At 45.4% G+C, this 56375-nt stretch carries 59 protein-coding genes and 2 riboswitches (2 of these 61 cut by a window edge); of the genes, 39 read left to right on the top strand and 20 right to left on the bottom strand.

All coding sequences use genetic code 11. The features are described from left to right. The 4 genes in view from ACYRYY_RS00535 to mprF are tightly spaced (at most 20 nt apart) and all read left to right on the top strand, a layout consistent with a single transcriptional unit that may run on beyond the window. Positions 1 to 647, top strand: partial view of a methionine ABC transporter ATP-binding protein gene (locus ACYRYY_RS00535; RefSeq protein WP_460213535.1) — the 3' portion only. It extends 388 nt beyond the left edge of the window; 647 of the gene's 1035 nt are visible here — the last part of the coding sequence; the start codon falls outside the window, past its left edge; its stop codon occupies positions 645 to 647. Beyond that, positions 640 to 1317 carry a methionine ABC transporter permease gene (locus tag ACYRYY_RS00540; RefSeq protein ID WP_460213536.1) on the top strand — a complete coding sequence of 226 codons (678 nt, stop codon included), beginning with the start codon at positions 640 to 642 and terminating at the stop codon, positions 1315 to 1317. The genes ACYRYY_RS00535 and ACYRYY_RS00540 overlap by 8 nt, the downstream gene beginning before the upstream one ends. Positions 1318 to 1337: 20 nt before the next feature. Further along, positions 1338 to 2201 (top strand): MetQ/NlpA family ABC transporter substrate-binding protein, encoded by an 864-nt coding sequence (locus ACYRYY_RS00545; protein WP_460213537.1) that lies wholly within the window; start codon positions 1338 to 1340, stop codon positions 2199 to 2201. Positions 2202 to 2221: 20 nt separating this feature from the next. Further along, entirely contained in the window at positions 2222 to 4846 is a 2625-nt protein-coding gene (gene mprF, locus ACYRYY_RS00550; protein WP_460213538.1) for a bifunctional lysylphosphatidylglycerol flippase/synthetase MprF, read from the top strand. 83 nt (positions 4847 to 4929) lie between these two features. Here the strand turns inward: mprF and metE are convergent, their stop codons facing one another. After that, the gene (gene metE / locus ACYRYY_RS00555) at positions 4930 to 7161 is read right to left on the bottom strand and encodes a 5-methyltetrahydropteroyltriglutamate--homocysteine S-methyltransferase (RefSeq protein WP_460213539.1); all 2232 of its coding nucleotides are present in this window, start codon (positions 7159 to 7161) and stop codon (positions 4930 to 4932) included. Between the two features lie 138 nt (positions 7162 to 7299). Beyond that, a riboswitch (cobalamin riboswitch) is annotated at positions 7300 to 7479 on the bottom strand. A gap of 87 nt (positions 7480 to 7566) precedes the next feature. On the opposite strand from metE, the gene ACYRYY_RS00560 reads away from it, so the two are divergent. Together ACYRYY_RS00560 and ACYRYY_RS00565 are read left to right on the top strand one after the other, a co-directional pair. After that, complete coding sequence (locus ACYRYY_RS00560) at positions 7567 to 8280, top strand: DUF5131 family protein (RefSeq protein ID WP_460213540.1); 714 nt, start codon at positions 7567 to 7569, stop codon at positions 8278 to 8280. A gap of 66 nt (positions 8281 to 8346) precedes the next feature. Continuing rightward, the gene (locus ACYRYY_RS00565; RefSeq protein ID WP_460213541.1) at positions 8347 to 8709 is read left to right on the top strand and encodes a molybdenum cofactor biosynthesis protein MoaE; all 363 of its coding nucleotides are present in this window, start codon (positions 8347 to 8349) and stop codon (positions 8707 to 8709) included. Positions 8710 to 8737: 28 nt separating this feature from the next. Here ACYRYY_RS00565 and ACYRYY_RS00570 read toward each other — a convergent pair whose 3' ends face one another. After that, on the bottom strand, positions 8738 to 9475 hold the full coding sequence (locus tag ACYRYY_RS00570) for a FadR/GntR family transcriptional regulator (protein WP_460213542.1): 738 nt from the start codon (positions 9473 to 9475) through the stop codon (positions 8738 to 8740). A gap of 348 nt (positions 9476 to 9823) precedes the next feature. On the opposite strand from ACYRYY_RS00570, the gene ACYRYY_RS00575 reads away from it, so the two are divergent. From ACYRYY_RS00575 to ACYRYY_RS00590, 4 genes are all read left to right on the top strand, one after another. Further along, positions 9824 to 10174, top strand: a complete 351-nt coding sequence (locus tag ACYRYY_RS00575; RefSeq protein ID WP_460213543.1) for a cytochrome c3 family protein — start codon at positions 9824 to 9826, stop codon at positions 10172 to 10174. Positions 10175 to 10243: 69 nt separating this feature from the next. Beyond that, positions 10244 to 11773 (top strand): FAD-dependent oxidoreductase, encoded by a 1530-nt coding sequence (locus ACYRYY_RS00580; protein WP_460213544.1) that lies wholly within the window; start codon positions 10244 to 10246, stop codon positions 11771 to 11773. A 67-nt stretch (positions 11774 to 11840) separates the two neighbouring features. Next, complete coding sequence (locus ACYRYY_RS00585) at positions 11841 to 13070, top strand: OprD family outer membrane porin (protein WP_460213545.1); 1230 nt, start codon at positions 11841 to 11843, stop codon at positions 13068 to 13070. Positions 13071 to 13190: 120 nt separating this feature from the next. Continuing rightward, the gene (locus ACYRYY_RS00590; RefSeq protein ID WP_460213546.1) at positions 13191 to 14390 is read left to right on the top strand and encodes an MFS transporter; all 1200 of its coding nucleotides are present in this window, start codon (positions 13191 to 13193) and stop codon (positions 14388 to 14390) included. Between the two features lie 11 nt (positions 14391 to 14401). On the opposite strand, the gene ACYRYY_RS00595 is transcribed toward ACYRYY_RS00590, so the two are convergent. The 6 genes from ACYRYY_RS00595 to cobU all read right to left on the bottom strand — a co-directional run bounded on the left by ACYRYY_RS00595 (position 14402) and on the right by cobU (position 21825). Then, the gene (locus tag ACYRYY_RS00595) at positions 14402 to 15802 is read right to left on the bottom strand and encodes an efflux transporter outer membrane subunit (protein ID WP_460213547.1); all 1401 of its coding nucleotides are present in this window, start codon (positions 15800 to 15802) and stop codon (positions 14402 to 14404) included. A 9-nt stretch (positions 15803 to 15811) separates the two neighbouring features. Next, entirely contained in the window at positions 15812 to 17752 is a 1941-nt protein-coding gene (locus ACYRYY_RS00600; RefSeq protein WP_460213548.1) for a MacB family efflux pump subunit, read from the bottom strand. Further along, a complete protein-coding gene (locus ACYRYY_RS00605) occupies positions 17752 to 19044 on the bottom strand; it encodes an efflux RND transporter periplasmic adaptor subunit (protein ID WP_460213549.1) in 1293 nt (430 codons plus the stop codon). Before ACYRYY_RS00605 ends, ACYRYY_RS00600 begins: the two co-directional genes overlap by 1 nt. 488 nt (positions 19045 to 19532) lie before the next feature. Then, positions 19533 to 20243 carry an adenosylcobinamide-GDP ribazoletransferase gene (locus tag ACYRYY_RS00610; RefSeq protein WP_460213550.1) on the bottom strand — a complete coding sequence of 237 codons (711 nt, stop codon included), beginning with the start codon at positions 20241 to 20243 and terminating at the stop codon, positions 19533 to 19535. Further along, on the bottom strand, positions 20243 to 21316 hold the full coding sequence (cobT, locus tag ACYRYY_RS00615) for a nicotinate-nucleotide--dimethylbenzimidazole phosphoribosyltransferase (RefSeq protein ID WP_460213551.1): 1074 nt from the start codon (positions 21314 to 21316) through the stop codon (positions 20243 to 20245). Before cobT ends, ACYRYY_RS00610 begins: the two co-directional genes overlap by 1 nt. Next, the gene (cobU, locus tag ACYRYY_RS00620) at positions 21313 to 21825 is read right to left on the bottom strand and encodes a bifunctional adenosylcobinamide kinase/adenosylcobinamide-phosphate guanylyltransferase (RefSeq protein WP_460213552.1); all 513 of its coding nucleotides are present in this window, start codon (positions 21823 to 21825) and stop codon (positions 21313 to 21315) included. Before cobU ends, cobT begins: the two co-directional genes overlap by 4 nt. Before the next feature lie 86 nt (positions 21826 to 21911). On the opposite strand from cobU, the gene ACYRYY_RS00625 reads away from it, so the two are divergent. The 3 genes from ACYRYY_RS00625 to cbiR are packed head-to-tail and all read left to right on the top strand — an operon-like array spanning position 21912 to position 24543. Beyond that, positions 21912 to 22907 carry a pyridoxal phosphate-dependent aminotransferase gene (locus ACYRYY_RS00625; protein WP_460213553.1) on the top strand — a complete coding sequence of 332 codons (996 nt, stop codon included), beginning with the start codon at positions 21912 to 21914 and terminating at the stop codon, positions 22905 to 22907. After that, entirely contained in the window at positions 22904 to 23884 is a 981-nt protein-coding gene (gene cbiB / locus ACYRYY_RS00630; RefSeq protein WP_460213554.1) for an adenosylcobinamide-phosphate synthase CbiB, read from the top strand. The genes ACYRYY_RS00625 and cbiB overlap by 4 nt, the downstream gene beginning before the upstream one ends. Beyond that, positions 23872 to 24543, top strand: coding sequence for a cobamide remodeling phosphodiesterase CbiR (cbiR, locus tag ACYRYY_RS00635; RefSeq protein ID WP_460213555.1), 672 nt, complete (start codon positions 23872 to 23874; stop codon positions 24541 to 24543). The genes cbiB and cbiR overlap by 13 nt, the downstream gene beginning before the upstream one ends. Here the strand turns inward: cbiR and cobI are convergent. The 4 genes from cobI to ACYRYY_RS00655 all read right to left on the bottom strand — a co-directional run bounded on the left by cobI (position 24532) and on the right by ACYRYY_RS00655 (position 27511). After that, on the bottom strand, positions 24532 to 25215 hold the full coding sequence (gene cobI / locus ACYRYY_RS00640; RefSeq protein WP_460213556.1) for a precorrin-2 C(20)-methyltransferase: 684 nt from the start codon (positions 25213 to 25215) through the stop codon (positions 24532 to 24534). The two genes, cbiR and cobI, sit on opposite strands and share 12 nt — an antisense overlap. A gap of 120 nt (positions 25216 to 25335) precedes the next feature. After that, positions 25336 to 25677 (bottom strand): DUF3325 domain-containing protein, encoded by a 342-nt coding sequence (locus tag ACYRYY_RS00645; RefSeq protein WP_460213557.1) that lies wholly within the window; start codon positions 25675 to 25677, stop codon positions 25336 to 25338. After that, on the bottom strand, positions 25677 to 27224 hold the full coding sequence (locus ACYRYY_RS00650; RefSeq protein WP_460213558.1) for a PepSY-associated TM helix domain-containing protein: 1548 nt from the start codon (positions 27222 to 27224) through the stop codon (positions 25677 to 25679). Before ACYRYY_RS00650 ends, ACYRYY_RS00645 begins: the two co-directional genes overlap by 1 nt. Continuing rightward, a complete protein-coding gene (locus ACYRYY_RS00655; RefSeq protein ID WP_460213559.1) occupies positions 27221 to 27511 on the bottom strand; it encodes a DUF3649 domain-containing protein in 291 nt (96 codons plus the stop codon). The genes ACYRYY_RS00650 and ACYRYY_RS00655 overlap by 4 nt, the downstream gene beginning before the upstream one ends. 170 nt (positions 27512 to 27681) lie before the next feature. Between ACYRYY_RS00655 and ACYRYY_RS00660 the strand changes: the two genes are divergently transcribed. The 4 genes from ACYRYY_RS00660 to ACYRYY_RS00675 are packed head-to-tail and all read left to right on the top strand — an operon-like array spanning position 27682 to position 31481. Then, positions 27682 to 29106 (top strand): cobyric acid synthase, encoded by a 1425-nt coding sequence (locus ACYRYY_RS00660; RefSeq protein ID WP_460213560.1) that lies wholly within the window; start codon positions 27682 to 27684, stop codon positions 29104 to 29106. Beyond that, positions 29103 to 29558 (top strand): precorrin-2 dehydrogenase/sirohydrochlorin ferrochelatase family protein, encoded by a 456-nt coding sequence (locus tag ACYRYY_RS00665; RefSeq protein ID WP_460213561.1) that lies wholly within the window; start codon positions 29103 to 29105, stop codon positions 29556 to 29558. The genes ACYRYY_RS00660 and ACYRYY_RS00665 overlap by 4 nt, the downstream gene beginning before the upstream one ends. Then, entirely contained in the window at positions 29559 to 30860 is a 1302-nt protein-coding gene (locus ACYRYY_RS00670; RefSeq protein ID WP_460213562.1) for a cobyrinate a,c-diamide synthase, read from the top strand. It begins immediately after the preceding gene. Between the two features lie 9 nt (positions 30861 to 30869). Beyond that, a complete protein-coding gene (locus ACYRYY_RS00675; RefSeq protein ID WP_460213563.1) occupies positions 30870 to 31481 on the top strand; it encodes a precorrin-8X methylmutase in 612 nt (203 codons plus the stop codon). Here ACYRYY_RS00675 and cobK read toward each other — a convergent pair. The 6 genes from cobK to cbiD are packed head-to-tail and all read right to left on the bottom strand — an operon-like array spanning position 31447 to position 35993. After that, on the bottom strand, positions 31447 to 32154 hold the full coding sequence (gene cobK / locus ACYRYY_RS00680; RefSeq protein ID WP_460213564.1) for a precorrin-6A reductase: 708 nt from the start codon (positions 32152 to 32154) through the stop codon (positions 31447 to 31449). The two genes, ACYRYY_RS00675 and cobK, sit on opposite strands and share 35 nt — an antisense overlap. 2 nt (positions 32155 to 32156) lie before the next feature. Then, positions 32157 to 32894, bottom strand: a complete 738-nt coding sequence (gene cobJ, locus ACYRYY_RS00685; protein ID WP_460213565.1) for a precorrin-3B C(17)-methyltransferase — start codon at positions 32892 to 32894, stop codon at positions 32157 to 32159. Continuing rightward, the gene (locus ACYRYY_RS00690; RefSeq protein WP_460213566.1) at positions 32887 to 33693 is read right to left on the bottom strand and encodes a cobalamin biosynthesis protein; all 807 of its coding nucleotides are present in this window, start codon (positions 33691 to 33693) and stop codon (positions 32887 to 32889) included. Before ACYRYY_RS00690 ends, cobJ begins: the two co-directional genes overlap by 8 nt. Further along, positions 33659 to 34411 carry a precorrin-4 C(11)-methyltransferase gene (gene cobM / locus ACYRYY_RS00695; RefSeq protein ID WP_460213567.1) on the bottom strand — a complete coding sequence of 251 codons (753 nt, stop codon included), beginning with the start codon at positions 34409 to 34411 and terminating at the stop codon, positions 33659 to 33661. The genes ACYRYY_RS00690 and cobM overlap by 35 nt, the downstream gene beginning before the upstream one ends. Then, positions 34412 to 35020 (bottom strand): precorrin-6y C5,15-methyltransferase (decarboxylating) subunit CbiE, encoded by a 609-nt coding sequence (cbiE, locus tag ACYRYY_RS00700; protein ID WP_460213568.1) that lies wholly within the window; start codon positions 35018 to 35020, stop codon positions 34412 to 34414. Then, positions 35013 to 35993: a cobalt-precorrin-5B (C(1))-methyltransferase CbiD gene (gene cbiD / locus ACYRYY_RS00705; protein ID WP_460213569.1), complete on the bottom strand. Its 981-nt coding sequence runs from the start codon at positions 35991 to 35993 to the stop codon at positions 35013 to 35015. Before cbiD ends, cbiE begins: the two co-directional genes overlap by 8 nt. Positions 35994 to 36048: 55 nt before the next feature. Next, a riboswitch (cobalamin riboswitch) is annotated at positions 36049 to 36250 on the top strand. Between the two features lie 85 nt (positions 36251 to 36335). Between cbiD and ACYRYY_RS00710 the strand changes: the two genes are divergently transcribed. The 22 genes from ACYRYY_RS00710 (at position 36336) to ACYRYY_RS00815 (ending at position 54977) form a co-directional block, all read left to right on the top strand. Then, a complete protein-coding gene (locus ACYRYY_RS00710; RefSeq protein ID WP_460213570.1) occupies positions 36336 to 37295 on the top strand; it encodes a sirohydrochlorin cobaltochelatase in 960 nt (319 codons plus the stop codon). Between the two features lies 1 nt (position 37296). Beyond that, on the top strand, positions 37297 to 38139 hold the full coding sequence (locus ACYRYY_RS00715) for an ABC transporter ATP-binding protein (protein WP_460213571.1): 843 nt from the start codon (positions 37297 to 37299) through the stop codon (positions 38137 to 38139). Further along, positions 38136 to 38873 carry an ABC transporter permease gene (locus ACYRYY_RS00720; protein WP_460213572.1) on the top strand — a complete coding sequence of 246 codons (738 nt, stop codon included), beginning with the start codon at positions 38136 to 38138 and terminating at the stop codon, positions 38871 to 38873. Before ACYRYY_RS00715 ends, ACYRYY_RS00720 begins: the two co-directional genes overlap by 4 nt. Next, complete coding sequence (locus ACYRYY_RS00725) at positions 38870 to 39820, top strand: FecCD family ABC transporter permease (RefSeq protein ID WP_460213573.1); 951 nt, start codon at positions 38870 to 38872, stop codon at positions 39818 to 39820. Before ACYRYY_RS00720 ends, ACYRYY_RS00725 begins: the two co-directional genes overlap by 4 nt. Continuing rightward, positions 39813 to 40526 carry an ABC transporter ATP-binding protein gene (locus tag ACYRYY_RS00730; protein WP_460213574.1) on the top strand — a complete coding sequence of 238 codons (714 nt, stop codon included), beginning with the start codon at positions 39813 to 39815 and terminating at the stop codon, positions 40524 to 40526. Before ACYRYY_RS00725 ends, ACYRYY_RS00730 begins: the two co-directional genes overlap by 8 nt. Then, on the top strand, positions 40480 to 41265 hold the full coding sequence (locus ACYRYY_RS00735; protein WP_460213575.1) for an ABC transporter substrate-binding protein: 786 nt from the start codon (positions 40480 to 40482) through the stop codon (positions 41263 to 41265). The genes ACYRYY_RS00730 and ACYRYY_RS00735 overlap by 47 nt, the downstream gene beginning before the upstream one ends. Next, a complete protein-coding gene (cobA, locus tag ACYRYY_RS00740) occupies positions 41258 to 41977 on the top strand; it encodes a uroporphyrinogen-III C-methyltransferase (protein WP_460213576.1) in 720 nt (239 codons plus the stop codon). The genes ACYRYY_RS00735 and cobA overlap by 8 nt, the downstream gene beginning before the upstream one ends. Further along, the gene (locus ACYRYY_RS00745) at positions 41967 to 42488 is read left to right on the top strand and encodes a cob(I)yrinic acid a,c-diamide adenosyltransferase (protein WP_460213577.1); all 522 of its coding nucleotides are present in this window, start codon (positions 41967 to 41969) and stop codon (positions 42486 to 42488) included. Before cobA ends, ACYRYY_RS00745 begins: the two co-directional genes overlap by 11 nt. Before the next feature lie 220 nt (positions 42489 to 42708). After that, on the top strand, positions 42709 to 43320 hold the full coding sequence (locus tag ACYRYY_RS00750; protein WP_460213578.1) for a MotA/TolQ/ExbB proton channel family protein: 612 nt from the start codon (positions 42709 to 42711) through the stop codon (positions 43318 to 43320). Next, positions 43313 to 43720, top strand: a complete 408-nt coding sequence (locus ACYRYY_RS00755) for an ExbD/TolR family protein (protein ID WP_460213579.1) — start codon at positions 43313 to 43315, stop codon at positions 43718 to 43720. Before ACYRYY_RS00750 ends, ACYRYY_RS00755 begins: the two co-directional genes overlap by 8 nt. Beyond that, on the top strand, positions 43710 to 44405 hold the full coding sequence (locus ACYRYY_RS00760; protein WP_460213580.1) for an energy transducer TonB: 696 nt from the start codon (positions 43710 to 43712) through the stop codon (positions 44403 to 44405). The genes ACYRYY_RS00755 and ACYRYY_RS00760 overlap by 11 nt, the downstream gene beginning before the upstream one ends. 68 nt (positions 44406 to 44473) lie before the next feature. After that, positions 44474 to 46501, top strand: a complete 2028-nt coding sequence (locus tag ACYRYY_RS00765; protein ID WP_460213581.1) for a TonB-dependent receptor plug domain-containing protein — start codon at positions 44474 to 44476, stop codon at positions 46499 to 46501. Between the two features lie 8 nt (positions 46502 to 46509). After that, positions 46510 to 47058: a flavodoxin domain-containing protein gene (locus ACYRYY_RS00770; RefSeq protein ID WP_460213582.1), complete on the top strand. Its 549-nt coding sequence runs from the start codon at positions 46510 to 46512 to the stop codon at positions 47056 to 47058. A 4-nt stretch (positions 47059 to 47062) separates the two neighbouring features. Then, positions 47063 to 48460 (top strand): heme anaerobic degradation radical SAM methyltransferase ChuW/HutW, encoded by a 1398-nt coding sequence (hutW, locus tag ACYRYY_RS00775; RefSeq protein ID WP_460213583.1) that lies wholly within the window; start codon positions 47063 to 47065, stop codon positions 48458 to 48460. Positions 48461 to 48469: 9 nt separating this feature from the next. Then, a complete protein-coding gene (gene hutX / locus ACYRYY_RS00780) occupies positions 48470 to 48967 on the top strand; it encodes a heme utilization cystosolic carrier protein HutX (RefSeq protein ID WP_460213584.1) in 498 nt (165 codons plus the stop codon). Beyond that, positions 48964 to 49878 carry an ABC transporter substrate-binding protein gene (locus ACYRYY_RS00785; RefSeq protein ID WP_460213585.1) on the top strand — a complete coding sequence of 305 codons (915 nt, stop codon included), beginning with the start codon at positions 48964 to 48966 and terminating at the stop codon, positions 49876 to 49878. The genes hutX and ACYRYY_RS00785 overlap by 4 nt, the downstream gene beginning before the upstream one ends. Further along, positions 49875 to 50882, top strand: coding sequence for a FecCD family ABC transporter permease (locus ACYRYY_RS00790; protein WP_460213586.1), 1008 nt, complete (start codon positions 49875 to 49877; stop codon positions 50880 to 50882). Before ACYRYY_RS00785 ends, ACYRYY_RS00790 begins: the two co-directional genes overlap by 4 nt. Further along, positions 50879 to 51673: an ABC transporter ATP-binding protein gene (locus ACYRYY_RS00795; protein WP_460213587.1), complete on the top strand. Its 795-nt coding sequence runs from the start codon at positions 50879 to 50881 to the stop codon at positions 51671 to 51673. Before ACYRYY_RS00790 ends, ACYRYY_RS00795 begins: the two co-directional genes overlap by 4 nt. A gap of 2 nt (positions 51674 to 51675) precedes the next feature. Then, positions 51676 to 52515, top strand: a complete 840-nt coding sequence (locus ACYRYY_RS00800) for an ABC transporter ATP-binding protein (protein ID WP_460213588.1) — start codon at positions 51676 to 51678, stop codon at positions 52513 to 52515. After that, entirely contained in the window at positions 52499 to 53260 is a 762-nt protein-coding gene (locus ACYRYY_RS00805) for an ABC transporter permease (protein ID WP_460213589.1), read from the top strand. Before ACYRYY_RS00800 ends, ACYRYY_RS00805 begins: the two co-directional genes overlap by 17 nt. A gap of 132 nt (positions 53261 to 53392) precedes the next feature. Next, complete coding sequence (locus ACYRYY_RS00810) at positions 53393 to 53539, top strand: Com family DNA-binding transcriptional regulator (protein WP_460213590.1); 147 nt, start codon at positions 53393 to 53395, stop codon at positions 53537 to 53539. Between the two features lie 82 nt (positions 53540 to 53621). After that, positions 53622 to 54977 (top strand): radical SAM protein, encoded by a 1356-nt coding sequence (locus ACYRYY_RS00815; protein ID WP_460213591.1) that lies wholly within the window; start codon positions 53622 to 53624, stop codon positions 54975 to 54977. A gap of 60 nt (positions 54978 to 55037) precedes the next feature. On the opposite strand, the gene ACYRYY_RS00820 is transcribed toward ACYRYY_RS00815, so the two are convergent. Together ACYRYY_RS00820 and ACYRYY_RS00825 are read right to left on the bottom strand one after the other, a co-directional pair. Continuing rightward, a complete protein-coding gene (locus ACYRYY_RS00820; protein ID WP_460213592.1) occupies positions 55038 to 55499 on the bottom strand; it encodes a hypothetical protein in 462 nt (153 codons plus the stop codon). A gap of 78 nt (positions 55500 to 55577) precedes the next feature. Next, positions 55578 to 56375 carry the 3' portion of an alanine/glycine:cation symporter family protein gene (locus tag ACYRYY_RS00825; protein WP_460213593.1) on the bottom strand. Its footprint extends 543 nt past the window's final position, so the window shows 798 of its 1341 coding nt (coding positions 544–1341); the start codon falls outside the window, past its right edge — the gene reads right to left on this strand; it ends in the stop codon at positions 55578 to 55580.

The following is a 56375-nucleotide window of genomic DNA, read 5'->3' on the forward strand; positions in this document are numbered from 1 at the left end:
TTTCCGATAAAAAAGACTCTTATCCTTCAGAACTTAGCGGCGGTCAGAAACAGAGAGTCGGCATTGCCCGTGCCCTTGCTCTCAAGCCTGATGTTCTCCTTTGCGATGAAGCAACATCCGCCCTTGATCCGCAGACAACTCTTTCTATTCTTAACCTGCTTAAAGATATAAACCGTGAGCTTGGACTTACTATTGTTATAATTACCCACGAAATGAAAGTGATAAAGGAAATATGTACCCATGTTGCAGTCCTGCATGACGCAAAGTGTGTGGAGAATGCCACTGTGGAGGAGGTTTTCACTTCTCCGAAATCAGATATAGCCAGAGAATTTGTCTCAAGCGTTTTTCCTGCCGAACTGCCGGAGGATTTGCTGCGTGAGCTTTCAAGCCATAAGGATTCGGAACTTGTGCGTATTAACTTCCTTGGCGACACAGCCTCAAAACCAATAATAAACGGGCTGATAACAGAATGTGGTGTACAGATAAATATTCTTTACGGCAGTGTGGAGCATCTGCGCTCATCTCTATTCGGCAATCTTATACTTGAAATAAGGGGAACGGACGAACAACGTGGTCTTGCCCATGAGTATCTTAAAAGTAACAGTCTTGTTTTTTCATATCTGAACAGGGGAGGCGCTGATGCCTGATTCGGTTTATCTGCTTAAAATGCTTAATCTTGTCTCTCCCGCAGTATGGGAAACCATATACATGGTGTTTGCTTCCGGCGTACTTGCTTACATCATCGGTATGCCTCTGGGTATCTACCTTGTTGTCTCCTCAAAGGGGCATATACTCCCCAGCCCTATGGTGGAAAAAACATTGGGTACGGTAATTAACGTACTCCGCTCCGCACCTTTCATAGTGCTTATGGTAGCATTAATTCCTTTTACAAGGGCAGTTGTGGGCACGTCCATAGGCACAACAGCGGCAATTGTGCCTCTTGTCATATCCACTGCACCTTTTGTGGCAAGGATAGTGGAGACATCACTGAAAGAGGTTCCGTCAGGGGTTATCGAAGCGGCGCAGTCCATGGGAGCATCTCCTTGGCAGATAATAACAAAAGTGCTTCTGCCCGAATCAAAAAGCTCGCTTATATTAGGGGCGGCAATAACAGCAATAAATGTTGTGGGCTACACTGCTATGGCAGGTGCAGTTGGCGGCGGCGGTCTTGGTGATCTCGCAATTCAATACGGGTATAACCGCTTCCGCACAGATGTAATGATTATAACCGTGGCAGTGCTTGTGATTATAGTCCAGCTTATTCAGACACTTGGAATGAGGCTGGCGGTTCGCTACAGCTACGGCAGAAAAATATAAGTTCAGCAAAGGAGGACTTAATGAAGAGTATTAGTTTTAGAAAATTGCTTCTCGGTGCGGCGATTCTGGCTGTATCAGCTATGATTTTTACCGGATGCAGCAAAAAGGAAGAAAAAGAAACGGCTGCTGAAACTGCTCCTGCTGAAACATCAGCAGTGACTGTTAAAGTGGGCGCAACTCCCGTTCCCCATGTGGAAATACTTGAGTTTGTAAAACCTGTCTTAGCGGAGCAGGGTGTGAATCTTGAGATAATAACCTTTACTGACTATGTTCAGCCTAACCTTGCCCTTGATAAAGGCGAGCTTGATGCTAACTTTTTTCAGCATTTCCCTTATCTTGAATCGTTCAGCGCAGATCACAGCCTGAATCTTAAGGCAATTGCAAAGGTGCATATTGAACCCATGGGCTTTTACTCTGTTAAGGTAAAATCCATAGACGAGGTTGCTGCTAACTCTGTTGTGGCTATTCCCAATGACCCCACAAACGGCGGACGTGCCCTTATGCTTCTTGAAAAATCAGGGCTTATTAAACTTACTGAAGGTGTTGGGGTCAAAGCAACTGTTCAGGATATTGCAGAAAACCCCAAGAACATTACAGTAAGAGCCCTTGATGCCGCACAGCTTCCCCGTGTGCTTGAGGATGTTTCCGGTGCTGTTATTAATACAAACTTTGCTCTGGAAGGAGGACTTAACCCCTCAAAAGACGCCATAGTGATCGAGGATAAGGAGTCTCCATATTCAAATATCCTTGTTGTAAAGGCTGAAAGAGCAAATGAAGAGGCTCTTGTTAAGCTTGCTGAAGCTCTTGCATCCGATGAAGTGAAAGCCTTCATCGAGGAAAAATATCAGGGCGCAGTAGTACCCGCTCAGGAAGTAATAAGATAAATAATTAATCGGAGGCGGGCATGTTGTCCGCCTCTGTATTTGTTCTACATTTCAGGATGCTGATTGTGTTAATATTCCATATGCGTTTATTGAGCTACCTGAAAAACAGACACTTTCTGCTTTTACTTCTTTATGCCGCTCTGCTTATCCTTATGGCGGTTTTTCTCCACTCGTTCCTGCATAAGCACAGCATTCACGAGATAATGTCGGATCTTAACTCTATTCCTGCTTATAAAAAGATTGCAGCAGTGGGGCTTACTGCGTTTAGTTTTCTGATTCTCACCCTTTATGACTTCATGGGGCTTAAATACGCCGGAGCAAAAATAGAAAAAAAGCAGGTTATGCTTGCTTCCTTTATAAGCTATGCTTTCGGAAATTCCATCGGTCTTTCTATGCTCGCATCCGGTTCAGTTCGTTATCGCTATTACTCAGCATGCGGACTCAGCTTCAGCGATATTTCAAAGGTTATCATCTTCACAACGGCAACCCTCTGGATAGGGCTTATCGCCACAACTGGCATAACTTTTGTTTTCCATGCACCTTTGATTGAGTCGTCGTGGGGACTCCCGTTTATAAATTTAAACTATATCGGCATAGCGCTTATCGCGCTGATTATAGGCTATCTGCTGGTTTTGTTCCGGTACAGGGAGCCTTTCAGCATATACAGTCTTAATGTCAGCCTGCCTTCTCCATCTCTGGGGTTTATGCAGGTGCTGGTGGGCTGCGCTGACTGGGTGGTGGTTTCTGCTGTTCTTTATGTGCTTCTGCCTGATTCGCTAAATATAGGCTACTTCACTTTTTTAAGCATATTTATGCTGGCGCAGACTGCGGGGCTTATTAGTCATGTTCCCGGCGGTTTACTGGTTTTTGAAACAATTCTTCTGTCATTTCTGCCGCAGGAATCCGTTGGCTCCGCCATCGGGGCTCTGCTTGTTTTCAGGATAACTTACTATATTCTCCCTCTTCTCGCCGCTGCCTGTCTGATGGGTTTTTCAGAGATATTGAGGCTAAAATCGACTGTAATAAAGCATCTGCTCTTCGCCGGGAGGCTGTATAACGCCGTAACCCCTATGCTGATGGCTGCTGTGGTTTTTATAGGAGGAACTTATCTGCTTTTCAGCGGAGCAACGCCTGTGAACCCCGACCGTCTGCCTCTTTTGGCTAAACTGATACCCTTAAGCCTTATGGAGTCGTCCCACTTTTTGGCAAGTCTCATCGGAATGGGGCTTATTATACTCTCCAGAGGGCTTTTCAAAAAGATAGATCTGGCATATCAGCTAACCCTGATAATGCTCACTGCCGGTGCTGTTCTTTCGCTGCTTAAAGGTGCGGAGATAGAAACCTTCTTCCTTCAAAGTGTAATCATATTCGCTCTTTTTCCCACACGAAGGCTTTACAACAAGAAAAGCTCATTCTTCGGGGAGGTTCTTACAAAGGAATGGTTTCTTACCATAATGGTTATTTTCCTTGTGTTTACTTGGCTTGGGTTTTTCTCGTATAAACATGTGGAATATCGGAGCGAGTTGTGGTGGACATTTACTTTCGATGATCAGGCTCCACGTTTTCTTCGTGCCATGGTGGGACTGTTTTCAATGATCGCTGCCTTGGCTTTTTTCAAACTCATTCAGCCTTCCAGACCCGTTGCCGCTGTTTATGCTGATGACATGCGCAAGCTGATTGAACCTGTTGTTGCAAAGAGCGAAGACACCACGGCATATCTGGCTTATCTGCCGGACAAACAATATCTCTTCGGTGAGGATAACAAAAGTTTTATCATGTACGGAACAGAAGGGCGCAACTTCATAAGCATGGGTGATCCGGTCGGACCGGAGGAATCAGCGGCGGAGCTTGTATTTCGCTTTCGCAAACTCAGCGAGGAACACGGGTGCAGGGCTGTTTTTTATGAAGTCGGTGCTGACTATATTCCCCATTATCTTGATGCGGGGCTTAAAGTATTTAAAATAGGCGAACAAGCGAGGGTGAAGCTGACCGATTTTTCAATGGAAGGAAGCCATTGGAGCGGGATGCGCAACACTCTCAAAAAAGCGGAAAAGGAAGGATGTTCCTTTAGGATCTTCACAAAAGAGGAGATCCCAGACATGCTTCCGGTGTTCAGGGAAATTTCAGATGACTGGATGAAATCGAAAAACAGCAGGGAAAAGCAGTTTTCACTTGGCTGTTTTAACGAAGATTACCTGATGCGTATGCCCTTTGCAGCAGTAATGAAGGATGATAAGCCGGTTGCTTTCGCTAATCTGTGGCTGGCTGGTTCAAAACACGAAATATCAATAGACTTAATGAGGTACAGTGACAATGCTCCGAAAGGAGTAATGGAATATCTTTTCCTGAAGCTGATTCTTCATGGAAAAGAGCAGGGGTATGAATATTTTAACCTTGGTATGGCACCGCTATCCGGTTTTGAGCTTCATTCATTTTCCCCTTTCTGGAACAGGTTAGCCGGTATAATGTACAAACACGGGGAAAGATTCTATAATTTCAAAGGTTTACGCAGTTATAAAGAGAAATTCAAACCACAATGGGAGCCAAGGTATATTGCCGTCCAGAGCGTTTTTGCTCTGCCGTCTGCTCTTAAAAGTGTAGCAAGCCTTATCAGCGGCGGCACAGCGGGAATTTTCAGCAAATAAAGAAAGCAGCCGCCTTTGTAATTGTTGTTTTTAATAAGGATAAGCCCCTCGCCAGATGGGGGTCTGAGAGGGGCATGTGTTTATTATCCGGCGACAGAATCTTTTGTTGTTTCTGCGCGGATAACTGATGCCGCCTTAGCCATATTTTTTAATGACGGCACAGCCTCTTCATTGTTTCTTGTTTTTAAACCGCAGTCAGGGTTGATCCAGAGCTGGTCAGGGCTGATATATTCCAAAGCCTGCCTGATAAGCTTATGTATCTCTTCTGATGAAGGAACACGGGGACTATGAATGTCATATACCCCCGGTCCTATATCTCCCTGATATTGATACTTTTTGAACACTTCAAGCAGTTTCATACCGCCTCTGCTTGCTTCTATGCTTATTACATCTGCATCCATAGCGTCTATATGTTCCATAATTGAATTAAACTCACTGTAGCACATATGTGTATGAAGCTGAGTCATATCAGATATGCCGGAGGATGCTATACGAAAGCATTTGACGGCAGTTTTCAGATAGTCCTCCTGATCTGCTTTCTTGAGAGGAAGCCCCTCTCTGAATGCAGCTTCATCTATCTGTATAATGCGGCAGCCGTTTTTTTCCAGATCCTGAACCTCTTCCCTTATTGCAAACGCTATTTGTGCGCATACATCAGCATATGGAATGTCTTCCCTTGAAAAGCTCCACTGAAGTATTGTCACAGGTCCTGTGAGCATTCCTTTGACATGTTTTGCAGTGAGAGATTGAGCATATTTAAACCATTTTACCGTTATGGGAGAAGGTCTTGACACATCACCATGAATAATGGGAGGCTTAACGCATCTGCTTCCGTAGCTCTGTACCCAGCCGTTTTTTGTAAAAGCGAAACCGTCCAGATATTCAGCAAAATATTCAACCATATCATTACGTTCGGGTTCTCCATGCACAAGAATATCAAGCCCTAGCTCTTCCTGAAGACTGATAACAGACTCTATCTGCTTTCTGATGAATGCTTCGTAGCTGTCAGAGCTTAACTTTCCGTTTTTGAACCTTGTTCTCTGTTCCCTGATCTCTTTTGTCTGCGGGAAAGAGCCTATTGTTGTTGTGGGCATTACAGGCAGATTAAGGGTGCGTGTCTGAATCTCTTTCCTCTTTTTTCTGGAGCTGTCTCTGCTAAGAAAGCTCTCATCATAAATCACCGGAGCGCTTTTAGGATGGTGATAATCTGCTTCTGGGAGCTGACTAACGCATTCTTTCTCAAAAGCTTTGGTCAGTTCAGCTATTTCAATGCACTTCTGCACAGCGAATGCCATTTTGTTCTTAACGTCCACCTGCAAATCGGTCTCATATGTAAGATCAACGGGCACATGTAAAAGAGAGGAACCGGAGGAAACAATGATTTTTTCTCTTCCTATTACGGAAGCAATCTGCTCAAGATTTGTATATGCTTTGCGGCAATCCGTTTTCCATATGTTGCGCCCATCAACAATTCCTGCCGAAATGAGCATATGATCGGGTATGTGGTTTGTTATGTGGGTGAAAGTATCTGTCTTGGTCAGGTCTGTATGAAAAGCATCATATCCTGTTTCAAATGCAAGTTCAGTATTATCACCTGCATCACCGCATGTTGAGGCTATCATCAGCCTGACATCTGTTGAATCCTTTATTTTCCTGTGAACAGGTATAAAATTAAGCCAGGCATCTTTTGACATATCTGATGCTAAGAGGGGTTCATCAATCTCTATCCATTCGCAGTAAGGTGAAAGTGATTCAATCAGTTTGATGTAAGCTGCGGTGAGATCTTCTGTAAAATCCCACGGGCTGCACCCGTCTGCTTCGCATAATGATAAGAAGGTGATGGGACCAAGGATAACAGGTTTGGGATTAAAGCCAGACCGAAAAGCTTCTTTCGCCTCAAGCACGGGTTTCGCAGGGTTAAGGCCCACGGCAGATAAACTGCTTATTTCCGGAACAAGGTAGTGGTAGTTGGTGTTAAACCATTTTTTCATGCTGAGGGGGCGTATATCTTTTGTTGCGGAGCCTCTTGCCATCGCAAAATATAAATCAAGGGGATCTGTAATTCTTTTGAACCTTTCCGGTATGAACCCGAACATTAACGCTGTGTCCAGAACATGATCATACAAAGAAAAATCGTTTACAGCTACATGTGTTAATCCGCTTTCTTTCTGAATTCTCCAGTTTTCTGCTTTGATTTCAGATGCTGTCTCATGGAGCTTTCTTTCGGATATTTCACCTTTCCAGAAACTCTCCAAAGCTTTTTTCAGTTCTCTGCCTGCTCCTATCCGCGGGAAGCCGGGAATGTGTGATTTCATCAGCCATACTCCTTTTGATGAATTCAAGAAGCAGCGCAAATGCAGGGAAGGGGAGATACGACGGAGAAATATCGATGCGTATGCTGACAAACAGATACGGGTGATTTTCCGGTATTTGTCCTTCCCGCGGGACATTGCGGCTTCTTGTTCAACAGGTCGTCTTCTGGCTTCCGGCTCCTTTGTGTGTCCGTGTCTTCCCGTTTTTCACAGTGACACGGACAGGAAATAATGCCGGTTACAGCGGCGCGTCCGCGACGGATTCTCACCGTCTTCCGTTTCCTGTCAGGTTTAAGGATAAACTCATTCTCCGGTAAAAGTCAAAGATTTCCTTGTGAGGCTAAAGTATATATTTAAAGTTTGTACGTTTTAAGTTAATTTGCGTAAAAAACAGAGTGGAGAAAATTTTTGCCTATCTGGAACCCATGGCACGGATGCACAAAGATCAGTCCCGGTTGTGATCACTGCTACGTATACAGGATGGATGCACTGCACAATAAGGACAGTTCAAAGGTGGAAAAGACAGGGAACTTTAATTTACCTTTGAAGTGTACTAAATCCGGTGATTATAAGCTTCACAGCAGTGAAGTCGTGTACACTTGCTTCACTTCCGATTTTTTTCTGAAAGAGGCTGATGAGTGGCGTAAGGATGTCTGGGAGATGATACGCTTCCGCTCTGATTTGCATTTCTTCATTATAACGAAACGCATCGACCGTTTTTATGCATCTTTGCCGAATGACTGGGGCGAAGGGTATGAGAATGTCACAATAGCATGCACAGTTGAAAACCAGAAAATGGCTGATTACCGTCTGCCTTTATTTCTTGAGGTACCTGTCAGGCATAAGGATATTATCTGCGAACCCATACTTGAGGCGATCGATTTATCCGCTTATCTTTCTTCTGTGATTGAGTCTGTTATAGTCGGAGGTGAATCAGGAACAGAGGCGAGGGAATGCAACTATGACTGGGTTCTTGCCATACGTGAACAATGCAGAGCTGCGGGGGTGTCATTTACTTTCCGCCAGACAGGCAGACATTTCAGAAAAGACGGCAGGCTATACACCCTCCGCAGGGAGCTTCACAGGGCACAGGCGAAAAAAGCGGGTATTGATCTTCCTTAATGTCTTTACCAGTGGTTTACATTTAGCGCATTATTATCTTAATATACATTTTTAAAGGAGCTTTTAATGGATATTTCAGCAACAATAGCGGAACTTAAAAAGGATAAAGACTTTGCGGATAATGTGGGAATGATCCTTATCCACAACGGAACAGTGCGTGGTTGGTCAAGGGGTGACCATTCTTCTGTACAGAAAATGGAAGTATTCAGCGATCTGGAAAAGATTGAGCAGATACGCCTTGATGTTGAGGCTATGGAAGGTATCTATAAAGTGGTTGTTGAAGCTCGTTCCGGTGTTATGGAGCCGGGTGATGATGTGCTTTTTCTCATAGTTGCAGGAGACATAAGAGAAAATGTTAAGCCTGCACTTGCCCTTCTGCTGGACAGGATAAAGTCTGAAGCTGTCACTAAAAAAGAATACAAAGGATAAAAAAAGAGGGGCTAAAAAGCCCCTTTCTCTATATTGCAGTCCATATTTTCTTTTGAGATTTTCTGTATTTTTCTTCGGCAACAGTCATAAGCTGGTCAAACTCAATCAGGTGGTTGCGCATTTCCTGCTCTGCTTTTTTTCCGTTGCCTGTAATTACAGCTTCCACAAGGGCATTGTGCATGCCGAGAGGGTGAACCTCATCCGTTGGCGGCTGAAACTCTTCTGTTATATTTCTTATCAGTATTACAAGTGACTTAACAATTGATTCAAGGAACCTGTTCTGGCACATTTCCGCTAGAACATAATGCACTTTCTGCCTTTCATGAACCGTATCAGGGTATGTATTGTGGCGTCCTTCATTAGACAGTGCTTTTTTAAGTTTCTCTATATATTCTTCAGTATTATTAGCGGCGGCAAGCTTTGCAACTTCGGGTTCAATGAGAATGCGTGCCTGACAGAGTTCAGGTATGGAAAGTTTGCCGGAAGAGAAAAGATCTCCCCATGCGTCACTAAGTCTGTCAAATGTAAGATCGTTTACAAACGCACCGCCTGTTGCTCCGTAGCGTATTTCAACAAAACCTGTGGCGGCGAGAACTTTCATAGCTTCTCTTACAACAGTTCTGCTGACTTTAAACATTTCAATAAGCTCACGTTCAGAAGGTAGTTTGTCTCCTGTTTTGTATCTGCCTGTTATTATTGCCTCTTTAAGCTGGTTAAAAACTTCGTCAGATGCTTTAACCTGCCTTACCGGCCGGAATGTGTCCAATTGTTTCTCCGTGTTTGTGGTTTTAATCATAATACTTAATCATAAATGCTCTAACATTTAATACTATCATGATTGAACGGTTTAAAGTCAAGATATATTCACTGTTTTTATAGATAATTCTATATTTGTCAAAATGATTAGCCATCAAATTTTCTTTATGTGTTTAATTATTGATAAAACGATGAATCTTTATTAGCCGAAGTATTTATTGGTGCAATCTCAGAAATAATTATTGACATGATTGGTTATACGATTATATGTTTAATCATCAAATGTATGACATATGACATTACATATATCTAAAGTTATACTATTTAAGTTTTAATTTTTTTATTTAAGGAGCTGAATATGAGAAACACCAAATCTATCAATACCATTTTGTTTATTATGCTCATTCTTCTTGCAGCGGGTTCTGTACTTGCTTCCGGAGAGCTTAGGGGAGCGCATAAGGAAAATGAGATTCAGTGCGCTGACTGCCACGGAACAGATACTCCTGATTCTGCCGCAAAAACATCCGCATGCCTCTCATGTCACGGCGACTACAAGGCTCTTGCTGAACTCACAAAAGATGTTGAAGAAGCCAACCCCCATGACAACCACATGGGTGAACAGCCTTGCAAGGAATGCCACGGGATTCATAAGCCTTCAAAGCTTTTCTGCAACGACGGATGCCATAACTTCGATATGACAGTTAAATAGAGATTTTTATTTTTTAGGTAACCTTAGGTGCTTACAAAAAGCGCCAAATATATAAAGAGAGGTTGACTGATGAAACGTTTATTTTCAATCCGGTTTCTGCTTGCGCTTTTAATCGCAGCAGTGGTTTCTTTACCCGCATATGCGGAAAAGGTTTATAACACAGACATAGCTATCATAGGAGCCGGTGCTACCGGACTTTCTGCCGGTGTGCAGGCTTCGCTTCTCGGAGCTAAGGTCATTGTAATTGAGAAACAGGCTATCCCCGGCGGAACAAGTAACTTCGCCGAAGGTCTTTTTGCAGCGGAAAGTTCGCTTCAGATGAGGCAGGGTATTGATGTATCAAAAGAATTCGCATTCAAAACAATCATGGACTACTCTCATTGGAGAGCAAACGGTCCTCTTGTAAGCGCATTTGTTAACAAGTCTGCTGAAACTATTGAATGGCTCAAAAAGTTCGGAATTCAGTACGAATACATAGGCGTGGGCGGTTTCGGCGGTCCTCTTACATGGCACGTTGTGGGTGATTATCTCGGAGAAGACGGTAAACACTACCACCACGGTGCAGCAGTTGTTCAGGCTCTTACAAAAGCGCTTAAGGACAACGGAGGTCAGCTCCTTCTTCAGACTCCCGGTAAATCTCTTATAATCAAAAACGGCAAAGTCGCAGGTGTTGTTGCCGAAGACAAAGACGGCGAAAAAGTTATTATCAACTCCAAAGCTGTTGTGATAGGCACTGGCGGGTTTGCAAACAACAAAGAAATGATGAAACAGTTTTCCAGATATCCTGAGATGATCTTCATTGGTCAGATTGGTAAAATGGGTGATGGAATCCAGATGGCTTGGGCTGCCGGTGCAGATAAAGAAGGTGTGGAAGTTATGCAGTCTTACCGTCCCGGTCTTGCGGGATTCCACCCTGCGTCTCACCTTATAGCCGCTGCTGTTCAGCCTTATCTTTTCGTAGATCCTCAGGGACACAGATACACTGATGAATCAAATATTACTGAGTGGCCTCAGTCGGGTAATGCCCTTGAGAGAATTGGCGGAACAGCTTACTCAATTTATGACGAAACAACAAAACAGATGTTCATAAACGAAGGTATTCAGATGCCTCTTGGCGAATGGGTAATCTTCGGTACTAAGCTCACAAAGCTTGAAGCAGACTTTGAAAAAGAATTGGGCAAGCACAACGGCAACGTTTTCAAATGCAACACTATTGAAGAGGTTGCAGAAAAGATCGGTGCTGATCCTGCTGTTCTTAAAGCAACTGTGGAGCGCAACAACAAAGCAGCTGAGATGCACAAGGATGAGCTTTTCCACAAAAAAGCAGACTACCTCAGATCTGTTAAAACTGCTCCTTTCTACGTTACGAAACTTCACCCCAGAGCGCTCGGCACTCTCGGCGGTATAAAAATCAATGAAAAAACAGAAGTTCTCAACACCAAAGGCACTGTAATCCCCGGTCTTTACGCCGGCGGTCTTGATGCAGGCGGCATGTACGGCGACAGCTATGATCTCAAACTCGGCGGCGGTACATTCGGCTTTGCTATCAACTCCGGACGTATAGCCGGTGAAAACGCTGTAATGTTTATCTCTAAATAACATCCACCTATTTCCCGCCGTTCCGTCTTAAAGGGCGGCGGGTTTAATATTTTATTGGAGGAATATAATGAGACTCTCTGTTTTGTTTACAGCTCTGGCAGTTCTGTTTGCCTCAGCTTCGGCTTTTGCCGCTGATACTCTGAAGGATGCCTTTGCAAACGGTACTCTGAAAGGCGAGATACGCAACTATTACTTCGCAAGGGATTTCGATGAAAATACACCCGATAGGGCAGATATGGCAGTCGGAACGCTTTTTTACTATAAAACAGCACCCCTTTACGGGATAAGCGCAGGATTTGCTTTCGCTTCATCCAGTGATATTTACAGCGATGACGATAAGGCGGTTTACGGGCTGCTTCAACGTGACAGCGATGGCAATCACCAGAGCTACACCCGCCTTCAGGAATACTACATTCAGGGCGAATGGTTTGACACAAGAGTAAAATACGGCGCACAGCAGATTAATACTCCATTTATGAATGCTCACGACATACGTATGATGCCTAAGTCATACGAAGGGTTCTCTATAGTTAATAACAGTATTAAAAACCTCGAACTGTCAGCATATTACATCACAGGGTATATGGGCTGGACAGATGATGAAGCCATGGACATTGTTAATTCCGTTAATGCAGCGGAAGATGATGACAAGGCTCTTATCGTTGCCGGACTGAAATATACACTCCCCATTGAAGCAGCTAAAATCACAGCACAAGGCTGGCACTACAATATGGAGGATGTTTTCAGCTCAAACTATGTTCAGGTTTCCGCATCCAAAAAAGCCGGTGATTTTAACCTCTATTTCAACCCTTCAGGTCTTATACAGAAATCCAAAGGTGATGATCTCGGCGGTAATTTTGATACTGACCAGTACGGTTTTAATACCGGTTTTGCCGCTTACGGATTTGATGTAACTGGTTTTTATGCCAAGACAGGCGATGATGACCTTTTTGTTCCTTGGGGTGACGGCAAGGTCATAATCCAGCAGGTCCTTGCAGCAGGCAGAGCAGAGGAAGATGCTTATGCTCTCAAAGTCGGTTACGATTTTTCAAAAGTCGGTATCAAAGGACTCAGCGCTTATGCCTTCCATACCGTTTACGACACTCCCGAATCAGGAAATAACGCATCTGCTGATATGAGTGAAACAGACCTCAGTGCCCAATACGGCTTTGGCGGTGCTTTAGATGGTCTCAGCCTCAGAGTCAGATATGCTATGATCAATGTTGATGACGGAGAGGATTACAACGACTTCAGAATTTACATAAAATACAACTTTGTCCTTGGCAGTAACAAGTAACAGTAATTAACCTCGATCCGTCTTTTTAGTGAGCATCACCATTAACCCGACGGAAGATATACACGTAGCAGGCCGGACACGTAAGGGATGCGTGTCCGGTCCCTCCTAACGGATATTGATATGGAAAACAGAAAGCTGTTTACTGCGCTTTTTATTATAAATTTCTGCATAACCCTTGGTTATGGGGTTGTGGACTCCTTTTTTTCCCTGTATGTGTTTGAACTGGGAGCCAGAGGGGCTCTTCTCGGTGTTCCTCTGGCTTTCTACTCTGTTTCAAAGATTTTTTTCAGTGTTCCTGCCGGCAGCTCCATATCCAGAGCCGGAGCAGATAAAGTCCTTGCTGTTTCGGTTATTTGCTTCTGCTGTGTTTCTGTGGGGTATCTGTTTGCCGGAAGTGTAGCGTTTGTGGTGGTTCTGCGTGTTTTACAGGGGGCAGCATGTGCTGCCTTCCGTGCATCTGTTCTGGCTGTTTTGGGGCACAACTCACGCAAGTCTGCTTTTGCTTCTGTCAGCGGTACTTTTGACATGTCGTTTTATGGCGCTTTGGGTGCAGGACCTGTTGTCGGCGGGTTTATAAGAAAATTTGCGGAATTTAACGGTGTTTTTCTGCTTCTTTTTATCCTGTGCCTTGTGTCTCTGATAATTCTGCTTCTGACGACTTATGATATAAAAGGCAGAGAAGAATCTTCAGCAGTTGCAGTGAAATCTTTTAAACCGGGCATACAGTATTACGGTCTTGTGTCGTTTATCTTTTTCAGAGGGTTCGGAATATCTGCATGTGCAGCATTTCTTCCCCTTTATATTGAACAGGGGATGGCGCTTGACAGTCTTCGTTCCGGTGTGGTTCTCTGTATTTCAACAGTGTTTATGACATTCAGCCTCCGCCCTTTGAGTATGCTCGGCAAAATGTTTGAGCAGAAAAATATTATAGCATCAGGCGGTGTTGCGGTTTCTATTATGTATCTGCTTATTCCGGGTGTGTCAGGTTTTCAGGGCATAATGGTAATATGTGCCGGAATGGGTGTTTTCGGCGCTTTGTCACAGCCTGCATGTACCGCAGCACTCCTTGAGGAAGGAGAAAAATACGGCACAGGCAGGGCTGTCGGCGTTTTTAATATGTTTATGAATATGGGTTTTGCAGCTGGTTCTCTCATCGGTTCATTTGTTTACGGGATGTTCGGTATAGAGTATGTATTCATTACATCAGGGATGGCGGGAATTGCCGGGTGTTCAGTCTTTCTGATTCTTTCAGAAAGCAATGCCAAGAAAGAATTAACTGAAATCTGTGAAAGAAGCTATGCCTCCAAAACGGAGGCATAGGCTAACTAATCTTATTTTTCTGCAAGCTTTGCAGGTACTTTCCAGCCGCCGCCAAGAACCTTGTACATATCAACTGCGGCGTTTAATCTCGCAAGGCGCAGGTTTGCAAGCTGATCCCTCGCCTGAAACAGAGACACCTGAGCATCCAGAACATCAGACAGGCTGGTTGAACCTTCCCTGTACTGTATTTCTGTGAGCCGGAGAGAATATTCAAGCTTGGCAATTGTTTCTTTCTGAATATTTTCCCTTTCCGCACTGTATCCGGATGAATTAAGTGCATCTTCCACCTCCTGCAGTGCAGTGAGGACAGACTTACGGTAATTTTCGGCGAGTACACGTTTCTGTGATTCGCTCAGTTCTATCTGGCTGCGTTTTGTTCCGCCGTCAAATATTGACTGCACCACTGAGGCTGATAACCCGAGGCTTGAAGCAGGGTTAGCCAGAGAGAGAAGGGCGTCTGTTGCCAGCCCCGCCGAACCTGAAAGCGATAAAGACGGGAATAACGCAGCTCTTGCCGCCTCAACGCTGGCTTCTGCCGCCGCTATCTGTGCTTCCGCCGCTGCCAGATCCGGTCTGCGAAGAAGAAGATCAGACGGCAGTCCGGCTGAAACCTCAGGTACGTTTATTATGTCAAAATTCTCCGTATCAGTATCGAAATCCTGCGGCATTGTCCCCGTGAGGACAGCCAGTGCATTAAGGGTCTGCTTTTTCTCTTCCTCAAGTGAGAGCAGGGTGCTTCTTCTGCTTAAAACAGTTGACTCCTGATTAAGCAGTTCGGACTTAAGGGCTGAACCGTTGCGGTATTTTGCATCGACAATTTTCAGAATCCTTTCCGCTGTATAGAGGTTTATCTTTGCATACTCAATACGTTTTTCGATACTCAGAAGCTGAAAATAGCTTCCTGCGACACCTGCTGTCAGGGTGAGTTTAACTGCATCATAGTCATATTCCGCCGCCTTGAGAGATTCTTTTGCGCTTCGCACTTGTGCTGATATCCGTCCCCAAACATCAACCTCATAGCTCACTCCCAGAGAAAGGCTTGTGGATTCTGTTGTTCTGGCAGAACCTTCCGCCGGAAAGCTGCGGTTTACAGATGAGCCGCCGTTAAGATTGACAGAAGGAAACATGGATGCGCCGGTGCTTTTAAGCTGTGCTTTTGCCTGAATTATACTTTCTGCTGCTGTTGTTATGTCAGGGCTTTGCTCAAGGCTTTTATCTATGAGCTTTGTCAGGTTGGCAGAGTTAAAACTTACCCACCAATGATTATTAATTTCCGCTGTATTGTTGTCATGCAGAGCAGACCACGATGAGGGCATGACAGGCGGTGTGAATTTATCAGCGCTTTTTGCCGCACAACCCGCAGTAAGCACTAAAGCGCAGGCGATATATGTGAGTTTTCTTAAAAATATCATTATAAACCTCTATTCCGAAGCCAAGGCAGTAACAGGGTTAAGTCCTGCTGCTTTTCTGGCGGGCAGATAACCGAATATCAAACCTGTGGCAAATGCACACCCGAATGCGGTGATAACCGGAGTCATTTCATATTTCACAGGGGTGTCGAAAAACGCTACGGCAGACGCTGTGCCAATACCTGCGGCAACACCTATAACCCCTCCGAGAGCGGAAACAGTGACCGCCTCGATCAAAAACTGCTGGAGTATGTTTCTCATCCTTGCTCCTGTAGCCATGCGAATTCCTATCTCCCTTGTGCGCTCAGTAACAGATACAAGCATTATGTTCATCACACCTATACCGCCTACTAAAAGAGAGATAGCTGCTATGGAGCCTAAGAGTATAGTCATGGTATTCTGAGTTTCAGATACATTTTCAATGAGCGATGCCATATTCCTTATCTGAAAGTCTTCAACTCCTCCGTGCATGGCTAATATGGCACTATGAACAGCTTCCTGAGTTTCATCTATGATTGACGTATCCTGTACTGCAATTGTGATATTTCTCAGATAATTCTGTCCGGTAAGCCGCAGACTTCCCGTTGTATAAGGAACAAAGACTATATCATCCTGATCCTGTCCGCCGAAGCCTGCACCCATTTCATCCATAATGCCTATTACCTGAAAGGGAATATTATTAATCAGGATGTAGTTTCCGATAGGTTCCTGTCCGCTGAAAAGGGCGTCTGACACAGTTTTTCCTAATACTGCAACAGTGGCATAGAGTTCTTCATCCTCATCGGTGAAGAAAGTCCCTTGGGCAACTTTCCAGTTTCTCGCAATGATGTATCCGGGGGATGTGCCGTTTATCCGTGTGGAGTGATCTGAGTCCTGAAAACGGACAGTCACGGAGCTTTCCTGTTCAGGAACCGCTGTTATTATATTCGGAAGATCTTTTATGGCTTTTACATCTGCGGGTACAAGGGTGGCAATTGACGAACGCCCACGCATATTCGGCGCACCGGGGCGCACATTCATCAGATTGCTTCCCATTGAGCTGATTCTGTCTACCACAGCCTGCTTCGCTCCGTCACCTATTGCAAGCATAGTGATCACTGAAGCAACTCCGATAACTATGCCCAGTAGAGTCAGTATAGTTCGGAAGACGTTGCTTCTAAGAGATCTTACAGCAGTTTTTGCCGCCTCTGTGAGTTCTGCGAAATTTGAAACTTTTTCAGGTTCGTGGGTTATAATTTCAGGCTTTTTTCCAGCCTCTTTTATTACTGCGTCACTTAAAATATTGCCGTCACTTATTTCAATTATTCTGTCGGCGTATTCGGCAATTCGTCTTTCATGGGTGATCAGTATTATCGTGTGCCCTTTTGAGGAGAGTTCTCCAAGAAGATTCATCACCTCAGTACCGCTTTTGCTATCAAGAGCCCCTGTCGGTTCATCTGCAAGGATTATGCGCCCGCCGTTCATCAATGCACGGGCTATGGAAACCCTCTGCTGCTGACCGCCGGAAAGCTGTGTAGGTCGATGGTGTGTTCTGTCGCCCAGTCCCAGTTCCTCCAGCAGCTCAACAGCCCGCTTTCTGCGTGAATTTTGGGGGATACCTGCGTAGACAGCAGGTACTTCCGTGTTTTCTGCTGCTGTTGCAGTGCTGATAAGGTTGTAGCTCTGGAATATAAAACCGAATTCCTCTCGGCGGAGCCGTGCCAGTTCGTCCTTGCCGAAATGAGAAACATCCTCACCCATAAAACAGTAAGTTCCTGATGTGGGCTGATCCAGACAACCGAGGATATTCATGAGAGTGGACTTACCTGAACCGGAAGCCCCCATGACTGCAACAAATTCTCCTTGGTAAATCTTTAAATCTATTCCATGGAGAACCTCAACGGACAGTTCTCCTGTTTTATATGTTTTATAAATGCCCTGTAAGTCAATCAGGGGCATTTTACTGATGCTCATTATCTCATCCTCGGCATTCCCATTCCGGGGGGAGGTCCGAAATCACTGCTTCTCTGAACTGCTGTTTTTGTATCAGATGAAAGAACAACGGTTTCGCCTTCTTCCAGACCTTCAGTTATCTGTGCCTGAATACGGTTTGTTATGCCTACTTTGACAAGTCTTGGACTTGTTGTGCCGTCAGAATTTACAACAATGACTTCACCTGTGCCTGAAAGCTGTTGAGCAGCTTGCCGGGGTCGTTTTCTGAGTGGTGTTTCACTTGTTGTTTGGTTATCGTTTACCTTTGGACCTTCAGCTTTCTTCTGCTGTTCCTGACTGATGGTTTTAATTGCCGCCACAGGAACAAGCACAGCATTTCTTGCTGATGCTGTTATGAAGAAAACCTGTGCTGTCATCTGCGGAAGCAGACTGCGTTCGGTATTGTCCACATCAAAAAGCGCATTATAAAGCACAACATTATTCTCTGTGGTGGGCGTGGGTTCTATTCTTCTTAATTCGCCGTACCATCTTTTCCCCTGACTTCCCAGAGTGGTAAAGTATGCTCTCATACCTGTTTTAAGTTTGATGATATCCGCTTCTGATACCTCTGTCTGCACTGTCATGGTGGTAAGGTCCGCTATCTGGAGGATAGTAGGTGCCGACTGATTGGCGTTCAGGGTCTGTCCCTGACGGGCACTGACAGAAACCACTGTTCCGTCCATGGGTGCGTATATTTTGGTGTAGTTAAGGTTTGCCTCATCCGCCCGCAGGTCTGACTCTGTCTGGTCTATCTGTGCCTTGAGCATTTCAAGCTGTGCGGAAGCCGATTTGTATTCCGCATCCGCGCTCTGAACTGTTTCAAGGGTTGTGGCGTCTTCAGCGTAAAGATTCTTCTGCCTTTTGAGCTGAGTTTCCGAGAGGACAAGCTGGGCTTCTCTGTCTTTTAGCTGTGCCCGCTGGTAACGAAGCTGGGCACGGCTTGCATCAACCTGCGCCATGAAAAGGGTAGGGTCTATTTCAGCGAGAAGATCTCCTGATTTAACTTCACTGCCCACTTCCACATGAATTTTTTTGAGCTGACCTGACACTTGTGCGCCTACGTCAACATAATCAAGCGGTTGTAAAGTTCCCGTGGCAGACACAAGAACCTCAATGTTTCCCCTCTGTGCCTGATAAGTGGTTCTTGCCGATGCTGCGTTGCGTTCTGCAGAAATACCCTTCCAGAGGTTAAATGCAGTTGCGGCAATGATCACAGCAATAATTGCGGATACACTGAAAAAAATGAGTTTCTTCGGTTTTTTTTGATTGTTCATATCATCCCTTGTAAATATAAATCATTAACGGCAACAGACATCAATAGTTTGTCCGCTGCCGCACTTCTTGATAGCAAATTTCATTCCTGTTTCATGGCTAAACATAAAGCATTGGTAAATAGTTATTAAAAACAATGTAACCTTTTTTGAAGGGTGTATTTTCTGCTAGTTATGTGCAATTTATTCATATCTTTTTACCTCTTAACAGAAGAAGCCGCACCGACCTACAGGAAACGGTGCGACTTCATTAATACAAGACAAAGTTAACTCCTGTTAGTTTACAGACGTAAAAAAATTGTCTCAGGAAACATTAATTATTGTATTTTTTGAGGATGCAATTTGTACGTCTGTCGGAAATGACATATTCTGAATTTCCGAAAGGAATGGATTTCGGAGCTTAAAAGGAATCTTTCAAGCTGAACGCCGATTAATTGAATAACAATTTTGTTATTTTATGTCAACAAATTTATATAGACCTAACTCGCTCTTTATAATTCTTTAAATACAACAAAAACAAAAAGCACCGTTTCGATACACTCTATCGTTGCACCCATGAGATCGCCTGTGATTCCTCCCAGTGAAAAACGGTAAAAAAACAGGATAGTGAGAACTGAAAGGACAAACACAAAGTGAAACCATAAGAAGAAAGGCAGTCCGCCGAACCATAGAACAGCAAGAGCAAATGGTATTATCTGTAAAAGGGCGGTTTTTGATGCGCCGTCTGCAAACATTTTGCCCAGACCGTCTTTACGTGCATAGGGAAGGGCGAGCATTCCTATTACTGCGGCAAAGCGGGCATAGGCAGGGACTAATGCTATGAGCCATATATCACTCATCTGTGAAAATGCCGACCATTTGGCAAGGAGCAGAATCACAACAGCCACAATGCCCATCGAACCTGCGTGGGGATCTTTCATTATTTCAAGTTTGCGCTCCCTGCTTCGGTGTGAAAAGAGGGCGTCTGCCGTGTCTATAAATCCGTCAAGGTGAAGTGCGCCTGTGACTACTGCAAGGTATATCAGCATCAAGACAGGTTTGAGAAAGAATCCGCCTGATACATGGGAAACCGCCCAGAGACCTGAACCGATGAAAAAACCTGTTAGTGCGAAGTACGGGATCATGGCGGCGGGTTTGTATTCCCCGCCGGTTCTGAACCTGATTACTGTGAGAAAGGACAAAGCCTGAATGAAGCCTTTCATTAATCCTCTTTGCCTGAAACCGCCGCTTCCTCAAATGTGGCTACATCACGGATAACAGCCGCTGCGAGATCGATTATCTGCATAGCTGCAACTGCTCCCGTACCTTCGCCGAGACGCATGCCGAGGTTAAGCACAGGCACAAGCCCAAGGTGGTTAAGCATCAGCTTATGTCCCGGTTCTTCCGAAACATGTCCGGCTATCATATAGTCAAGGGTTTTCGGAGCTATAGCCGCAGCTATCAGCGCTCCTGCGGTGGAGATTATGCCGTCAATCACAACGGGTATTCTGTGGTGGGCGGCGGCTATAACTGTTCCTGCGATTGCTCCTATTTCAAATCCGCCTACTTTGGAGAGAACATCCAGACCGTTACCTGAGTCCGGTTTATTTATCTCTATTCCCTGTTTTATCATGTTGATTTTATTGATAACTCTTTCGTTTGTCAGTCCTGAACCCATCCCTGTCATCACTTCCACGGTTTCTCCCGTGATAACGCTCCCGATGGCGGAGGAGGGGGTGGTGTTGCCGATACCCATGTCACCCGTTGCCACAAGGTTTAAGCCGTGCTTCTTTATCTGTTCACATGTAACATCATAGCCCACTAGGATGCACTCTTTCGCCTGTTCTAAGGTCATTGCCGGTTCGGTTGAGAAATCCTTTGTTGATGAAGCAACTTTACGCTGAAAAAACTCGGCATTTTCTGATATTACAGCATCAGGCATGGAGTGGAGAGTTCCCGCATCCGTAACAAATACTTTGACATTTGCCGCATTGGACAGGGCATTGATTGTAGCCATACCGCCCATGAAAGCTCCCATCATCTGTCCGGTAACTTCCTGCGGAAATGCACTGACACCCTTTGCCGCTATGCCGTGGTCGCCCGCCATAACAAATACGGCACGCTTGTCTGTCTGCGGTTTCAGTGTGCCGTATATGGCGCAGAGCTTTTCAGATATGTCATTCAGTCTGCCCATGGCTCTGGGGGGCATAATGAGGTTTGCCGTGCGCTCACGGGCTTTGTCGTAAACGGTTTTGTTGCTCTCTTTTATGTCTTCGATTATCTGGTTAAGTCTCATTTTTCCCCCTTAACGTAAAGCGGCTGTCCCGCTACCATCAGTATCACTTTCTCTGCGGCATCTGCAATTTTCCTGTTTGCCGCCGCTGTGAGGTTCACATATTCCCTTGTGAGTTTATCCGCAGGGACAAGACCGAGGCTCACCTCGTTTGTAACTATTACTACAGGCTTTTTTGTACCGCTCAGTGCATTGATAAGCCTGTCCGTATATTCAGACGCAGGCTTCTTATAATACAGAAGATTATTGATCCAGAACGTCAGACAGTCCAGAATAATTATATCATTTTCTTCCGCCGCTTCATGTACAGCTTCATCCAGCTCAAGGGGTTCTTCGTAGGTGGTGTAGGTTTCGTCCCTTTCCTGACGGTGTTTTTCTATTTTTAGCCCCATTTCACCGTCAGTTGCTTCTGCGGTGGCAATGTAGGCTTTTTTTTCATATTGTTCTGCAAGCTTCAGGGCATAGGATGTTTTGCCTGTACCTGCGCCCCCTGTTATAAGAGTGATCATCATTTATCTCCGTTAAATACAAAATTATTGTATGACAAGATCATTCTTTACGCTATAAAACATTATTATTTTCAGGAGGAAAACATAAGGTGAAGCAGGGAAAACACGGCGGCGACATATACAAGGCAGCGGCTGAACTTAATGTATCAGTTGATGAAATAAGAGACTATAGCGGAAATGTGAGCCACATTCAGCCGGAATGTTTGAAAAAGCTGGATACATCACGTCTGCTTTCCGTTCTGCCGGAACCCGAATCAAACACCCTTAAAAAAGTCTATGCCTCTTCCATTGGTGTTAATCCTGAAAATATATGCGTTACAGCGGGTACAACCGAGGCGATAGAAAAAATATGCCGTCTGTTTTCCGGAAAGAGAGCAAACATCTGTATGACCACATATTCAGACTACGAATATTTCTGTAATATGTACTGCATTAGTGTGAAAACACATCCGGTGCTTGCCCCTGCGGATTTATGCTTTATCTGCAATCCGAACAACCCAACAGGCAGAACCATGCCCCGTTCGGAAATTTTGGAAATGCTGAAAAGCAGTCCGCAGACTTTGTTTGTTGTTGATGAATCATACATGCCTTTCCACATCAATGAGGCTGATTTTACACTAAAAAACCACCTTGCGGATAATCTTGTTGTTCTTCGTTCATTTTCTAAAATATTCGGTGTGCCGGGCTTGAGACTGGGCTTTATGATAACCGGAAATACAGGACTGTCGGAATCCGTCACCAAGCTTCTTCCTCCTTGGAATGTAAACAGCATCGCTCAGGCGGCGGGAATGCTTCTGACTGCTGAAGACACCACAAAAACCGCAGTAAGGACAGCAAAGCTTAAAAAAGCTTTTTTGCCTGAGCTGGATGGTGTCCACTGGATTGAACCTTTAGAATCTGATGTTAATTTTATACTATGCCGTCTTCACGGTGTTGAATCTGCCAATGTTTTCCGTAAATGCCTTGAGCAGAAGGTGCTTATCCGTGACTGCTCAAACTTCAGAGGGCTCAAGGGTGAACATATACGCTTCTCTGTCAGGGGTGATATGCAGCCGTTAATTGACGCCTTCAGGAATGTGCTGTGACACAGTTTATAAGCCTGAACCTTGTTTCCTGCATTATTGCTTTTTTTCTGGATGATATTTTCGGCGATCCCCGTTCGTCCTTTCATCCTGTGGTGATGATGGGCAGGTTCAACAGGTTTCTGGAAAAACGGCTGTATGGTTTGGGTTTTATCGGCGGAATGATCCTGATCGCTTTTTCTGCGGCTTTCTGGACAGGGGCAGGGGCTTTAATGCTCTACTTTGCCTACGGGTTTCATTTGTATGTCTATGTATTTATAAATGCGTTTATCGTCTATTCCGCCATAAGTGCAAAGTCCATGAAACAGCATGCAATGAGGGTTTATGAGCCCCTTGGGGCAGGTGATTTGCAGTCTGCAAGGCATGAGCTTTCCATGATAGTAAGCCGTGACACTGCGGATATGGAAAAGGCGGGGGTTGTTAAATCTGCTGTTGAGTCTGTTTCGGAAAATTTTACTGACGGAGTGCTTTCTCCCCTTATCTTTGCCGTATTCGGCGGAGGTGCAGGGGCATTGTTTTTCAAAGCTGTCAGCACTCTGGATTCAATGATCGGCTACAGAAATGATAAATATGAGAAGTTCGGCAAGTTTGCCGCCCGTCTGGATGATCTGCTTAACTTTATACCCGCAAGGATTTCTGTTTTTGTTATATCAATTTCAGCCCTGTTTTGCGGAATGAGCATGAAAAATACCCTTAAAACCGCTTTTAAATACAGAAAAGAGCATGACAGCCCGAATTCTGCGCACTCCATGTCCGCCTTCGCTGGTGCGCTTAACCTGCGTCTGGGCGGTGCTGTCTCTTACTTCGGCAAAGTTAAGAACAAACCGTATATGGGTGATGGAACAGCTGAAGCCGAAGCTGTCAGAATAAAAGAGGCTGTGAGGCTGTTTGACACATCCGCAGTGTTTGCCATTGCTGTATGTGCTGTTATTTATTTTATTCTGCGTTATTACGGAGGCTGCCCCTTATGCGCCGTATAGCCGCACCGTCATTCATAAAAAAAACGGACAGGATAACGAATGTCCGTCATCTTAAGGGGATTGTGGATGAGGTGGAGCTTCTTTATATGTCGAGCCTTTATGAAGGGGATGAACCTGACCCTGCAGAAGTTGAGGCTCTTGGGGCAGAGGGGATGCGCTTTAATGTGCATATGCCTTATGATATTGACCTTGCGGTAAAGGCAAACTGGGCTGTGATAGAAAGGTACGCAGAGCTGCTCAAACCATTAGGGGCATATACCCACACAATACATATACAGGAACAGGGTTCATTCTTTGAAAACCTTAGTGAATTTGCAGAAAGAACGGCTATACCTCTTACCGTTGAAAACAGCGGTGATGATGCAGAGCTTTTCAGCAGGCTTAAGGGGATTCCTGTTCAGATATGTGCTGATTTGGGGCATGTTATTCACTACGGCGGGGATGCAGGCAGGCTGCTTGAAGCATACACCGCAGAAATAGGGCTTATCCATCTCCACGGCTCTGACGGGGTGCGTGACCATCAGAGCCTTGTTCACGCAGATAAAGGTGTTCTGAAAACCATCAAAAACTTTGCAGAAATGCAGAAAATAACGATCTGTGTTGAAGTCTTTGAGGAAAAAGGCTTCCTTGAATCTCTTGATATTCTCCTAAGCCTTTAATATAGCCGTTGAGAGGTATCCGGCTGATTCTTCCGGAGTTTCATTTCGGAGATCAAAAATCTGCTCATCCTCCATCGTTACTCTCTGAAACAGATACGCCTCACTTAGCTTATTTTCTTTTACGAAATTTATCAACACACCAAGTCTTTTATGTACCTTCATCAAAACAACTGATGTAAAGCGGCGTGTAAGCTCCGCAAGCTCTTCATCGGTTTCAGGCATTTCCACAACGCAGAATGAACCGTCTTTTTCGCAGAGAGGCAGATTAACCCTGTTTGCCGATGCAGAAAAAGCGGAGATTCCGGCAACCATTCTGGTATCTATATTTTTTACTTTCAGTTTATCACGCAGATAATTGAATGTGCTGTAGACAGGCGTATCGCCTATGGTGACATAGCTTATGGTTTTGCCTTGGGCTGCAAGTTTTTCCATCTCCGATGCAAGGGCGGTATAGCGTACATCAAGGTCTGCCTTATTGCCTGTCATGGGGAAATAATACATGTGGATCTTTTCTTCGGGCACATAGTTTTTAACTATGTCCAAGGCTATGCTTCGCCCTGTTTTGTCAGACTGCGGAACAATGACAACATCTGATTTTTCAAGTGTTTTCACAGCTTTGACAGTGACAAGCTCAGGATCGCCCGGACCCAGACCGATTCCGTAAATAATCATAACATCACCTCAATAATATCAAGTCTATAAAAAAGATCTGTGGGTTGTCCATGAATTTATCAGGGTGAGGAAAAGAAAACTGCGCCGCCTTAACAGGCAGCGCAGAAAACAATAAATAACTTACAGGAGTATTTGTAGCAGGAACACGGCGGCGGCAAATGGTACTGCCCCCGCTGCGCCTGCAAAAACTTTTCTTGGTGTATAGGTGAGCATCAAAACAAGCACACTGCCGGAAAGGCTCATGCAGCCGAACCATGCGGTGAGCCCGATGGATATTTTATACTGCATAACACAAGGCACAGCGGCAATAAGCAGGATAACCCAGCCGGAAAGCATATAAACAGGTTTCAGGGCTGTGTTAAGGGGTTTATCCATTATCTGTGTGTGGTGTTTTTCCATGCCGAGGGCGATGAGGGTAAAGCCTGTGAATGTCAGTGCAAGGGCAACAAGTCCGGACAACATTATTTCACCTCCTTCTTTTTGGAAACAACAACGGCGGTTGCAGCAAGAAGAACCCCTGTTACAAGGGCTGTGAGGTCAAACCCTGCTACTACCATATTCCCCGCAGAGAATGCCTTAAACAGGTTCATTGGCGATGTAAATGCGTTTACAACAGGTATAAGGGCGAACATCCCTGCGCACACCCAGAGCTGATCAATCCACGCTTGTTTTCTGTCTCTGATAACGGGGTGAATGAAAGTGAGCAGCCACACAGCAAAGAACACACCCACCTCCCAGCTCATGCGGTCCGCCGAATATGCCGGAACAAACCTGTTTGCCCAGAAGTAAGCGGCTGTGGCTATGGCGAGTCCCGTTATTCCGCCTATGTTCAGCACCTCAACAAGCTTGCGCCCGAATGATTTGTGAGCAGATTTGGCTTTTTTCTGCACCCATATTATCAGCCCGGTGGCTGTCATCACAGTTCCCATAACGCCTGAGATAAAGAACAGCCAGCGCATGAATGTATCGGCAAAGCGTGCCACATGCAGTGTGCTGAGTGCGTTGAATATGGAATATGCTTTTGATATTGGCTCTGTTCTCATCTCACCGTAGAATCTTCCGTTGCGGAGACTGTAGTTAACATTGGCGTCTGCGTTGCGGCTTCTGTCGGTGTAGGTTATTTTATCGCTTCTTACGGGAACAAAAGTCGCCAGCATGTTTCTTTGACCGGGATTGCTGATGTATATCTTGCCTATCTTTTCACCGAGCCTCTTTTCAGCATCAGCAATGAGAGGAACTATCGACACAGGAGGATACTGCTCAAAATCAGGGGTAATAACCTCTGCGGGCTGCTCCAGCATTTTTGCCCGCATTTCATTGTATTCACGCATGAACTCTTCCGTATTCCACGGCAGAAGTATCATCATAAGCAGTAAAAGCCCCGAATATGTGATCATCACATGATACGGCAGAGCAAGAACAGCGGTGAATATATGGGCATCCATCCATGAACGAACCCCTTTATTGCTTCTGAAGGTAAAAAAGTCTTTGAATATGCGCTTATGCAGTATTATTCCGGTGATAATGGCTATAAACATCGCCATGGTGGCGATACCTATTATCCAGCGTCCGAGAGTTTTATCCATACCGTACAGCTCAATATGAAAACGGTATAGAAATTCGCCGCCGTGGGTTTTACGGGCTTTTGTGTCCTCTCCGGTGGACGCATTGAGAAAATTCTGTGTGATTTCAGGACGTATCCCGTATTTTGGATCAATTTTTACCTTGCGCCATGAAGCCTCAATAGTTTTTGAACGTTCATCCGGAAGAGCAATCAGCCACCCCGCAGCGTCATCCGGCGCATTTTTCACAAGAAAATCAACAGCCCTGTCCAGTGCTGCTGCGTCTCTTACCACTGATTCATGGGTTTCAGGCTGCATCCAGTGTGTTATTTCCTGACGGAAATAGGAAAGAGTGCCTGTGAAAAAGATAACGAAGATCAGCCAGCCGAGTACAAGCCCGCTCCATGTGTGCAGCCAGCTCATAGACTGGCGGAATTTTTCCTTCATGCTCCACCCCACATAAGGAGCGCAAGCCCGCACAATGCGGAAGGAATGCCCACACCGAGCCATGCATAAAGCGGCTTTCTAACTGAGAAAACCCAGATAAAAACGCAGGTGTACAGAATGAAAAACAGCATATTGGCTGTCAGAGCCGCCGTTTTAGGGTCGGATTGTAAAATACGTGTAACAAGCAAAGTCACTGCGGCGCAGCCCCAGTATCCTCCGAATACAGCCAGCAGGGTACGTGTTGCCACATCCAGCCTGTAGACCGTTTTTGCGGAATAATTAAACATCAGTTTCCCTCAATTCAAATTATATTTAGAAGGTATGAAAACCTGTCGGGGTATATTAACAATATATTAGATAAGATCAATAAAATTTTATTCGCCTAAACTAGTGAGATATATATCATGCTTGCTGTTTGAGTGCATATTTATTAAGTTCATAAAAACGGAGAAGGATAATGGCGAAAGCAATCATGTTTCAGGGAACAGGATCAGGAGTTGGCAAAAGCCTTCTGACTGCGGGGTTCTGCCGACTGCTCAAGGGAATGGGCGTACGCACTGCTCCGTTTAAGTCTCAGAACATGGCGCTTAACGCCGGAGTGACCTCAGAAGGGCTTGAGATGGGCAGAGCGCAGATTCTTCAGGCAGAGGCGGCGGGTATCCAGCCGGATGTGCGGATGAATCCTGTTCTCCTTAAGCCGCAGGGAATGTCAAAGTCACAGCTTGTGCGGATGGGCAAGGTGGAAGGTGTGTTTTCCGCAAGGGAGTATTATGAGCTTTCAGCCGAAAACTTCTCTGTTTCCTGCTCTGCCTTTGATTCGCTGTCAGCGGAATATGATGTCATTGTCATAGAGGGTGCGGGCAGTCCGGCGGAAATTAATCTCCATAAAACAGATATAGTAAATATGCGAATGGCGGAATATGCCGGAGCAGATGTTCACATAATAGGCGATATAGACAGAGGCGGAGTTTTCGCATGGATGAAGGGAACATATGATCTTCTGCCTGCTGGTTCTGCAAAGCTTGTCAAAGGGTTTATAATAAATAAGTTCAGGGGGGATAAAAGCCTGTTGGAACCGGGGATAAAGATGTTTGAAGAGCTTGTCCCCATCCCTGTTGCGGGTGTTATGCCGTATATGAGGCTGACTCTTGAGGAAGAGGACTCGCAGGATATATGTTCTGATACCGAAAAAGCCGAAATTAAAGCCGGAGTTATCCGTCTGCCTTATATAAGCAATTTTTCCGATTTTGCGGCACTGAAGGCAATGAGGAATGTACAGCTTATATATGCGTCAAAGCCTTCTGAGCTGAATGATTGTGATGTTGTGATAATTCCCGGAAGCAAGCATACTGTGTATGATATGAATTTTCTCCGTGAAACGGGCTTTGCTGAGGCTATTGTGAAAACGGCGGAGAGTAAGCCTGTAATCGGTATTTGCGGCGGGTTTCAAATGCTTGGTGAAACAATATCCGATCCTGATGGAATAGAGGGTGAACAAGGCGAGACGGCGGGGCTTGGTCTGCTGGCGCTGAAGACTGTTATTACAAAACAGAAAGAGCTTATTCATAAAGAATATAGCGGACAAAACTCATGGAGCGGAATAACCCTTAAGGGCTATGAAATGCACATGGGCAAAACAGAAACCGGAGATTTGGAAAACCTTGCTGAAAAAGGTGTGTGTACTGCAAAGGGCAGGGTATTCGGAACATATCTCCACGGCTTTTTTGAGCATTCAGGGAATATTAAAGCACTTAACAGCCTCATGGGCACAGCCTTTGAACCCGTTGATTATATAAATGAAAAAGAACGCCAGCTTGATTTACTGGCTGAAACCATAAAAGAAAACTGCAATATAGATTTGATTCTGAAGGATGTATTATGAAATTATCTTATTTCCCGTTAATGATGAATATAAGAGGACGAAGACTTGTCTTCATAGGCGGAGGCAGGGTGGCCGAAAGGAAAATTAACTCTCTGACACGTATGGAGCCGAAAATTACCGTTATAGCGGAGTCTGTTACAGACGGAATAAAGAAGAACGGGGAAATTGACGTGATCATAAAGTCCGCATCGGCGGATGATATACAGGGGGCGGATCTGCTCTTTGTATGTACTGATAACAATGAGCTGAACCGCAGGTTAGCCATAGAAGCAAAGATGAAGAATATACCTGTGAATGCGGCGGATGATCCTGAACTCAGTGACTTTCACATGCCCGCAGTCTATATTGAGAAGGATACAGGCACAGTTGTGTCTGTATCCACACAAGGGCGTGAACCTTCGTTTTCTGCAAAACTGCGGGACAGGATTGCGTCTTTTCTTTCAGGAGAGTAAATGAACGGATTTGTAATCGGAGCGGAAAGGAGCGGATCAGGCAAGACAACCCTGACCACAGGGATAATCCGTGCCTTAGCCAATAAGGGCAGAAAGGTAGCTCCGTTTAAATGCGGACCGGATTACATCGACACCCGCCACCTTAGCAGAAGTGCAGGGCATCCGGCAGAGAACCTTGATACTGTGATGCTGGATAACGCCGCCGTGAGGCAGGTTTTTGCTGACGGATGCAAAGGTCGTGATATTGCCGTAGCCGAAGGGGTAATGGGCTTCTTTGACGGTGTGGAGCATGCTGATTTTAAAGGAAGCACATATGATGTTGCCTCTGCATTGGGTCTGCCTGCGGTTATTGTTTTAAACGCCGCCTCAAGCTCATACACAGCCGCCGCTTTTCTCAAAGGATTACAGATCTTAAGCGTAAACACGGAAATAGCCGGAGTTATAATAAACAATGCGGCGTCACTAAACCATGAGAAACTCATTACCGATGCTGTTAAGCATCATACAGATCTGCCCGTTTTCGGCAGTGTACCGAAGCAGAAAGAGCCCCTTGTCAAATCAAGGCATCTGGGCATAGCAACAGCCCTTGAAACTGAAGAGGCATATTACGCAAAGTGCGCAGAACTGGCGGAAGCGTATATCGACATCACAGCTCTTGCCTCGCTTAAAGTTTCCAAGCCTCTTTCAAAAGTGAATGCAGAGTATCCGCAGGCGGATAAAGTATGTGCTGTGGCGTTTGATCAGGCTTTCAGCTTTTATTATGAGGCAAACTTCCGTGAACTGCGCAGACGGGGCTATGAAATACGCTTTTTTTCACCGCTTAAGGGTGAAACTGTGGAGGAAGCAGAGCTTATCTATTTGGGCGGCGGATACCCCGAACTGCATGTGAGGGAGCTTAACAGTCAGACAGCAATGCTCGACTGGCTCCGTGAGCATGCGTTATCCGGCGGGCGAATGATAGCCGAATGCGGCGGTATGATGCTGTTGACGGACGGCATAAATATTGAAGATGAGTTTCACCGTATGGCAGGTGTTTTTGACGCCGAATGCCGCATGACAGACAGAAGACAGGCTCTGGGCTATGTAAAAGTAACTGACAACAGGTATCTGAACGGACTCATCGGGCATGAATTTCACTATTCCATGCTTGAAAACATCCGTGAGAAGTATTTCTTCACACTGGAAAAAGTTACTTCAAAGGTTCGTTCGCAGGACGCTTTTCTTAAAAACAGGACACTGGCAGGTTATGTGCATTTTCATTTCGCATCAAAGCCTTCTGTTCTTGACTTAATTCTTGGGTAAGGAGTTTTTATGGATAAAGGTTTAAGTATTGAGAAAGAAAGCTTTGAGATTATAGATTCAATAACCGATCTCTCCCGTTTTAGTGATGCTGAGAAGGTTATTGCCCGCAAGCTTGTGCATACCACAGGTGATCCCGAATTTGCCGAGCTTACACGCATATTAAAGCTTGAGGCGGGTATTGAGGCTTTGAGAAACGGAGCACCGATAATAACTGACGTAACAATGGTTACGGCAGGGATCACCAAAAGGTATTTGGGCGAAAGCGGAAATAGGGTTATGTGCTTTATCAGTGAACCGGAAGTTGTTGAACGTGCTAAGGAACTTAACCTTACAAGAGCTGAAACCGCTGTCGTTTATGCGGCGGAGAAGTATCCCGAAGCGGTTTATGCCATTGGCAATGCCCCCACAGCGCTTTTAAAGCTTATTGAGCTTACGGAGCAGGGCAGGATGAACCCTGCATTTGTTGCAGGTCTGCCTGTGGGGTTTGTTAAGGCAGCAGAATCCAAGGATCTGCTGATGAAAACCGCCATACCCCATGTTTCAAACATAGGACCCAAAGGCGGAAGCCCATGCGCCGCAACTGTTATTAACGGTCTTCTTCTCCTTCGGGCGGGTTTATGACCACATAGTGTATCTTAAGTATAAGGCATGCGTTCAGCTTTTCCTTAAACCCGCTGCCTTCACCGCTGTTTTTTGACACAACGCATCCTGCCCCCAGCTCACGGAAAAGCGATGCGTTGAATTCTGTGGTGAAAGGACCCTGCATGGCAATTATCCTTGAGCGCTCAAAGCCCGCCTGAACACATTTTTCAATGGATTTTTCGTATGGAAGGATTCGTACCCAGCCGTTATGGGAAAATTCGGAAAACCGATGGATGTTGTTGCTGCCTGTGGTGAAAAATATACGCCCGAACTTAGCCTCACGCAGAAAATCTGCTGCCTCTTCATAGCTTGAAAAGGCATGAACCAGATCAGTTTCTTTTATCTCATCCGGTTTTCTTACAAGGTTTGTATAGGGAATGCCGCATTTGCTGGCAACATTCTTGGCTGTTGTTGTTATCTCTGATGCGTGCGGGTGTGTGGTATCTATGATTTCAGAGACATGGCGGTTGCGGATGAAGTTTTCCATTGTCTCTTCTGTGAAGCGTATCTTCATCACATTATCAGGATAACGGAGGCGGAATTCACGCTCGCCGTAGTCCGTGGCGAGGGTTATTATAAAATCCGTGTCTTTATCCTTCAGCCCTTCGACAGCCTTATGGGTTGCGGAGGTTCCGCCCAGTACCAGTATCATTTTTATCCTCCGTATTTATCAGTATAACCCCTTGGAGTTATGAGTTTTCCGTTTTTTATGAAGGTCTTTACGCATCCAACGATAAGAACTGTACTCATGTCCAGCTCTTTTGTGTCCAGCTCCGAAAGTCTGCCTGTCCATACTGATTCACCGTCACGGTGTGAGTTCCGGACATATCCGCAGGCGAGATCCCCCCGTGAGGCGAATATTTGCAAAGTATATTCGATCTGCTCCGTGCGCTTTCTGCTTCTGGGGTTGTAGACAGCGCATACAAAGTCCCCTGTGTTTACAGCTTCTATCCGTTTTTTGATAACTTCCCAAGGGGTCAGAAGATCAGACATGGATATGATAGCTATATCATCCGCCACAGGCGCACCAAGCCTAGCCGAAGCGGCGAGTGCTGCTGTTATTCCCGGTATTACTTCTATTATATCAGTATCTGCCGCTTTTTCATAAACAAGGGAGGCAAGGGAATAAAGAGATGCGTCCCCGCCGCAGATCAGGGCAACGGTTTTGCCTGCTTCCGCAGCCTCAACGGCTTTTTCCACCCGTTCCGTCTCGCCTGTCATTCCGTTGGTGAAAACCTCTGCATCAGGGGATATATATTCCCTGACCGATTCAACATAAGGAATGTACCCGCTTATATAGTCAGCATTTTTTATTGCTTCAAGTGCGGCGGGGGCGGTGTAGTCCGTTTTGCCGGGTCCTGTTCCCGCCACAAATAGTTTTCCTTTAGTCATTCAAACCTTCCTTAACAATTGCCACAGTCACCGAGCCCATAACGGTGCGGGGCAGAATAACAGAGGGATTCACAGCGGCAAGTATCGCAGACGGTTCTGCAACGCCGGGAATTCCGAAATGCTTCATGGGTGCATCATGCTCCTTAAAAGCGTAGAGGCTGTTTTTATATGCTTTTTCCGGGAGAAAGCGCATGTAAATATTCAGCTCCTGCACAGCCTGAAGGAGTCCTGATTCATTTTTCTTAACCCATGCGGAAGCCGCCAGACGCAGGTCTTTTGTCCCTATACCTGCTAGGGCGCATGCGCCGTGGACAGCGTGTATTATCTCTTCCTTTGACGTATCTTTACGGCAGCCGATGCCGATTATATGTGTTCTGTTTGCCTCTGTTGCGGTGGTTATAACGGGAACAGCACCGGTTACGGATGACACAAGGTGGGCGAGGGTATTTGCGCCGCCTTCGTGTCCGGCTATTGCGCTGATGGCAAACCTGCCGACTTCATCACAAGCCACCACTGCGGGGTCAACGTGCTTTGATTTAAGGTGCGGAGCCGCCATTCTGGTTACTATGCCCTGCGCCATAACGGCGACAATACTTCCGTAGGAACCGTCCATGAGTTTTTTAAAGCAGTCACGCAGGAGTCTGTAAGGCACTGCACTGTGTACTGATGCGATTTCCTCCGGCAGAAACAGTTCAAAGCCTGTTTCCGCACTGATAACTGATGCAAGCCTTGCCCCTTTTTCGGTTACGGCTATCACCGCAGATTTACGGGCGTGTTCCATGAGAGAAGTCCTTGTCATAAAGCTTTGAGTATGCTCCTTTACCGTCCAGAGATTTGCCTATAAGTACCAGAGCATGTTTGTTTATTCCGCTTTCTTTTATCTTGTTGCCAAGGTTAGTGAGTGTTCCTCTGATAATATGCTCATCAGCCCAGCTTGCCCTGTAAACCACAGCGGCAGGGGTGTCTGCATTCCATCCGTTTTTTATGAAGGAGTCGGCTATATCACTGAACCTGTCCACGGAGAGATAAAAGGCGAATGTGCCGCCGTGGGCGGAGAGTTTTTCTATGGATTCATCCGAAGGAACAGGAGTTCTGCCCTCTATGCGGCTGATAATAACTGTCTGGGAAATTTCCGGCAGTGTCAGCTCTGTCTGCATGGCAGCGGCAGAGGCAAAAAGAGCAGTTACGCCGGGGATTATTTCGTATTCAATTCCAAGTGAGTCAAGCTCAAGCATCTGCTCATTCACTGCACCATACAGCGAAGGATCTCCGGTGTGGAGTCTTGCCACGCTTTTACCTTCCGCAACTGATTTCTGCATCACATTAATAATCTCATCCAGATTCATGGATGCAGAGTTATGTATCTCCGCAGTTTTGGTGCAGTGGGCGAGAATATCTTTTGAAACGAGGCTTCCGGCGTATATAACCGTTTCGCATTTTTTAACCGCATTTATTCCTTTAAGTGTAATAAGTTCCGGATCACCGGGCCCGGCGCCTATGAAGTAGACTTTTGCCATTTATTCACCTGTTTTTCTTATCCCAATCACACAGGAAAGAGCATCTTCGGGTATTGGCTCATCCAGTGTTACTCTGTGAATTATTTCATTATCCATGCTGAGGTTTGCCGCCACCCAGAGTTCAAAATTCTTTATGAGACGGCTGTTTTCTTCAATTATTCTTCGTGGGTTGTTGATTTTATCACACAGAATAAGAAACTTATCTGCATTAACTGCTTTTTCTATGTCAAATCCGCTCCGTCCGTGGGCGGAAAGGAACACAGCATCCTCCCATGGTTCAGCTATCGCCGCAAATGCTGCCTGAACAACGCTTATTCCCTCTATTATCTTAACGTTTTCCCTGCCGAATTCCTTCACGACAGATTTAGCGAGGCTGAAAAATCCCGCATCCCCCGTGACAAGAACGCCGATTTTTTTTCCACGGTTATTCCTGATAAATTCCAGAGTGCCGCTTATCAGAGGTTCCGGCTCGTAAAAAGGAACATTTACCCAGTGGCGGAATCTCTCCCCGCCCACAGCCGTATCTATCTGCGAGAGGGCTTTCTTCGCCCTGCCTGTCAGCCTATCAGGATGTCCGGTTCCGGTTGATATTATGTATATGTCAGCCATGAGATTGTCCTATCAGATCGCCTTTCATGTTGAAAAGGAAAACATCAGTTTTTGTAAATCCGTAATCATTCTTGACCTTTGCGCTTATCAGTTCTGCTATACTGCTGAACCCTGACGGATGGGTAAGGCATATTTCCTCCACAGTATTAAACCCTGCGGGCAGACCAAGGACGCCGCTCACAAAGTCCTGCGCCTGAGGGGAATGGGCAGAATGGGTATTGTAATGCCCCATGGCAAGTTTTGCCAGTTTTCCCGGATGACCGGCGAGGGTGATTTCTGTTATATCATTCTTCCGCAAGTAATTAAAAGCTTCTCCGAAGTAGTTGCTGACCATTACGGCGTCTTCGCCGGAGCGGATGGTCTGCATGTGTTTTTCGCCTATTTTGCCCGCAACAAGGATTATGTGCCTGCTTTCCGCAAGTTTTACGTCAATTTCGCACTTAAATGAATCTATAAGAGCATCAACGCTCATGGGATGAACTATCCCGGTTGTGCCTATTATTGATATTCCGCCGATTATGCCGATGCGTTCATTAAAGGTCTGCGCCGCAAGCCTCTCCCCTTCGGGTACTGATATTGTAACCACTGCTCCCTTTGAAGCGCCTATAACTTCCCGCACATTTTCTTTTATCATTTTGCGGGGAACAGGGTTTATGGCAGGTTCACCCACTGGTATCTGAAGACCTGCCTTAGTGACAGTTCCTACGCCTTTTCCGCCTTTTATCTCTATGATGCCGCTGTTATTAAGCTCCACATACGCATGTATTTCCGCTCCGTGGGTAACGTCAGGATCGTCACCGGAATCTTTTATGACAAATGCACCCGTTTCTGAGCAGGTGACTGGTATGCCCATACGGCTGCCGTCCGGCAGGATAATATCAATGAAATCAGTATTTATTCCGCTCATACGGTAAACGGCATGAGCCTTTGCCGCTGCCGCAGCGGCTGTGCCTGTGGTGAATCCTTTACGCATTTTGAGATGGTGTTCCGAAATAAAATATGTGTCAAGAATAATTATAATTGACTAACGGGCTCATGTATCAGAAAATGGCTTTATATACGAGGTGGAGACAGAAACAGGGAATTTGGTTAAAATCCAAAACAGTCCCGCTACTGTAACCGGAACGAAACCGCAGTGAGCCACTGTCCATAAAACGGATGGGAAGGTGCGGGAGTAGGCGGCTTTATGCCGTGCCGGAAGTCAGGATACCTGTTCTGTTTGAACTTTACGAGGATGAAGGCACCCAAATATGCCCCCCTAGCAGGATTTCCTGTCGCACCCGTATAAAATCATATTTTTTTTAAGGAGGAGTATGTGAAACGCATATTCGCAGTGTTCCTTGTTTGTCTGGCTTTTACGGGCGCAGTACATGCAGGAGGAGAAAAAGCAATGGAAGAAAAAACGGCAATCGTGATCACGTCATTCGGCACAACCTATGAAACAACCCTTGAGCCTATCCTCGCTTTGGTGAGGGAAACACAGGCAAAGTATCCCGAAACACCTGTTAGACTGGCTTTTACCTCAAATATAATACGCAAGATATGGAACGAGAGAGCGGCTGATTCGGCTTATCGCAGAGAGCATCCGCAGGTTCCTGAAATGCTGTACGGAATAAAAAACGTTCTGGGTGTAATGGCAGATCTCCAGAACCTTGGCTACAGAAACATCGTTGTTCAGCCTTCGCTTATTACAGACGGTGAGGAATATGCTGATATGGTTGCCTATGTTGAAGGGCTTGCAGGAATAAAAACCCTCAAACCTAAGCTTCAGCCCTTTGTTGCTGTGGGTATAGGCAAACCTCTCACAGGCGCATACTCCCATGCAGAATATCTAGAGACGCTGGCAAAGGTGCTTGCACCGGATATTCAGCAGGCAAAGGACGCAAAAGCCGCACTTGTTTACATGGGGCATGGAAACGAACATATGTCTCAGGGTGCTTATTATGAGCTTGAGCTGATTCTTAACCGTATGTACGGTGTGCCTGTTGTGATTGGTCTGGTTGAAGGTCTGCCCGATTTTGACTCCGTGATGGATAAGCTTGTTGCGGCAAAGGTGAAAAACATAGTCCTCAAACCCTTGATGTATGTTGCGGGTGATCACGCAGAAAATGACATGGCAGGAGACGAGGATGACTCATGGAAGGTTATGCTCACAAAGGCAGGGTTCAATGTAACTCCTGTACTTGAAGGACTTGGTCACAAGCCCGCAGTGAGGCAGATTTTCATAGGTCATATGGAAGAAGCCGCCAAAGAGGCAGGAATCGAACTTAAATAATATGAGCAAAATATCCGTAAGATCCCTTACAAAGGTTTTCGGCAGTCACAAAGCTGTTGACGGAATAAGCTTTGATGTGGAGGAGGGGAGCATTCTTGCTCTCCTCGGTCCCAACGGAGCCGGTAAAACCACCACTATAAACATGCTGACCGGACTAACCATTCCCGCATCCGGCGAGATACGTTATGACGGCACTCTGTTTGACCCGCAGAACAGGAGGATCAAGCAGACAATAGGCGTTGTGCCCCAGCATAATAATGTGGATCGGGATCTTTCGGTGTATCAGAACCTCAAAGCCCACGGAATACTCTTCGGAGTGAGCGGCTTAGGTGATAAAATTGCAAATGCTCTGGATTTTTCGGGGCTCGCCGCACATGCGGATAAAACTGCCGGAAACCTCTCCGGCGGGATGAAACGCAGGCTTATAATTGCCCGTGCTCTTCTTCATGAACCTTCGGTGCTTTTTCTGGATGAACCCACAGTGGGGCTTGATGCCTCTGTCCGCAGGACAATGTGGGACTTCATACGCAGTATAAACCATGATAAGCGATGTACAATTCTGCTTACTACCCATTACATTGAAGAAGCGGAAATGCTGTCTGACCGTGTGATGATAATGGATAAGGCGAAAATTGTCACTGAAGGAACGGCGGCAGGACTGAAGGCGAGGGTCGGCAAATGGGCTCTGGACATATACCGGAACGGTAAAACTGAGACAGAGTTTTTTGAAACCCGTGATGCAGGGCTTGAGAGACTGGGCGCTCTTTCGGATACAGCAAGTATAAGGGAAACAAACCTTGAGGATGTTTATCTTACCATTACCGGCAGGAGAATAGACGCATGAACGGCGTAAAAGGTGTTTTATACAGAGAGACACAGGTTCTCCGCAGCAGAATATGGAAGGTGCTTGCATCATCTGCTGTTTCCCCTTTTCTGTTTCTTGTTGCCTTTGGCTACGGAATAGGACGTTTTGCCTCTGTGGACGGGGTAAACTACCTCACGTTTCTCATCCCCGGACTTGTCGCAATGAGCAGCCTTAACCAGAGCTACGGAATTTCCGGCGAAATAAATATTTCCAGATTTTACTTTAAGGTCTTTGACGAGTATCTCCTTGCTCCTGTGAGCAGGTGGGAAATTGTTGCGGGCGAGGTGTTTTACGGAGTAATCAAAGGGCTTATTCCTGTGGTGATAATACTGGCTTACGGCTTTATTGCCGGTGCAGGGCTGAAAATGAGCCTTTTATTCATCCCAGTGATGCTTGTTCATCTGATTGTTTTTTCCCTTCTGGGCATAATTGTTGCACTCGTGGTAAAAAACCACGGGGATCAGATGTCTGTGAACACATTTGTGATAACCCCAATGATATTTCTCTCCGGCACTTTTTATCCGGTGGATAAAATGCCTTTTATGGCAGGTGTTCTGGCTCATATTTCTCCCATGACTTACTCAACAAAGCTCATACGATGTTCCCTGATAGGGACAGAGTGCGATATATGGCTGAACATGGGTGTTATGCTCGGTTCGGCGGCTGTGCTGTTCATAATAGCAGGACGGATTCTGAACGGGGTTGAAGGTTGAAGCTTCTATGGATTTTGATACTCGTAGCAGTATCTGCCGCTGCGTTGTTTGTTGGCTCCACAGATATAACCCAATTCCGCACGGATGAAGTCCAGAGGGATATTCTGCTTAATATGCGGGCTCCCCGTGTGGTTTTTGCAGGGCTGACAGGTGCTATGCTTGGCTTGAGCGGTTCTGTATATCAGCTTGTGCTGCGCAATCCTCTGGCGGACAGCTTCACCACCGGAGCGGCATCATCTGCTGCTTTGGGAGCTGTGATTGCCATAGCAGTGGGGCTTCCTGCACATCTTGCTTCACCTGTGGCTCTTTTTACGGGGTTAGGCGGGCTGATGCTTGTTTACAGTGTTTCATACCGCAGAAGCGGAATAAGCCCCATAACTATGATTCTGGCGGGTGTGGTGCTTAATATTGTTGCTTCGTCGGTGATAGGGTTTGTAAAATTCTTTTTTGAAGAATCTCTGACCTCCATAGTCTTCTGGCTTATGGGCGGTTTCTATATGATAACATGGGCAAAAACAGCTTTTGCGGCGTCTGTTCTCATTCTCTGCACAGCTTATTTTATGTTCAGGGCACGTCCCTTGAACATCCTCGCCCTTGATGAAATGTCCGCTGAAACATCCGGCGTGAATGTACGGAGTGAGCGAATGAGGGCGTTTGTGTTCTCCACTGCTCTTGTGGCTGTTTCTGTGAGTTTTACAGGCTTAATCGGGTTTGTGGGACTCATTGTGCCTCACATAGCCCGAAGTTTTTACGGCAGCGATGTCAGGCAGGGAATCTTTTATTCTTCCGTGTTTGGCGCACTGCTTATGATAACAGCGGATGCAGTGGCAAGAACAGTTATACCAAACGGAGCGGAGCTTCCGGTGGGGATAGTTACCGCAGTTCTAGGCGGAGTATTTTTTCTCTATATACTGCGGAGCAGACAGGCGGAGATCTGGCATGATTGATATTGCAGGTCTTGAATTTAAACGTGGCGTATTCTCGTTAAGTGTGCCTGATCTCACTGTGCAGAAAGGCTGCAAAATAGCCGTAATTGGTGAGAATGGTTCGGGTAAAAGTACGCTTCTGCATATACTTACCGGGCTTATCCCCTGTGAAGGCATCTATTACGGCGGAAAAGAGCTTGGCGGAATAAAGCGTAAAGAGCGTGCGGAAATGATGGCTTTTATGCCGCAGCTTCCGTCAGTTGTTTTTCCGTTTACTGTTTTTGAAGTGGTTCGTCTTGGTGCATACGCAGCAGGACATATGAAGAATGCTGACAGACTGACGGATGAAATTCTTAAAACAACTGCCCTTGTAACTCTGCGGGACAGAGCCTTTACGGAGCTTTCCGGCGGAGAGAAGAGAAGGGGGATGATAGCCCGTGCGCTTAATCAGCGAACAGATGTTCTCTTTCTGGATGAGCCTGTATCAATGCTTGATGTAAGGCACTCTCTGGAAATTTTAAAACTTCTGACAGATTCGAGCAAAACGCTCATTGCCTCAATGCACGAGGTGAATCTGTCGGTTAAATATTTTGACAGGATATGGATGATGTTAAATGGAAAACTGATATATGACGTACCGGCCGGAGAGGTTGAGGTGTCCATGCTTTCGGAGGTGTTCAGTGTTAAGGCTGATGCTCACGCTGACCATTTTACTTTCAGTATTTAGTGCTAATGCTGCCGAAAGAGTTGTTATACTTGCTCCCGCTGCGGCGGATATATTCTATAAACTAGGTGCGGGTGATAAAGTTGCCGGAGTTACAAAAAACGTTACGGAATTTCCCGAAGCGGTTAAGGTTGGTACGCACATCCGTCCGAATGCTGAGATAATACGCTCCCTGAAGCCTGATCTGATAATTACCGGCTCTGCTGATTCTTATTACGCTGATGCTGTTGAGGCTATTACCGGAGCATCAGTTTACAAGTATGACCCGTTGACCCTTGAAGAAATACTGGTTTGTGTCAGGGATATAGGCGAACTGACAGGCAGGACGGAGCAGGCGGCAGAGCTTGTGGGTGAACTTAAAGGCAAGCTTATGTCTGTTCAGCCTTTGCCTTCTGTTGCCAAGGTTATTTTCGAGGTCAGCCAGCTTCCTTACACAGCGGCAGGCAGGGGAAACATTGCCTCTTCTGTAATTGAGGCGGCAGGCGGAAAAAATATTGTGGATTCGGATGATAAGCTGGTGAAACTCTCACTGGAAAGAGTGGTTGCCTCGCAGCCGGATATTTATATCTGGCAGACAGGACCCATGAACCGCAACCCTGTTCCCCCTGCGGAGCGTCCGGAGTTTTCAAAAATGAGATCCAAATGGATACATGCGGATGAAAAGCAATTTTCAAGGGCTAACACAGGATCTTTTGACGCTGTGATTGAGCTTAATTCCGCCTTGAGGAAACTGTATGAATAAAAAGCTTATTATAGTCGGTGCCGGAGTTAACAGAAACTCAATGACACTGGCGGGTATTGATGCTCTTAAAAAGGGCGAAGTTGTTCTTTATGACAGGCTTATAGATAAATCTCTTCTTGAATATGCATCCTGCGAATGTATTGATGTGGGCAAACATCCCTATGATAAAAACTGTGTGCGTCAGAAAGATATAAATGAAATAATCCGTGAGCATCTGGAAAAAGGGCGCTGTGTTGTCCGTCTGAAAGGCGGTGACAGCTCTGTGTTTGCCCGCACGGCAGAAGAAGTTGAAACAGCAAAAGCTGCCGGTGCTGATGTTGAAGTCATAGCTGGGGTAACTTCCGCATCTGCCCTTTCCGCAAAGATGAAAAGCGCTCTTACTGACCGCCGTAATATCCCCGGTGTGGTTTTCATTACCGGGCACACGAAGGACGGCACTCTGGATGATGCTTACAACTGGAAAGCTCTGGCAAATCTGGGGCTTACTATTGTGGTTTACATGGGTGTCAGAAACTTCGGTGTTATTGCCGCAAAACTTACCGAAAACGGTATGGATGCTGCTGTTCCGGTATTGATAGGCGAGAATATCGGCACAGAAGGTGAGAGAGTAATGTTTACATCACTTAGCGAAGCAGAGAGGTTCATAGCTGAAAACAGTGTGAAACACCCTGCCACAATAATAATCGGAGAGGTAGTTAACCATGCCGGATAAAACATCATGCGTTCATGTCTACACCGGCAACGGCAAAGGGAAAACAACTGCTGTACTGGGTCTTTGCGTGCGCTGCGCCGGAGCGGGGTTTAATGTGTATTTCGGGCAGTTTCTCAAAGACGGCAACTACTCAGAGACTGAATCTCTGAAAAAGTTTGATAATATCACCCATGAAACCTTCGGGCAGAGCGGTTTTATAAGGGGCGAACCCACAGCAAAAGATATACAGATGGCTGAAGACGGCTTTGCGAAAATCAAAGAAGCTGTTTTCTCCGGGAAATACCGGCTTGTGGCGGCAGATGAACTAAATGTCGCCGTATTCAAAGGGCTTGTTAAAAAGGACGATGTTCTGGAGCTGATTAAACAACTGCCCGATGGTGTGGAGCTGGTTTTATCAGGCAGGTACGCCGCAGATGAAATAATAGGGGCGGCGGATCTTGTTACAGAAATGAATGAGATTAAGCATTACTACACCCAGGGAATACCCGCCAGAAAAGGCATCGAAAAATAATAATTCTTGAAGGAGGCCGTACGTTCTGTCGGCTTCCTGTATTGTTCTCCGCTTTCCGGCTCATTCGTTCACTTTTTTCTTTACAAATATTACATGACTAAAAAAGTTTCATTACGGTATTAATTTAGCCACTGTATTAGAAAGATCTAATTATGTTAAAGATCTTGACAATTGTTAGTGGTCTTGGTAATAAGGCTGAAGTAATTCAACGGAGGCTTGTATGATTGAAGAATATTTCAGCAAAGGCGGAATTATGATGTACCCGCTGCTGTTTTTCTCAATTGTGCTTACAGCAGTTTTTATAGAGAGAATGATTTTCTTTGCCCTTAACAGAAGCTCAGGAAAAGTTCTGGAAAATGCGGAACATTCGTTTTTTAAAGGTGATTTTAAAACAGCCCTCGCCACTCTTAAAAATTCAAAAGGCGCTATGGAGAAAGTTGCTGCCGAAATAATAATCCATATAAACTGCTCAAAACATGATCTTGAGCATATAGCGGAAAACAGAGCTATTTCAGAATTACAGAGGTTTTCACGCAGCCTGCATCTGATGGACCTTATTGGCAGAATATCGCCTATGGTTGGTCTTTCGGGAACAGTATTGGGAATGGTGAAGGCATTTCAGTCTATTTCAGCACAAAAAGGGGCTGTTGATCCTTCAATTCTTGCCGGAGGAATATGGGAGTCTCTCCTCACAACTGTTTTCGGACTTATGGTCGGGATTCCGGCTCTTATAATTTTTCATATCTTTGAGAATGAATTAAGCAAAAAAGCCCTGACAATAAAACTGAAAAGCGAGGAAATGATTCGCCGCGCAGGAGCCTGCGTTGATTAATCTCAGCATGTTCGCAAGAAAAAGCAGATCAGCGGATATGACACCTATGATCGATATGGTGTTCCTTCTTCTGATTTTCTTTCTGCTTACATCAGTATTTGCTGTTCCTTCAATTAATTCTGACCTGCCAGCAAGCAGCACTGAACAGAAAACAGACAAACTCGAAAGAGTGGTCACTTTAAAAGCAGACGGACGTGTGCTTATAGGTAAATCGGAAATACCGATGAGCGGACTTGAAGCGGGACTTAAGAACATGATCACTGAAAGCGGTGACAAGGTGATCACCTTAGCCGCTGATAAAGAAGTAAATTTTGAATCAATAGTTGCAGTTATGGACAGTGCCTTAAAAGCGGGCGCTGTGTCTGTTGAATTTCTCACGGAGAGCAGAGATGAGAGATAACAGGGGACGTATAGTTGCCGGAAGTCTTATTTTTTCTATGCTGCTTCATGGGGCTGTTCTCTTTTTAGTAAAGGTCGAGAATGCTCCGGCTGACCAGAAAGAGCCTGAAAGGATAACAGTATCCCTCAAACATTTTCAGCCCGAACCGGTTGCAGTTCCCGCTGTTGCAGAACCCGTTCCTCCTAAACCGCAGCCTGAACCTGTTGTTAAGAAAAACCCTCCGAAAAAAATTAAAAAGCCTCTCCCTGTGAGGGAAAAACCCGCTGCTGTTAAGGCAGTGGAGGAAACTGTTCCCGTTGCGGAAGAAGTTCCTGTTGTATCTGAAGCACCGGCAGAGGTGAAAGTTGCTGCTGTTCATACGCCTGTCCCTGCTCCAAGACCTGTTATGCCTCCCCAGCCGGAATTTGACTATGACAGCTTCAGAGCAAGACTTACAGACGGCATGGTACGAAATAAAAAATACCCTTACTCCGCAAGGCGCAGAGGGTATGAAGGCACTGTGGTTATCAAGCTGCATATTGACTGCGAAGGAAGGCTTCAGGGCTTAAAAATGGTTGAGTCCAGCGGGTTTGATATATTGGATAATGAGGCGCTTTCCCTTGCCTCATCAGTGTTCCCCATAAGGGAAAAACTTCCCGAACCTGTGACTTTGCTTATACCTATTGATTACAGCCTGCATAACTGAAAAAAAAGAGGAAAAAAGGGCGGATCCCCCTGTTTATAGACGTTATAAATCAGACTAAAGGAGAGTTTATGTACAGAAAGTTAATTTTTGTGCTTCCATTGCTTGCGTTTTCTTTAATTTCTGCATCCGCAGCAGATATGGAAACAGAAAAAATCAAAGTAACTGCCACACGAGTCGAGAAGGAAATGAAAGAAGTTCCTTATACAGTTAACGTTATAACGGAAGAAGATATCCGCAAATCGGGTGCAACAAGCCTTGCCGAACTCCTTCGTGATATTCCGGCTGTCCAGATGACAAGCACCGGAGCAGCGGGAGTCCAGAGACTGAGCCTTCGTGGTGAAAGCAGTTCCAGAACACTGATAATGGTGGATGGAATGAAAATCACAGAACAGAAGTCAATGGACGGAACACCTTTGCTCATTGATATTAACAGCATTGAGCGGATTGAGATAATCAAAGGACCTGGTTCTGTGCTTTACGGTTCCGAAGCCATAGGCGGCGCAATTAATGTTATAACGAAAAAAGGCGGCGACAGACCGGTTCAGGGTGTTGCCAGCTATACCTACAACACCAACAGTGACTCATATAATGCCGCTGCATCGCTTTACGGCGGTATCAAAAACTTTTACTACAGGGCGGAAGTTTCCAAAAACGATTTCGGCAACCGTGAAGACTCCCACGATGACGAGCTTAAAGGCTCTGAATATGAAAACACCAATATGAGCCTGCTTGCAGGATATAAAAACAAGAAATTCGATATGGGAGTGCAGTACACTGACTACGAGTCAGAGAGTGAGGTTTATGTAGGTGAGATTGAGCCTCCATTTACGATGATGCACATGATGCTTCCCGAATGGAACAGGGAAAAATACGCAGGATGGTTTGAATACCGCAATCCGGGCAGTTTTCTTAACAAGGCAAGAATAGATGTATTTACGCAGGAAACCTATAAAAAATTCATAAATAATATGGATATGACAGTGAGCATGGGTCCGATAACTATGCCGATGTCATACAGAGGGCTCACTAAAAATACACTCGATACCACAGGTGTTCTTGGTCAGTTTGATTTTGAGATTTCTGATACAAACCTTCTGATAGCAGGTTTGGAATATAATATTGATGACCTCAACGCCAAAGATAATATCCAGACCTTCGGTGCCCCTGTTGCCACTCTTACGGACACCGATGCAAAGCAGACGACAATGTCTGCATTTTTGCAGGACGAGCAGATGCTTGGCGATTTTATCCTCAGTGCCGGACTGCGCTATACTAAGGTCAAAAATGAAATAGAAAGCACAAACAACGCAAGTATTCCCGATGAAGATACTGACGATGATAATGTAGTGGGCAGTCTTTCACTGGTTTATACAGGCATACAGGACACTGCTTTGCGTGCTATCTACTCCAGCGGTTACAGAACGCCGAACCTCCAGCAGCTTTACATGGGAACAACTCACGGCAGCAGCACTCCCACATTTTCAAACCCGGATCTTGATCCTGAAACTTCTGACAACTTTGAAGTTGGTGTCAGATTCAGCAATAAAATGGCTGATATTGACCTTGCCGTGTTCCACACTAAGTCTGAAGACTACATTACCACTCATACAATTCCTTACGGCAGCGGCACTGCTCTTGAGTTCACCAATATTGACAAGGCTGAAACAACAGGAGCCGAACTGATGACTAAGGTTTTCATAGGCGACTTTACACCGTACATAAACGGCGCTTACATGAGGCGCAAATATGAGCAGGAAGGATTCAGCACCTATAAAAACGGCATTCCCGAAATAACTTCAAGATTCGGTATCCGTCACGATGCCAGATTCGGCAAGAAATTCGCTTTGAATACCGATATCTACGGACGTTACGCATCAAAAGCGGAGGATGCTGCACCTGATGGAACTGTGGACACCACAGAAGCCTATACCACCCTTAATCTTGCTCTCACAGGTTCTTACTTCTACAAAGACGGCAGAAGGATCATGGTAGGGGTTGAAGCCCTTAATATTAACAATCAGGACTATGAGCTTGCTATGTCTCCCATTCCCGAACCGGGCAGGCATTTCATACTCAAAGTATCAGCAGATTTCTAAGGTCAGGCATGAAAGTTTTGATCATGTATGCAAGCCGTTACGGAGCAACAGCGGTTATTGCTGAATGGATAGCCGAAAGGCTTACCATTGAGGGATGGGAAACAGAAAGGAGGGAAGCCCGCGAGGCTCCCTCTGCTTTTTCAGGTTATGACCTTGTGCTTATGGGGTCAGGTATATATGCCAACGGTTTTCTTCCGGAGATGGAAAACTTTATAGAAGAGCGTAAAGACGAGCTTGCCGAGGTGAAAACAGCTTTTTTCGGCACAGCAATGAAGACAGAGTGCATGTTTGTAAAAGGCAAAGCCATGGGGGGAGTGCAGATATTTGAAAAATACGCCGCCCTCACCGGAACATGTATATACGGCGAGATGCTCCACGGGGAGATGGTCTACGCCAGAATGACAGACACGGATAAAAAAGGTATGGACTACTTTTACCGAATGGCGGGATTCAGCGAGCTTGAAATAGCTGAACGCAAAAAGCCCCGGAGTCTTATGAATAAGGCAGAGGTCTGGGCTTTTACGGAGAATCTCGTTAAGCGGGTCATGAAAAGGTAAGGATATGGAAAGCTGGTTAAAATTCGTAGACGATGAAAAACGCAGACTGATTTTCGGCAATGAAGAAACTTTTGAAGCGGCAAAGGCTTATGATAAAAAACGCACTGTTCATGCCGGAATAAGAGGAAAGAATGTCGAGGCGGATAAAACTATGTCTGTCTGGCAGGCAGAGGCGAAGGCTAAACATTCCTTTGAAGATGCCTGCGTGTATATAAATATTCCTTTTTGCCAGACAAAATGTACATACTGCGGTTTTTTCAAAAACCTGTCCGATGCTTCGCTGATAGATGACTACACAGAAGCTCTCACCGGGGAGATAGCGGATGCCAAAAATACTCCCCTGTACTCCCATGGGAAGGTAAGGGCAGTGTATATAGGCGGCGGAACTCCCGGGACGTTATCTGCGATGCAGATTGAAAAAATGCTGAAAGCTGTCCGCGAAAGCCTGCCTCTCTCGAATGACTGCGAAATCACCTTTGAAACAAGAACTTACCAGTTTGGTGCTGATAAGATTCAGGCATGCGTTGATAACGGTGTAAACCGTTTTTCCCTTGGTGTTCAGTCTTTTGACACAAAAGCCAGAAGGGCGATTGGCAGAGTGGATTCGGGAGAAAAGGTAATGGAGATGGTAAGCAGGCTTATTTCCATGAAGGAGGCAAGCGTTTCCCTCGATTTTATCTTTGGTCTGCCGCATCAGCCGGTTGAAACTTTTCTGAACGATATTCACACTGCTGACTGCCTTGGTGTGGATGGAATGGCTGTTTACCAGCTTAATGTCTTTGAAGGCGGAAAGATGGACGAGGGGATAAAAAAAGGCAAAACCGAAGCTGTTCCTGAAACCTCAAGGCAGTATGAATACCACTCTGCTGCGTATGAGATGCTTTCTGATATGGGATATTCACAGCTTTCAATGTCCCACTGGGTCAGAGGCACTCTGGACAGAAGCATATATAACCGTTTCACAAAATCCGGCTGCGTGCTTCACGCATTCGGCGCCGGTGCAGGCGGAAGAACAGAAAACTACGGTTATTTTGTTCACCCTGCCGTAACACCGTACAATATGATGAGAGCAAAAGGAATTAAGCCTGTGATGGGGCTCTCTGAAAAAAATATCATGAGCGGACTTTATGAGTTCATAAACGGACAGATGGATACAGGTATTCTCCGTTTTGACACGGCTGAAAGGCTTTTCGGAATTAACCTAAAAAGCATTTTTTCTCCTTTGACAGAATCATGGGAGAAAAGAGGTCTTGTCACTGTGGGCGAGAGAACTATGCGTCTGCTCCCTGCCGGGCAGTTCTGGTACGTGAATATGACTCAGGCGCTGCTTGATATTCTTGAATTGATACACAGCCAAGGCGTTTATGAACCCGTATCCGATAAAATAGCAGCTCAGGGCTAGGAGGAAGCTATGCAGACAGAAAAAATTACGGATTATCTCTCAAAAAATAAAAATATGCCTACGCTTTTTGCGGCAAGAGAACTTGGAGTTTCCGAAAGGGATATTCTCCGCAATATAGATGGCGACGGCATTATTGAAGTGGGCGGAAGTTTCTTTGATACGGTTATGAAAGAAGCCGCAGGGTGGGGTGCTGTTACGATTATTGTAACTAATGACTCTGCAATCATAGAAATGAAGGCATCTATCCCTGTGGGACAGTACGCCAGAGGCTTTTTTAATCTGCATTCGGAAGAAAGCCCCCTCGGAGGGCATATATCTTTTGAGGAAATTGACAGTATATTCTTTGTGAGCAGACCTTTTATGGGCAAAGAGAGTCATTCTGTTCAGTTTTTTGATAAGAACGGCAAATGCGCATTTAAAATTTATCTGGGTCGTGACGCATGCGGTAAAATGCTGGAGTGCCAGAAGGCGGAATTCGGTAAACTTAAAAAGAGGTGCCTCGCATGAAACGGCTGGCTCTTCTTCTTTTTGCTTTCTGCTTTGGGGCTTTACAGGCATCTGCCTTCACATTCACTGACGATGCCGGTGATTCATACACATTTGACAAAGTGCCCGGAAAGGTTATTGTGCTGAACAGCTCAAATCTTGAACTCTTCATCGCAGCAGGGGGAAAACCCGCCGCATACGGTGAAAGCGGCACAATGCCTGCATATCTCAACGAGTATATCAAGGGCGTGCCATCAGTGGGCAGGGTTCAGAGTCCGGATCTTGAGCGTATTGTTGCCATGAACCCTGATCTGGTAATAGGGATGAATTTTCCTTTCCACATATCTCTTAAAAACTCTCTGAAACAGGCAGGTATTCCGCTTGCTGTCTTCGGAGTGCATGACAGAAATGATCTCACTGCAAAAATGGAAATTTTCGGTCAGATAACAGGAAACCCCGATAAGGCATTTCAGAAAGTTGCCTCTATAAATTCTGATATCGAAAAAGCACAAAAAACATTCGGCAAGCCCTCTAAAAAGGTGCTTGTGGTATACGGAACACCTGAAAGTTTCAATATGGCTCTTCCTGCAAGCTTTATAGGAGAAATTGCGGAGCTTGCAGGCGGTATGAATATAGCCGGAAGAGATATGAAAGGCGGAACAGGCATGTACAGCGGTTTTGTCCCTGTGAGTCTGGAATATGTGACTATGGCTGATCCTGATATGATATTCATCATCTCCCACGGTAATAAAAGTACACCCGCCGCTGATTCTCAGCTTAAAAAGCAACCCGCATGGAGCGCTCTCCGTGCTGTCAGGGAGGGAAAAGTGATAAGCCTTCCTTTTGACACATACGGAATAAATCCCACTGTCCGTTTGGGCGAAGCTGTTCTTGAGTTGTCTTCATTGATGTATCCGGAACTGTACAAATGAAACATGGTATTCAGACCGATCCTGAAAACGGAAAAAGGCTTGTTACGGCATTTTTCGGAACAGGACTTCTTTTTTGCGGTCTTCTGATCAGTGTTGCTAAAGGCTCTGTTGGGGTTAGTCTTAGTGATTTTCTTGCGGTTTTCACCGCAGCCGATGCTAATCAGGGCATATATCAGGTTATTATGAATATACGCCTGCCCCGCATACTCACGGGCGGGCTTGTGGGAATGAACATGGCTCTTTCCGGAGCGATACTCCAGTCTGTTCTTAAAAACCCTCTGGCAGATCCGGGAATTATAGGTATTTCTGCCGGAGCAGGACTTGCTGCTATGGTTGTGATGATACTCTTTCCGGCGATGTCGGCAATTATTCCGCCCGCTGCTTTTCTGGGAGCGGTCGGCGCAGCTCTGATAATCTACTTCATCGCATATAACGGCGGGGCACATACTCTCAGGCTTGTATTGGCAGGGGTCGCCCTGTCTGCTTTTCTTGCTGCATTTATGTCGGCGCTGACAGTGCTTTTCAGTGACAGAGTTCAGGGTACGGTAAACTGGATGGCAGGCACTCTCCACGGCAAAAGCTGGAATCATTTTTATATGGTTCTGCCTTACTCCGTTGTTGGTTTTTTAGGTGCCGTTTTCGGTGCAAAGTATCTTAATATCCTCGCACTGGGAGATGATATCGCCAGAGGACTGGGGCTTCAGGTTGAAAAAGCAAAGTTTCTGCTCACTCTTCTTGCGGCGCTTCTTGCGGCGTCTGCTGTTTCTGCTGTAGGTCTCATGGGTTTTGTGGGGCTTATTATTCCTCACATAACAAGACTGATCGTTGGCTCAGACAACAGGTTTCTTATACCGTTCAGCGCTCTTTTCGGCGCTGTCACAGTTATTTTTGCCGATACTGCGGCACGGACGCTGTTTTCACCCTATGAGCTTCCCGTGGGGATACTCATGGCATTTATAGGTGCGCCGTTCTTTCTCTATCTGCTTACAAGGGGGATAAAATGACAGGATGTCTCAGTGTTGATTCTCTCCGTGCCGGTTACGCAAAAAAGGAAGTTTTAAAAGGGGTTTCCCTCTGTTTTGAAAAAGGGCGTATAACAACAGTCATAGGCCCGAACGGCTCTGGCAAATCTACTCTGCTTAAAACAGCGGGCAGACTTCTTCAGCCTTTCTCAGGTTCTGTTCTTCTTGAGGGAAAATCCATTGCGGAGATGGATGATAAGAGTATAGCAAAAAAACTGGGCATACTTCCGCAGTCACCGATTGCTCCTATGGATCTGCCCGTTCACTGTCTCGTTGCCTTCGGGCGTACACCGCACCACGGCTTCATGAACCGCTTCAGCAATGAGGACAGAGACGCAGTTGACTGGGCAATTAACGCCACCGGACTTGAGGACAAACGTTTTAAACGCATAGGTCAGCTCTCCGGCGGTGAAAGACAGAGAGCATGGATTGCAATGTCGCTGGCGCAAAAGCCGGAGATACTACTTCTGGATGAACCCACAACCTATCTTGATATACACCATCAGTTTGAAGTGCTTGAGCTTCTTCGCAGGCTTAATGATCAGCATGGTCTTACAGTGGTCATGGTTCTGCACGATCTCAACCTCGCAGCTTCATTCAGCCATAGAATAATTGCTCTGAAAGAGGGGATGACCGTTGCCGACGGAACTCCGGAAGAGGTTCTGTGCGCTGACAATATCTACAATGTATTCAATATACGCTCAAAGATTATCCGCATAAATGAAGACGGCATAGAAAAAACAGTTGCCGTGCCCCTTGGAGTGAGACATTGATTTTGAGGATCGAAAACCTGTATAAGCAGTATAAAAATGTGAAAGCCGTGAACGGCGTGAGTTTTGAGATAAAAAAAGGGGAGATTTTCGGTCTTCTCGGTCCTAACGGGGCAGGGAAAACTACTGTGATTAAAATGATTTCCACTCTGACCAAACCCGATGAAGGTTTTATTGAGGTCAAAGGTTTTGATGTTGTTAAAAACAGGCACGATGTCAGAAAAGCTGTTGCTGTCGTCCCGCAGGAAAATAATCTGGACGGTGATTTAACAGTTCATGATAATTTGCTTGTTTATGCTGCCCTGCGCCGTGTACCGGATGCCAAAAGAAAGGTGCTTGAAGTCATGGAGCGCTTCGGCATAGCGTCAAAAATGAACGAACTGGTGGATAAACTTTCCGGCGGTCAGAAGCGAAGGGTGATCATCGCAAGGGTAATGCTTGCGGAACCGGAGCTTATTCTTCTGGATGAACCTACCCTTGGTCTTGACCCGTCAATACGCAGGGAGATTTGGAATCTGATAGTGCAGATCAAAAACAGAGGCAAATCAATTCTTCTCACAACACATTATACGGAAGAGGCTGAAAGCCTCTGCGACAGGGTGGCTATAATGTCTTCCGGTAAAATTAAACGTATGGGCACACCTGAAGAGCTTATAAACGAAGCAGGACGATTTGTTCTGGAAACCAGCGGACAGGACGGTTGCAGAGTTTTCCGCATAGTCCGCAGCAGGGATGAACTTGATGAGGCAATGAAAGAGAACGGCAGCGCAGCCTGTACAGTGAGAGATGCCCGCCTTGAGGATGTTGTGGTTATTGAAGGAGGGATTAATGAACACGGTGCTTGATTTTGCTTATGAAACATGGGCTGTGTTTCTGCGAGAGGCGCTTCTTCTTAAGAATAAGCTCACTAAGCTGGGATTTGTTTTTTACTCCCTTACATCGCCCCTGATATATCTTGCTGCCTTCGGGTTTGGCTTTGGCTCACGCATAAGTTTTGAAGGGGTAAGATACGAATATTTTCTTGTGCAGGGTATCGTCAGTATGACATCAATGATGAACTCATACAACCTTGTGATGCTCGCTGTTAGTTACGGAAGACTCCATACAAAAAGCTTTCAGAACCTCATAACGTCACCGGTGTCTGCTCTTTCGCTGATGACGGGAACTGTGCTTTCAGGTATTCTTCGAGGAGTTATGGCTTCAGTCGTTGTCATTTTAGCAGGTTTTATTCTGTTTGATGTATTCCCTTTTGGCTTTTTCTCTGCTGTTGCGTTGTTCTTTAACCTGTTATTTGCCGGTTCACTGGGAGTTATTATAGGGTTGTCAATTAAAGATCTGGAAGCAAATGCAGTCATTATGAATTTTTTTATTATGCCTATGAATTTTTTCTCCGGTACATTTTATCCGGTGGATAATCTGCCCGGTTTTTTGAATAAGCTGGTTTATTTATTTCCGCTCACCCATACAAACATTATTATGAGAGCAGAATCAATGACACAACCAGTGCTTTTGTCGTTAATAATATTGATTATTCTGACATTTATAACCTTCATTGCAGGTGTATTCATGCTTAAGCGTTATTCTGAATAAATTAAACCTCTCCTTTTTCCAAAAATAGTTGACAAGTTTTATTTATGGAGTTAGAAAATTAAAACTTTAATTTGCATTCCTAACAAACTGTCATGGTTTTAGTTAAATGTTCCGAGGGAGAGGTTAAATTTGATGAGAGAAGAAACTGCTGAAAAGCAGACTCATAATGATAAAGAATACAGATGCCCGAATTGTGGTAAGCTCCTGATGAAAGGGGATGTTAATATTGTTCAGATTAAATGCCCACGCTGTAAAAATATTGTTACTTTCAAAGGGTAGTGTTCAGTAAGAGTCAAAAAGAACAGTATCTTTATTTTTTCCTATAAGCTATTATTGCCCCTGTTTCCTTCGGGGAGGGCTTATGGGCTCAAATGAAAATTATTTAAACCGCTTTGTTGAATCAGCAAAAAAAGAATACGGACAAGGGTATGATTCTCTCCGTTTTCTGACACCTGAAGAAGCCGTTCGTGCTGTATCCAAAAGAACAGAGCTTCTTGAGAGCCTCAAAGGAAAAATTAAATGGGATTACTCAGGCACAAAGACAGATTCCGAAAACCTCTCCCCGGGCTGCCGCCTCTGCGGAAGCGGTGAGTGGTCATGCCTTTTTATAAATAACAAATGCAACTGCTCCTGCTTTTACTGCCCTGCATCTCAGGATGAAAAGGGCGTTCCCGCCACAAATACCGTGAGTTTTCCTGCGCCGGAGGAGTATGCGGCATACCTGAAAAAGTTCGGCTTCAAGGGTGCAAGCATCAGCGGTGGCGAGCCTCTGCTCACACCAAAACTTACTCTCTCTTTTATCAGAACAATAAAAAAAGCTTTCGGAAATAATATTTACCTCTGGATGTACACTAACGGTACTCTGGCGGATGATGAAATCCTCACCAGCCTGCGTGATGCGGGGCTTGATGAGATACGCTTTGATATAGGCGCAACATCATACAAACTGGATAATCTGAAACGTGCCTGTGGAGTGATACCCACTGTTACTGTTGAGATTCCTGCAATACCTGAGGAAAAGGAGCTTTTACAGAAGCTTATGCCGGAACTTGCGGAAATGGGAGTCAAACATCTTAACCTCCATCAGTTGAGGCTTACTCCGTATAACTTTGAAAAGCTTATTAAAAGAAACTACACATATATCCACGGTGATAGGGTTACAGTTCTGGAATCAGAGCTTACAGCCCTTGAGGTCATTAAATACGGAAAAGACAACAACATTAATCTACCCGTCAATTACTGCTCTTTTGTTTATAAAAACCGTTTTCAGGCGGCAGGAGCGAGAAGGCGTAATGCCGGTTTTATAATGAAGGGTTACGAAACTCTCACCGAAAGCGGATTTATTCGTACTTTCTGCCTCAAAGGAGATAGCAATGTACTTACCTCTCTTTCTTCTTCTTTTAGCGAAGGTCTGTTTATGATGAACGGCGGAGAGCTTTATGTACACCCGTCTCTGATGAAAAACCTTGATTTATGCGCTATTAAGGTAGTTATAAGATATTCTGCGGCCCGCCAGATGGGTTCTGTGAGCTACCATAACCCGTTTATGGAGGTGAAGGTGACTAAAAGCAAAAAGATAGCTGTGGAGCGTTACCGCACCGGGGATGAGATTATACTTGAACAGGACGAAGCCGCTTTATTTGCCGATAAAGGAACGCTGCCTGAGAGGTTTGATGAATATGAATTTGTAAAAGAAGGCTTGCAGGAGTACATATAAATTTTTTTCACTGCCACAGATAAAAATAGGCAGAAGCTGGCTTTAAATTGAGAAACTTTATTAAAAAGCTGAATATTTAGTACGCTCCCAGCGATCCTCAGACAACTTCCCGCTTCTAACGGTACGGGAGATTATTTTGTTACTTAAAACTTTTATTTGAGCAGTGTAGTCAAATTTAGTATCTTTTTCTCCGCCCTTAATCTCGATTATAAATGAGCTTTTATCATCCTGTTTAATTTTTGCTTCGTATGGGTTTGCCAAATCCATGTAGACTGACAAGGGGACATCTACTTTGCTCTCTCCTACCTGAATTTCCAGAGAAGTTATCATATCCGCCTCAATGATATCTAAGCTTCCCCAGGCGTCATAGATTTTATAGGGATTGTCCATATCGTTCTGTGTGGTAATTTCGACAACTATATTGTTGTGATGTAACACTATTTTATCGTTTGAAATATCAAACGCAAATGCTAATGATGAGAAAGTTATTGTGAACAAGAATATTTTCAGAAAAAGTTTCATAAATAAACCTCATTAAATATTGTTTAGTTTTAATTCGGATAAAAAGAGCGTGCCATTTCAGGCACGCCCTTTGTCTTTTTAATCTTTAATATTTGCGAAATAGTCTCTGGTTTCTTTGACCACCACAGGGGTAAGTCCGAGAAGACCTATAAGGTTTGGCACTGCCATCAGCCCGTTGAAAACATCGGAAAGCAGCCAAACTATATCAAGCTTGGAAATTGCACCGACTCCCACAAAGACTATGAAAGCGTATCTGTAAACGGGGATTGATTTCAGCCCGAAGAGATACTCCATGGATCTTTCGCCGTAGTAGCACCAGCCGAGGATTGTTGAGTAAGCAAATAGCGCAAGGCTTATAGCCACTATCACTGCTCCGCCTGAAAAACCGGTTGAGAATGCAAATGTGGTGAGATCCGCACCGTTTCTGCCGCTTGCCCATGTGTCAGTTACTATAAGAACAAGACCTGTCATTGTGCAGACAACTATAGTGTCGATGAATGTCTGAGTCATGGAAACAAGCGCCTGCGTTACAGGGTGTTTTGTCTGAGCGGCAGCAGCAGCTATGGGAGAGCTTCCGAGACCTGATTCGTTGGAGAAAACGCCTCTTGCCACACCCATTCTGATAGCGAGCATAACCCCTGCGCCTGCAAAACCGCCTGTGGCAGCAGCAGGTGAGAATGCCTTTTCAAAAATAAGGGCAAAGGCACCGGGAACATGCCCAGCATACATAATAAGTATTGCGATTGCGCTGATAATATAAAACACTATCATTACAGGAACAAGGATACTTGTTACTCTGCCTATACTTTTGATTCCGCCGAGAACAACAAGCGCCGTGATGAACATCAGCGTTATTCCGGTGAAATGAGCAGGTAT

This window comes from Geovibrio sp. ADMFC3, assembly GCF_054687035.1.

Bases quoted from the DNA above. Each gene is read 5' to 3' on its own strand.
- ACYRYY_RS00540 (WP_460213536.1), top strand. From the start codon at position 640: ATGCCTGATTCGGTTTATCTGCTTAAAATGCTTAATCTTGTCTCTCCC.
- ACYRYY_RS00545 (WP_460213537.1), top strand. From the start codon at position 1,338: ATGAAGAGTATTAGTTTTAGAAAATTGCTTCTCGGTGCGGCGATTCTG.
- mprF (WP_460213538.1), top strand. From the start codon at position 2,222: ATGTTGTCCGCCTCTGTATTTGTTCTACATTTCAGGATGCTGATTGTG.
- metE (WP_460213539.1), bottom strand. From the start codon at position 7,161: ATGAAATCACACATTCCCGGCTTCCCGCGGATAGGAGCAGGCAGAGAA.
- ACYRYY_RS00565 (WP_460213541.1), top strand. From the start codon at position 8,347: ATGGATATTTCAGCAACAATAGCGGAACTTAAAAAGGATAAAGACTTT.
- ACYRYY_RS00575 (WP_460213543.1), top strand. From the start codon at position 9,824: ATGAGAAACACCAAATCTATCAATACCATTTTGTTTATTATGCTCATT.
- ACYRYY_RS00580 (WP_460213544.1), top strand. From the start codon at position 10,244: ATGAAACGTTTATTTTCAATCCGGTTTCTGCTTGCGCTTTTAATCGCA.
- ACYRYY_RS00585 (WP_460213545.1), top strand. From the start codon at position 11,841: ATGAGACTCTCTGTTTTGTTTACAGCTCTGGCAGTTCTGTTTGCCTCA.
- ACYRYY_RS00590 (WP_460213546.1), top strand. From the start codon at position 13,191: ATGGAAAACAGAAAGCTGTTTACTGCGCTTTTTATTATAAATTTCTGC.
- ACYRYY_RS00595 (WP_460213547.1), bottom strand. From the start codon at position 15,802: ATGATATTTTTAAGAAAACTCACATATATCGCCTGCGCTTTAGTGCTT.
- ACYRYY_RS00600 (WP_460213548.1), bottom strand. From the start codon at position 17,752: ATGAGCATCAGTAAAATGCCCCTGATTGACTTACAGGGCATTTATAAA.
- ACYRYY_RS00605 (WP_460213549.1), bottom strand. From the start codon at position 19,044: ATGAACAATCAAAAAAAACCGAAGAAACTCATTTTTTTCAGTGTATCC.
- ACYRYY_RS00610 (WP_460213550.1), bottom strand. From the start codon at position 20,243: ATGAAAGGCTTCATTCAGGCTTTGTCCTTTCTCACAGTAATCAGGTTC.
- cobT (WP_460213551.1), bottom strand. From the start codon at position 21,316: ATGAGACTTAACCAGATAATCGAAGACATAAAAGAGAGCAACAAAACC.
- cobU (WP_460213552.1), bottom strand. From the start codon at position 21,825: ATGATGATCACTCTTATAACAGGGGGCGCAGGTACAGGCAAAACATCC.
- cbiR (WP_460213555.1), top strand. From the start codon at position 23,872: ATGCGCCGTATAGCCGCACCGTCATTCATAAAAAAAACGGACAGGATA.
- cobI (WP_460213556.1), bottom strand. From the start codon at position 25,215: ATGATTATTTACGGAATCGGTCTGGGTCCGGGCGATCCTGAGCTTGTC.
- ACYRYY_RS00645 (WP_460213557.1), bottom strand. From the start codon at position 25,677: ATGTTGTCCGGACTTGTTGCCCTTGCACTGACATTCACAGGCTTTACC.
- ACYRYY_RS00650 (WP_460213558.1), bottom strand. From the start codon at position 27,224: ATGAAGGAAAAATTCCGCCAGTCTATGAGCTGGCTGCACACATGGAGC.
- ACYRYY_RS00655 (WP_460213559.1), bottom strand. From the start codon at position 27,511: ATGTTTAATTATTCCGCAAAAACGGTCTACAGGCTGGATGTGGCAACA.
- ACYRYY_RS00660 (WP_460213560.1), top strand. From the start codon at position 27,682: ATGGCGAAAGCAATCATGTTTCAGGGAACAGGATCAGGAGTTGGCAAA.
- ACYRYY_RS00665 (WP_460213561.1), top strand. From the start codon at position 29,103: ATGAAATTATCTTATTTCCCGTTAATGATGAATATAAGAGGACGAAGA.
- ACYRYY_RS00670 (WP_460213562.1), top strand. From the start codon at position 29,559: ATGAACGGATTTGTAATCGGAGCGGAAAGGAGCGGATCAGGCAAGACA.
- ACYRYY_RS00675 (WP_460213563.1), top strand. From the start codon at position 30,870: ATGGATAAAGGTTTAAGTATTGAGAAAGAAAGCTTTGAGATTATAGAT.
- cobK (WP_460213564.1), bottom strand. From the start codon at position 32,154: ATGATACTGGTACTGGGCGGAACCTCCGCAACCCATAAGGCTGTCGAA.
- cobJ (WP_460213565.1), bottom strand. From the start codon at position 32,894: ATGACTAAAGGAAAACTATTTGTGGCGGGAACAGGACCCGGCAAAACG.
- ACYRYY_RS00690 (WP_460213566.1), bottom strand. From the start codon at position 33,693: ATGACAAGGACTTCTCTCATGGAACACGCCCGTAAATCTGCGGTGATA.
- cobM (WP_460213567.1), bottom strand. From the start codon at position 34,411: ATGGCAAAAGTCTACTTCATAGGCGCCGGGCCCGGTGATCCGGAACTT.
- cbiE (WP_460213568.1), bottom strand. From the start codon at position 35,020: ATGGCTGACATATACATAATATCAACCGGAACCGGACATCCTGATAGG.
- cbiD (WP_460213569.1), bottom strand. From the start codon at position 35,993: ATGCGTAAAGGATTCACCACAGGCACAGCCGCTGCGGCAGCGGCAAAG.
- ACYRYY_RS00715 (WP_460213571.1), top strand. From the start codon at position 37,297: ATGAGCAAAATATCCGTAAGATCCCTTACAAAGGTTTTCGGCAGTCAC.
- ACYRYY_RS00720 (WP_460213572.1), top strand. From the start codon at position 38,136: ATGAACGGCGTAAAAGGTGTTTTATACAGAGAGACACAGGTTCTCCGC.
- ACYRYY_RS00730 (WP_460213574.1), top strand. From the start codon at position 39,813: ATGATTGATATTGCAGGTCTTGAATTTAAACGTGGCGTATTCTCGTTA.
- cobA (WP_460213576.1), top strand. From the start codon at position 41,258: ATGAATAAAAAGCTTATTATAGTCGGTGCCGGAGTTAACAGAAACTCA.
- ACYRYY_RS00745 (WP_460213577.1), top strand. From the start codon at position 41,967: ATGCCGGATAAAACATCATGCGTTCATGTCTACACCGGCAACGGCAAA.
- ACYRYY_RS00750 (WP_460213578.1), top strand. From the start codon at position 42,709: ATGATTGAAGAATATTTCAGCAAAGGCGGAATTATGATGTACCCGCTG.
- ACYRYY_RS00760 (WP_460213580.1), top strand. From the start codon at position 43,710: ATGAGAGATAACAGGGGACGTATAGTTGCCGGAAGTCTTATTTTTTCT.
- ACYRYY_RS00765 (WP_460213581.1), top strand. From the start codon at position 44,474: ATGTACAGAAAGTTAATTTTTGTGCTTCCATTGCTTGCGTTTTCTTTA.
- ACYRYY_RS00770 (WP_460213582.1), top strand. From the start codon at position 46,510: ATGAAAGTTTTGATCATGTATGCAAGCCGTTACGGAGCAACAGCGGTT.
- hutW (WP_460213583.1), top strand. From the start codon at position 47,063: ATGGAAAGCTGGTTAAAATTCGTAGACGATGAAAAACGCAGACTGATT.
- hutX (WP_460213584.1), top strand. From the start codon at position 48,470: ATGCAGACAGAAAAAATTACGGATTATCTCTCAAAAAATAAAAATATG.
- ACYRYY_RS00785 (WP_460213585.1), top strand. From the start codon at position 48,964: ATGAAACGGCTGGCTCTTCTTCTTTTTGCTTTCTGCTTTGGGGCTTTA.
- ACYRYY_RS00790 (WP_460213586.1), top strand. From the start codon at position 49,875: ATGAAACATGGTATTCAGACCGATCCTGAAAACGGAAAAAGGCTTGTT.
- ACYRYY_RS00795 (WP_460213587.1), top strand. From the start codon at position 50,879: ATGACAGGATGTCTCAGTGTTGATTCTCTCCGTGCCGGTTACGCAAAA.
- ACYRYY_RS00805 (WP_460213589.1), top strand. From the start codon at position 52,499: ATGAACACGGTGCTTGATTTTGCTTATGAAACATGGGCTGTGTTTCTG.
- ACYRYY_RS00810 (WP_460213590.1), top strand. From the start codon at position 53,393: ATGAGAGAAGAAACTGCTGAAAAGCAGACTCATAATGATAAAGAATAC.
- ACYRYY_RS00815 (WP_460213591.1), top strand. From the start codon at position 53,622: ATGGGCTCAAATGAAAATTATTTAAACCGCTTTGTTGAATCAGCAAAA.
- ACYRYY_RS00820 (WP_460213592.1), bottom strand. From the start codon at position 55,499: ATGAAACTTTTTCTGAAAATATTCTTGTTCACAATAACTTTCTCATCA.